The sequence below is a fragment of the Catenulispora pinistramenti genome, from assembly GCF_018274385.1.
GTDB lineage: Bacteria > Actinomycetota > Actinomycetes > Streptomycetales > Catenulisporaceae > Catenulispora > Catenulispora pinistramenti.
Window position 1 is genome coordinate 1 of record NZ_JAAFYZ010000048.1, and the last position, 56,314, is coordinate 56,314.

The following is a 56,314-nucleotide window of genomic DNA, read 5'->3' on the forward strand; positions in this document are numbered from 1 at the left end:
CGCCTGACCTCGGCGCCCCAGCACCCCGACACCGCCCAGCACGCAGCAACCGCGACCAACCTTCCCGCTACGGGAGAGATCTCCACGCGACCGGCCTTGACCCTTCGGTGACGGCAAGGCCGATCGTTGTCTCAGCGGCCGATCCGGCCGCCGGGGACAAGCGATTCGAGGAGACCTCATGCCAAGCATCGTCACGGCCGACGGGACGCAGTTGTTCTACCGCGACTGGGGTACCGGCCGCCCGGTGGTGTTCGTCCACAGCATGCTGATGAGCAGCCAGATGTGGCAGCACCAGATGCACCACGTGGTCGAGCACGGCTTCCGCGCGATCGCCTACGACCGGCGCGGCCACGGCCGATCCGACGACCCCGGCACCGGCTACGACTTCGACACACTCGCCGACGACCTCGCCGCCGTCCTCGACGGACTCGACCTCTCCGACGTCACCCTCGTAGGCCACTCGATGGGAGGCGGCGAGGTCATCCGCTACCTCACACGGCACCAGGCCCGGCGTGTCTCACGACTCGCCCTCGTCGGCTCCACAGCACCGAAGCTGGACGTCGACCCCGCGAGTGGCACGGCACTGCTGCAAACACTGCGGGACGACTACGGCCGATGGGTGATGGACAACGCGGACGCCTCCTTCGGCACCGGACTCCCCGGCCGCGAGATCCCGCAACTGGAGAAGGACCGGACGATCCACGAGTGGATGAGCGTGTCGCTCCAGGCCGCGATCGCCTGCACCGCGGCCAACATCGCCGCCGACTTCAGGCCCGAGGCCAGCCGAATCCGGCTCCCAACCCTGGTGATCCACGGCGACAGCGACGCCTTCGCACCCCTGGAATCCTGCGGCCGCCGCTCAGCCGACCTGATCCCGGACAGCAAACTCGTGGTCTACCGCAACGGATCCCACATGCTCCACCTATCGCATCGCCCACAGCTCAACGCCGACCTGCTCACATTCGTCGGCGACCACACCCGCTGAGCCAACGAGGCCGCGCCGCCAAGCCCGCTCGACAGGAGGTACGACGAGCCGCCCGCCACGGGAAATTCGTCCGGAACCCAAGTGGAGATCCAGATGGTGGCTGACCTGCGGCGCCTCTGAAGATCGTGTGCCGCGTACGTGCCGCGGACAACCGTAAACGATCGAAAAATGGCCCTGACCTGGTCAAACCCTGGTCAGGGCCGCAAATTTTCATCCTGTTATGAGTGAGGCGTGAGGCACCCTGTTTCGCATGCCCCGATAATGGCCCTGACCTGCTGCTAAGCTTGCTGGGGCGGCCCTTTGAGGAAATGTCGTGTGGGGCTGCGCGCAGATCGTGTCAGGGGTCTGCTTGAGATCCTGCGGGATGTCGGAGCCGAGGGAGCGGTGCAAGCGCCGAGCGCATGATCTCCAGGCTCTGAACCCTCCTGAAATGCCGTTCTTGGCTCGCCTTGCCGGCCCGCATACACACCTTTATAGGAAAGGCCGCGTGGCTGTTCGCTGGTCTTGGGCTGGTACTCCAGGAAGCAGGGCGCGCGCCTGGTCACCGACAACGCCGGTCGGGAGCTCACCTCGGCGGCATCGTTTTCTTCGCCCCGGACGTCCCTCCGCTGTCACCGCGCGCTAGTAGGTTCACTCGCGCCGCCGCGGTTTCTGGCGGAACACCCCTGCATGTGAGGAGGTCCGGGCTTTGTCAGAGTGGGAAGAGCTCAGTGGTGTGCGGGTGCTGCCGGCCGCGCGGCCGCGGAAGCTGGCGAAGGTGCCGTTCGTGGAGCTGGCCGATGGTCGTTTGCAGGGCGTGGTTTCCAGTGGTTCGGACATCGAGCGGGTGTACGTTTCGTCGGTCGCGGCGGGTGATTTCGCGTTCGCGTGCAGTACTAACAACAATCGGCCGTGCGGTGGTGTTCGTGGGGCGTTCTGCAAGCACATCGAGGCGATGATCGATGAGGCGGTGGTGCAGTACGGCGGCCAGCGTGTGGCCCGCTACCTGCACGTGGACCTCGGCTCTATGGCGCCGAACGCTACTGACATCAGGTCCCTGATGGATCAGGTGCGGCCTTCGGCGTCGGCTGCGAAGCCGGCGGCTCAGGTGTTCAGCCGGTTCCTGCGCCATCTTGCTTATTTGGAGCTGGAGCCGACTACGGAGCCGCTTCCGGAGCTGCAGTGGTTCGCGCCGTCGAGGGCAGCGGTGTGATGCGCGCCGATCTTCTGGTCGAGCCCGTTGCCGGGTGTGATGAGGCCCTGGCTGTGGTGGACGGTTTCGACCGGGCGCTGGCCGGTGGGCTGTTGCGGCCGCGGGCCGGGGCGGATGTCGCGTTGGCCGCTCTCGCCGACGCGGTCGGGGGAACGCCGCTCGGCCCGCTGGTGACCGAGGCGGCGGAGAAGGCCGGGGCCGGGGTGGCGGGGGAGGAAGACCTGGTCGCCTTGGCGGGTGCGCGGGTCGCGATCCTCGGCTCGGTCCACGATGCGCTGGTGGCGCGGCTTGACGAGGCGACGTGGCGGACGCGGGAGGTGTGGCCGGGCGCTGGGGAGGTGACGCAGCAGTCTGCGAATCTGCTCGCCGCGGCCCGGTCGTGGCTCGCCGATGTGGCGCGGGTCGGATGGCACGGCATGGATCACGAACTGGTCGCCGGCGCGGCGCCGGTGGTGAGCGTGATGCTCCCGGACACCGGCTTGCGCCGGCTGGCGACGCTGCTCGACGGGTTCGCGGCCGAGCTCGCGGCCTCGTGCCCCGGTGCGACGCTGGAGCGGGTTCCGGTTAGGCGCTGGGCCGACCTGTGGTCCCGGGCGATGCTGCTGACGGAGCCCGGCGCGGCCGGATCGCGCACAGTGACCGGTGCGGGGCCGGCCGACGTGGTCGCCGCCGCCGGCTCTAGCAGCACGACCGCCACCGTCACCGGCCGCCTCCTCCCGTTGGGTATTGACCTGCACGAGCACGCGACCGCCGTCCAAGCCCAGATCCACGCCGTCCTCGAACCCGCGGACGGCGGCGCCCCGCGCCTGGTCCGTGCCAGCGTTTCGGTACCGAAACCGGACACCGTCGTCGGCATGGGTGTGTGGCAGTTGCTGCGCCCGCACATGTCGCTCATCGCGGCCTTCAGCGAGGGCCGTGCCATGGACCTTGCCGACATGCCGATCACCGCGGAAGGCGACCTCCGTTGGTCCGACGACAAGGCCCGCCGGAGCGAGCCGGCCGATCCCTTCGCCGCGGCCCGCCTCGTCCTGCCGACCGCCACCGCCGCGTGCACCGCGCCGCTGGCCCGCCACCCGGCGCGTATCGCAGAGCTCGTATTCCTGGAGGGTTATAAGGTCGCCGATGGGGTGCTGGAGCTTTCCGGCGGCCGTCTCGTCCTGGATACCGACCGGATCCCGGAGGCGAGTCCCCTGACGCCGGAGCTCGTCCGGGCGTCGACCTCTTGCATCGGGCTGGTGCGCTGGGACGCCGGGACATTCACCCTCCAGCCCCTGGCTGTGGAAGCCCCGGTCAAGAAGAAGGCCACCGCGGTCCACGCCGGGGCCTGGGCCGGCGGCACCGCGGACAAGGAAGGCGTCCAGGCCGAGAAGGCCGCGGCCGAGGCGGTCACGGTCTTGCGCGAGCGAGCCGGAAAGCTGCTGCGCAAATGACTGAGCCGATGAGTGAGGCCATGAGTGAGCCCGTGACTGAGCCCACGACTGGGCCCACGACTGAGCCCGTGACTGAGCACCTGGCCGAGGTCGACTTCCAGGAGAACCGCCGCCAGGTTCTCTACTGGCGCCTGCTGGCCCGGCTCTTCGACCACGAAGAGCAGGCCGCGCTGGAGTCGTCGAGCGTCGCCGTCGTGACCGACGTCGGTCTGCCGCGTGAGCTGCTGGACCAGCGGACCAGCGTGGACTCCATCGTCCAGCGGCATCCCGAGTTGGCCGCCGAGTTCGACGACTTGATGGTGCCCGCCGCTGATCCCGAGGACGAAGCCGACGACGAGGACGAAGCCGATGACGGGGGCCGTGACCGCGCCGCCGAGGTCCGCCGAGCCGCGCTCGTGTCGAAGATCCTGCTCAACGTGTTCAGCACGGGCAGCGGATCGGTGTCCGCTGAACGGCTTTCGCGCTGGCAGTCCGACGCCGGCTGGCTGGAGCGCGCGCTCGGCTGCCGGCCCGGCGGCCTGACCTCGGGACGCCACGGCGTGGCTGGGATGCCCGGCGGCGGATCCGGCTCGGCCGCCCCGGACCTGTCCAACCTCGCCCCGGCGATCGGCTCCGAGCTCGGCGACCTCGAAGCCGACCTGGTCAGCCGCATGCGTCTGCGCGAGGTCCTGGCCGACCCGCACCTGGCCGCGCGGCTGACGCCGAGCATGTCGCTGGTCGAACAGCTGTTGCGGGACAAGGGCAACCTGTCGGGCCTGGCCCTGGCGAATGCCAAGGCCCTGATCCGCCGGTACATCGACGAGGTCGCCGAGGTACTGCGTACAGAGGTGGAGAAGAGCTCGGCCGGCGCGTTGGACCGGTCGGTGCCGCCCAAGCGCGTGTTCCGGAACCTCGACCTGGACCGCACCGTCTGGAAGAACCTGACCAACTGGAGCCCGGAGGAGGAACGGCTCTACGTCGATCGCCTCTACTATCGGCACACCGCGCGCCGGACCACGCCGCAGCGGCTGATCGTGGTGGTGGACCAGTCCGGGTCGATGACCGACTCCATGGTGAACTGCACCATTCTGGCCTCGATCTTCGCCGGGCTGCCGAAGGTGGACGTGCACCTGATCGCCTACGACACCCGGGCGGTCGACCTCACGCCCTGGGTGAGCGATCCGTTCGAGATGCTGCTGCGCACCAACCTCGGCGGCGGCAACGACGGGCCGGTCGCGATGGCGATGGCCCGGCCGAAGATCGCCGAGCCGCGCGGCACCTGCCTGGTGTGGATCTCCGACTTCTACGAGTTCGACCGCTCCCAGCCGCTGTTCGACGCCATCCGCGAGGTGTACCGCTCCGGCGTGAAGTTCATCCCGGTCGGCTCGGTGACCAGTTCCGGCCGCCAGGAGGTCAACCCCTGGTTCCGCGAACGCTTCAAAGACCTCGGCACGCCGGTGGTCTCCGGCCACATCAGCAAGCTCGTCCGCGAACTCAAGACTTTTCTGGCTTAGGAGAACCCTGATATGTCCGATCTGCTGCGCGCCCCCGCCGAACTGAAGTACGCCGAGGAGCTGGACTGGCTGGAATCCGTCGACGACGGCCCCAAGCCGTTCAACTGGCGGCTGTCCCCGAAGATGATCCGGCTGTTCGTCCTGGGTTCGGAGCGCTCCGACGGCCTGGACCGGGAGATCCCGCAGAAGTGGTTCGGCGAGCGTTCCATCGTCGAGCGCGCCATCGTCACCCTGGCCTCCGACCGCGGCCTGCTGCTGATCGGCGACCCGGGCACCGGCAAGAGCTGGCTGGCCGAGCTGCTGGCCGCGGCGGTCAGCCGCGATTCGACGCTGGTCGTGCAGGGCACCGCCGGCACCACCGAGGACCACATCAAGTACTCGTGGAACGTCTCGATGGTGATCGCCAAGGGCCAGTCCAGGGACTCGATGATCCCCTCGCCGATCATGACCGCGATGGAGGGCGGCGTGATCGGCCGGTTCGAGGAGCTGACCCGGTCCACCTCCGACGTGCAGGACGCGCTGATCTCGATCCTGTCCGAGAAGTACATCTCGGTGCCCGAGCTCGACGACGACGGCATCGTCTTCGCCAAGCCCGGCTTCTCGATCATCGCCACCGCCAACAGCCGCGACCGCGGTGTCAACGACCTTTCCTCCGCGCTGAAGCGCCGCTTCAACTTCGTGCGCATCCCGGTGGTGACCAACAAGAAGAGCGAGGCGGAGATCGTCCGGTTCCGCACCGAGGAGCTGCTGCGCCGGCATCAGATCGAGCTCGACGTCCCGCCGTCGCTGCTGGACGTGCTGTTGCAGAGCTTCGCCGATCTTCGCGCCGCGGCCACGAGCGCCGCCGGCGATGACGAGAAGCTGGAGTCGGCGCTGTCCACGGCCGAGCAGATCGGCGTGCTGGAGGACGCGATCCTGCACAGCAACTTCTTCGGCGCGCAGAATCTCAGTGCCCGCACCCTGGCCTCATCGCTGGTCGGGTCGCTGGCCCGGCGCGATCCGGAGGACCTGGCCATCATGAACAAGTACCTGCACGGCGTCGTGGAGCCGCGCAGCAAGAAAGACGGCGGCGAGTGGCCGGAGTTCCTGGAGGGCGGCCGCGAGGCGATCGCGGTGTTGTCGTGAGCGCCGCGGGCCAGGGCGTGGCGGCGCCCTTCGACGCGCTGAAAAGCCAGTTGCAGGAGGCCGCGACCCGATTCGCCGACGGCCCGGACGCGCTGGAGGGCATCCTGCTCGGCATCGTCGACGACGTCGACCGCGCGGTGGGCGAGCCGCTGGAGATCTTCCCGGTCTGCCACCACTCGCCGGCCTCCGCCATCGCCATGGCGCGGCGCCTCCAGGAGAAGCAGCCGAAGGCGATCTACCTGGAGCTGTGCGAGGACATGGCTCCGCTGCTGCCGGAGCTGCGTAACTGCAAGCTCCCGGTCGCGGCGCAGGCGTTCGCGAGCGAGGTCGAAGGCTTCCCGCTGGACTGGGCGCCGCTGTCGGTGATCGCGCCGATCACCGAGGCTTCGGCGGAGTATCAGGCCATCGCCTACGCCCTCGACACTCCGGGCGTGCAGATCGTGCTGGTGGACTGGTCCTCCGATCACGTCTTCCAGTGGGATCCCCGGAGCTCCGAGCCGGCTCCGGGCTCGGAGAACGGGGACGGGGACGGGCCCGATGATGCCGGCGATCCCGCCGAACCTTCCGAGCAGGCCGGGCTGCACGGCGACGCGGTCGGCGTCGAGATCGGCGACCTCCGGCCGCGCTTCGCCGAGCTGGAGGAGCACCTGCTGCGGCACGGCCGGGTTCGGCACTGGTCGGAGTGGTGGCACCAGTACGTCGAGACGCCGCTCGGCGACGCCGACCACGACACGTACCGGCAGGTCATGCTGTTGATCGGCAGCCTGTTCCGGCGGCTGGCGCCCGGGGACTCGCACCGTGTCCGCGTTGACGAAGACCGCGAACGCTATATGTGGACCCGTATTCGCGAGCACCTGACCGCGACCGGGACCGACCCAGCGGACAGCCTGTACGTCTGTGGGGCCTTCCACGCCGCCAGTCGCGTCGCGGAGTTCGGTGTCGAAGGCGCCGACTCCTTCGGGATCACGCCGCGGTCCGCCACCAAATGGCGCCACGGCTTGATCCCGTCCAGCCACGCGGCGATCGAGGCCCAGTTCGGGCTTGCCCCCGGTTCGGTGTCGATAGCGGCGACGACATGGGGCACGAACCTCAAACGGACCGGCGTCAAGCCGTTCCGTCTTGAGGGACAGGCCGGGGTGAAGAAGACGGCCGCCAAGGCCAAGAAGACGGCCGTCAAGACCAAGAAGGCCGTGGCCTCCGCCGCGGTCCCGGCCCCGGTTCCCGCGACGGCGCCCTCCGACCGGCTGTCGGGCTTCCTGCGGCGGCCGCCGGTGCTGGACCGGCTCGACGAGGCTGAACTGCTCGGCTGGTCGGTCGACATCGTGCGCTCCGCGCGCCGCAACGGCTACCTGGCTTCCACGGCCGACGCGATCGCGGTGTTCGAGACGTCGATTCTGCTCGCCGGCCTGCGCGACCGGGCCAAGCCCACGCCGTACGACTTCCAGGACGCGGCCGTCACGTGCATCGAGAAGGACTCGGTCCCGGGACGCCGGGACGTGCGGCGGCTCGTCGAGACGATGATGGGCGGCGACCGCGTCGGCCAGGTCGGCTACGACGCGCTCCCACCGCTGGCCCGCGACGTCCATGACCGGCTCGCCCCGCTGCGGCTGAGTCTGGACCAGCGTGGCGTGAAGCGCGCGCTGCTCGACATCGCCGGCCGACCGGAACTCGCCCGGTGCTCGGACGTGCTGTGGATGCTGCGCCATTTGCTCCCGGCCGGCGCCGCCCGCCCGATCATGGGCGAGCGCGAGCTGGGCGAGCGGTCCCTCCAGGAGTCGTGGGACCTGGCGATCGGCACCCACCAACGGGCCCTGATCGAGCTCGGCTACGAGGGCGTCAGCATCGAGCAGGTGCTGGAGCAGCGGCTCCGGCGCAAGGCCAACAATGCGCAGGCCACGGCTGCCGTTGTTTTGGAAGCCGTCGAAGACGCGCTGCTCTATCTCGGCAGCCACCGCCTCGCAGACGAACTCGGCACCCGCGCGCTACAGGTCCTGTCGGCCGAGCGCTCGGTCGACGACGCCCCGGAGGTGCTGCGGCGGATACGGCGGCTGCTGGCCTTCTACCGGACCACGGAACCGGTGTTGCCGGGGTGGATCGAGACGTTCGTCAAGACCGGCTACGCGCACTACTGCACGCTGCTGCCCACGGCGTTCGCCTCCGATGACGCCGGCGTGCGGCAGGTGGCAGCCATGCTGGGCTTCCTGTTCAGCATGGAGAGCTTGGCGCTGTCACTGGGCTGCGATCGCTCCCAGCTGGAACTCGCAGTCGCGCAGGCGCATCCGGAGGGGGCGGAGAAGATCGCGCTGTTGTGGGCGGCGCGCGTGCAGCTGGGGACGCTGTCCCGTGCCGATCTGCGGGACAGATGCGAGCAGTTGCTGGACAACCCGCTCGTGGTTCAGGCCTATCCGCGCTACATCAGCGGGCTGGTCCACGCGCTGGAGCCGGTGCCGGGGCTGGTGGACTTCGTCGTCGAGGCCGTGTCCAACGCCTTCGGTCGGCTACCGGACAGCGTCCTGCTGCCGTGGCTGCCGTCCCTGATCATGGCGTTGCGGAAGAGCGGTGCGGACCTGGCGTCCCTGTTGGTGCGGGAGGCCGGGCGGGTGTTCCCGGCACGGCTCGACGTCCTGGACGCTTGGGCGGCGCCGTGGAAGGGCGAGGCTGCCGATCCGGCGGCGCTGTCCCGGCGGCGTGCGGCTGGTCGTGATCCGGGCGGGCCGCTTGCCGCGCTGCTCCAGGCCTACCCGGCGACGTGCGAGGAGGTGGCCGGGTTGCTGGGCTGCGAGGGGGAGTGGAGCGTCGGCGGCGGGGCGGCGCAGGGCGGCCTGGAGATCGTGAAGCGGTATCCGGACGTGGCGATGGCACTGGCTGGGCTTGCCGGGTAGCTCCGAATTCGGCAGCGGCGCGGGCGGGGTGCGAACCCGGCCCGCACCGGTCTGCTTTGTGGACAATCCGTTGCCGGACGGGCTGGGGACGATCACAAAGCCTGGTGTCCAACGCCTTGCCCTTGCCGGTGACTCACTTGTCGGCCACTTGTCGGCCTGGTGCGTGCCGGCGAACCAGGTCGCCCCCTCCGGGCGCGCGACCTGTCCAATCTCGCGCTCCAAGCGCTGGCCGTCTTCGGTCGAACGCACTACTGGCGCACGGCTTTTTCGTCCGCGGCGACGACGGCGGCCCCCCTGCCCGCTGCCTACAGTTCACCCACTCGTAGGCGTGGCGGCAGAAGGAGCAGGGCTGATGAGCAGCACAGCGGACTTCGGGACGAGAAGGGCGGCGCGTATTCGCCGGGTGTTGGGGGTGGCGGCTGCCGCGTCTGTGGGATTGTCGCTGGCGGCGTGCGGCGGGTCGTCCGCCCGGGGCGGTGGCGGCGGCAAGGCCGACGGTAGCGCCACGGTCACCATCGGCATCGCCTCCGACCCCGGGACGCTGAGCCCGACGGCGGCGCTGGCCGGGACCGCGATCTTGATGATCGGGTACGCGTACGACCGGCTGATCCACATCTCAAACGACGGCAAGCTCAGCCCGGGCGTCGCCGAGAAGTGGACCGCGACCACGACCTCCGCGACGTTCACCATCCGGGCCGGCGTCACCTGCCAGGACGGCACGCCGCTGACCGCCGCCGACGTCGCAGCCGAGTACAACTACATCGCCGACCCGAAGAACGCCTCGCCGCTGCTCGGCGTCGTGGTCCCGGCGACCGCGAAGGCCACGGCCGACACCGCCGCGCGCACTGTGTCCGTCACCACGCAGGTTCCCGCGCCGTTCATCGTCGAGATGACCCAGCTGCTGCCGCTGGTGTGCCAGAAGAACCTGGCCGATCCGGCGGCGCTGGCCAAGACCACCAACGCCAGCGGCCCCTACCAGCTGACCCAGGCCGTCCCCGGTGACCACTACACCTACACCAAGCGTGCGGGTTACAGCTGGGGTCCGGGAGGCGCCACCGACGCCGATATGCCGACCACCGTGATCTTCAAGGTGGTGGCGAACCCGTCGACGGCTGCGAATATGCTGCTGTCCGGTCAGCTGAACATCGCCCAGATCAACGGCCCCGACACCCAGCGGCTGGACGGGGCCCGGGTCGGCAAGAAGAGCACGCTGACGCCGTTCGGCTTCATCACGTTCAACGAGGCCGCGGGCCACGACACCGCCGATCCCGCGGTGCGCAAGGCGTTGGTCGAGGCGCTGGATCTGAAGCAGATCGGCTCGGTGGCCACCGGCGGCACCGGGCAGCCGGCCACCACGATCGGCGAAGTGGCCCCGAGCCCGTGCACCGGCGACAGCGTCACCGGAAACCTTCCGGCGCACGACCCGGCCCAGGCCGCCGCCGACCTGACCGCGGCCGGCTGGACGAAGGGCGGCGGGGGCTGGACCAAGGACGGCAAGCAGCTGACCGTCACCCAGCTCCACTCCTCGCAGCTGGGCCCGGACGCGGCCGCCTCCTATGAGCTGGCCGCCAAGCAGTGGACCGACTTCGGCGTGAAGGTCCAGGACAAGGCCGTGGACGCGACCACGACGGTGACCACCCTGGCCTCCGGCGGCTACGACGTGTCCTGGATCCCGGTCAGCGTCCCGTTGCCGGACCAGCTCGCGCGGTTCTACGACGGCCCGACTCCACCGAACGGCACCAACTTCGGCGCGATCGCGAACCCGGACTACACCAGTCTGAGCAAGCAGGCGATGGCGGTGGCGGGCAAGGCCGGCTGCCCGTTGTGGCAGCAGGCTGACACGGCGCTGGTCAAGCGGGTGGACGTGGTGCCGATCGTCGACAGCCTGATCGGCTGGTACGGCAAGGGCGTCAGCTACGACGTCGACGGCTCCGGGCCCATCCCGAGCAGCCTGCGAGCGGGCAGCTGATGGCCCGGGTCGAGATCGCGAACGCCGGGGTGGACCCCGGCGGGCCGGCCGCCCCGGGTGGCGGCGCCGGCCGGACGGCCCCGGTCGGCGCGGTCCCGGTGCTCCGCCGCGCCGCCGCCGCGCTGACCGGCGACACCTGGCCCGGCTTCCTGGTCCGGCGCACCGGCCGGCTGTCGGCCTCGCTGGGCGTGGTGGTGACCGCGTCCTTCGCGATGATCCACCTGATCCCCGGCGACCCGGTCCGCGCCGCCCTCGGGATCGCCGCCGACCCGGCTCAGGTCGCGGCCCGGCGCCACGACCTGGGTCTGGACCGGCCGCTGCCCGCGCAGTACGGCAGCTTCCTGGCGAACCTGTTCCACGGCCGCCTCGGCGACTCGATCGTCTCCCAGATGCCGGTCTCGCAGATCATCTCCGACCGGCTCCCCGCGACGCTCCAGCTGGTGATCCCCGCTGTGCTGCTCATCCTGCTGGCCGGCATCCCGATCGGCATGCTGGCGGCCGTCCTCACCAGGGACGGCCGCCGCCGGCGCGGAGAGCTGGCGTTCGCCGCGACCACCGGGATCCTGGCCGCGCTGCCGGAGTTCCTGCTGGCGGTCGGGCTGGTCGCGGTGTTCGCGGTGTGGTGGCAGCTGTTCCCAGTAGCCGGGCAGTCAGATCTGTCCTCCTACGTGCTGCCGGTCCTGTCCCTGACCGTGGTCCCGGCGGCATCGCTGTCCCGGGTGGTCCGGGTCGAGGCGCTCCGCGTCCTGCGCGAGGACTACATGCGCACGGCGCGCGCCAAGCGTCTCCCGGCTCGCCTCGTCTACCTGCGGCACGCGCTGCCGAACCTGCTGACCTCGTCGCTGACCATCGGCGGCCTGCTGTTCACCTCGCTGCTGGCCGGCACGGTGCTGGTGGAGAACGTGTTCGCCTGGCCGGGTCTGGGCTCGACGATCGTGCAGGCCATCACGACCAAGGACTATCCGCTGGTGCAGGGCGTGGTGTTGGTCTACGGAGCCGCCGCGCTGCTGATCACGTTCGCGGTGGACGTGGCGGTCGCCGCCATCGACCCGCGCTCGACGGTACGGGGGACCTGATGGCCGCGACCACAGTGCGGGGCGTCGTCTCCGCCGAACCGCCGGAGTCGTTCGCCCGCCGGCTGCGCCAGAGCCTGCGCACCCCGATCGGCGCCGCGGCGCTGGCCGCCGCGCTGCTGCTGGCCGCGCTGGCGGTGGCCGGACCGGTGGTGTTCGGCGACCAGGCCTCGAAGATCGACACCTCGGCGATGAACCAGGGCGTCAGCGGGGCGCACCTGCTCGGCACCGACAGCCTGGGCCGGGACATCGCGGCCCGGGTGATCGTCGCTACCCGGCTCACCCTGCGGCTCGGGCTGTCCGCGACGGCGATCGGCCTGGTCGGCGGGCTGCTGCTGGGCCTCGCGCCGAGCGTGCTGGGCCGGCGCGCGGGCCGGGCGGTGACGGGCGTGGTCGGCGTGCTGGTCGCCTTCCCGGGACTGCTGTTCGTGCTCTTCCTCGCCACCATCTTCGGCATCGGGAGCACCGGTGCGGTGCTGGCCATCGGACTGGCGCTGGTGCCGACGCTGGCCCGGTTGATCCAGAACCTGGCGACGTCCGTCGCCGGCTCGGACTACGTGGCGACGGCGCGGATCCTGGGCGTCGGCCGGTTCCGGATCGTCGTCCGGCACGTGCTGCCGAACATCGTGGAGCCGGTCGTGCTGTTCGCGGCGCAGGCCGCCACCGGATCGCTCATCGCCTTCGCCGGACTGTCGTTCCTGGGCCTGGGCGTGCAGAGCCCGGACTACGACTGGGGCCGGCTGCTCAACGAGGGGCTGAGCCGGATCTACGTGAACCCGGCTTCGGCGTTGGCCCCGGGCGTTGCGGTGGTGCTGGCCGGGCTGGTGTTCGCGCTGCTCGGCGAGGCGGTCGCGCAGACCGGCGGGCGGCGCACGGCGGCGCGCGCGGTCCCGGCCGCGCGGACCCCCGTCGCGATGAACGCCGACGGGGGGCTCGCGCAGACTCCGGCGGACGTCGACGGCGACGCCCTGGCCCAGCTCACCCATCTGCGGGTCTCCTTCCCCGGCGGGCGGACCGCTGTCCGCGACGTCTCCCTGTCCGTCGCGGCCGGGGAGGCCGTCGGTCTGGTCGGCGAGTCCGGGTCCGGCAAGAGCCTGACCGCGCTGGCGCTGGCCCACCTGGTGCCGTACCCCGGCCACGTCCAAGGCGTTGTGCGCTTCGACGGGCATGACCTGCTCGCGGACCCGCGCTCCGGCCGGCGGCTCGGGGCCGAGCTGGCCATGGTGTTCCAGGACCCGATGACCTCGCTCAACCCGGCGCTGCGGGTGGGCCGTCAGCTGGCCGAGGTCTCCGAGGTCCACCTCGGCCAGTCCCGGAAGGCCGCGCTGGCCCGGGCCGTGGACCGGCTGGCCGCGGTCGGCATCCCGGACCCGGAGCGCCGCGCCCGGCAACGGCCGCACGAGTACTCCGGCGGCATGCGGCAGCGCGCGTTCATCGGCATGGGGCTGATGGCTGAGCCGAGACTGATCATCGCCGACGAGCCGACCACGGCGCTGGACGTGACCGTGCAGAAGCAGGTGTTGGAGCTGCTCGGCCGGGTCCGGGCCGACTCCGGCGCGGCGCTGCTGCTGATCTCGCACGATCTGGGCGTCGTGGCCGAGGTCTGCGACCGGGTCCTGGTGATGTACGCGGGCCGGGTCGTCGAGGAGCTGCCGGTCAGCCGGTTGTTCCAGGGCGCCGCGCACCCCTACACCCGGGCCCTGATCGGCGCGATCCCGACGATGACCACCGACCTGGACCGCGAGCTGGCCACCATCCCGGGCCGGCCGCCGGAGCCGGGGGAGGAGATCTCGGGCTGCGCGTTCGCGACGCGGTGTGCCTTCGCGCGGGACCGGTGCCGCGGCGAGCTGCCCGTGCTGGCGCCGGCCGCGGGCGGCGCCGGGCACCGGGTGGCGTGCTGGTACCCGCGAGCGGGGGACGGTGGCACCGTCACGGATGACACAGACACAGATGACACAGACACAGGCATCACCCGCGCCGAGTCGGAGGCGGTGGCATGAGCTCCCTGGAACTGCGCGGCGTAGGCGTGCGCTACGGCCGGTTCACCGCCGTCGAGGGCGTGGACCTCGTCGTCCCCGACGGCAGCGTCACCGGCCTGGTCGGCGGCTCCGGGTCGGGCAAGTCCACCGTCGGCAAGGCCGTCGTCGGCCTGGCGCCGCTGACCGCCGGCCGGATCCTGGTCGATGGCGCCGACCAGCCCCGGCGCCCCGGCCGCACCGCCGTGCAGCTCGTCTTCCAGAACCCGTACGCCTCGCTCGACCCCCGGCTGAGCATCGGCGCGGCGGTGGCGGAGGCCCTGCCCAAGGCTCGTCGCGCTGAGCGGGCCGCCGAGGTGGCGCGCCTGCTCGGCCTGGTCGGCATCGACCCGGCGCGCGCCGTCCAGCTCCCCGAAGCCCTGTCCGGCGGACAGCGCCAGCGCGTCGCGCTGGCGCGGGCGCTCGCTGCCCGGCCCGGGGTGCTGATCGCCGATGAGGTCACCTCGGCGCTCGACGTCTCGGTCCAGGGTGCGGTGCTGAACCTGCTGCGCCGGCTCCAGCGGGACCTCGGCTTCGCGCTGCTGTTCATCTCGCACGACCTCGCGGTGGTCCGGTACCTCTGCGACCAGATCGCGGTCCTGGAATCCGGCCGCCTGGTCGAGTGCGGCCCGACCGCCGAGGTGATGGCCCGCCCGGCCCACGAGACCACCAGGACGCTGCTGTCCTGTATCCCTGCCCTGCCCGCGAGAACCGCACCGGAGGCGACATGACCCAGCCCCTGAGGATCGACGACATCTTCCGCTTCGAGATCCCCGGCGACCCCGACCTCTCCCCGGACGGCTCGCGCGTCGCCTATGTGCTGACCGGACAGGACGAAGAACAGGACGCTGCGGCCTCGGCGATCTACCTGGTCGACGCCACGGGCGGCGCGCCGCGCAAACTGACCAACGGCCCGGCCGACGCCGCGCCGCGCTGGTCGCCGGACGGCACCGCGCTGGCGTTTCTGCGGGCCGGCCAGCTGCACCTCATCCGGGTCGACGGCGGCGAGGCCCGGCAGCTGACCACCGAAGAGTCCCGTGCGCCAGGCGCGGGGCCGGCGGCCTGGTCGCCGGACGGCACGCGCATCGCGTTCAGCGCACTCGACGCCCCGCGCTCCCCGGACGCGCCGGTGGTCGTCGAGGAGCTGCACTGGAAGGTGGACGGCGCCGGCGTGGTCGGTACGGCGCGGACCCAGATCTTCGTGGTCGACGTCGCCTCGGGCCTGATCGAGCAGCTGACCGAGGGCACCGACAACTGCGCGGCGCCAGTGTGGTCGCCGGATGGGACCAGGCTGGCCTTCATCGGCGAGAGCGGTCCGGGGCTGGAGCACCTGCGCACGTCGGCGCCGTACGTGATCGACGTCCGCGCGGACGTCGAGCCCGGCCGACCTCCCGCACCGCCGCGGCGCTGCGGAACCGGCATCGCGCTGACCGGCCCGCTGAGCTGGTACCCGGACGGCTCGGCGCTGCTGGTCACCGGCCGCACTACTGTCTCCGTCGGGCACCTCAACCTGCTGCGCCAGCCGCTGGACGGCGGCGCCCCGGCCCTGCTGGCCGCCGACCAGGATCGCAACGTCATGCCGGGCGGGCCCGGCTACCCCGGGGCGCTCGCGCAGTTCCACGGCGAGGACATCCTGTTCGCGGTCCGCGACCGCGGCTCCTCCCGGCTCTGTGTCCTGTCGGCCGATTCCGATCGGGCGCGCTACCTCGACCTGCCACAGCGGCTCAGCGTCAACGGCGCGAAGGTGTCGCAGGCCGCGGGGACCGTCGCGTTCGTGTACTCCGACGAGTCCACGTTCGGCGAGGTCGGCGTGGTCGACCTGGATTCCGGCAAGTTCCGCCGGCTCACCAGGCATATGGAGACGGCGCTGCCCGACGTCCGGCTGCCGATCTGCCAGGACCGCGCGTTCACCGTCTCCGACGGCGCAGTGGTGCCCGGCTGGGTGATCCGCGACCCGGCCGCGCCGGCCGGCGGTCCGTTGCTGGTGGATGTGCACGGCGGCCCGCACAACGCCTGGAGCCCGCAGGCCGACGCCGTCCACCTGTACCACCACGAGCTGGTGTCGCAGGGTTGGACGATCCTGGTGCTCAACATCCGCGGCAGCGACGGCTATGGCGAGGCCCACTACCAGGCGGTGGTCGGCGGCTGGGGCGAGGCTGACGAGCGGGACGTGCTGGAGCCGGTGGCGACGCTGGTCCAGGAGGGGCTGGTGGACCCGGCCCGGATCGCCCTGACCGGCTACAGCTACGGCGGCTTCATGGCCTGCTGGTTGTCGGCGCGCAGCGAGGTCTTCGCGGCCGTGGTGCCCGGAGGCGTGGTCACCGACCTGCGCAGCATGGCGGGCACTTCCGACGAGGGCCAGGTGATCACCGAGCTGGAGATCGGCGGGGCGGAGATGCTGGAACGCCTGTCGCCGCTGACATACGTGGACGCGGTCCGCGCGCCCACGCTCATCCTGCACGGCGCCGCCGACGATCGCTGCCCGCCCGGCCAGGCCGAGGAGTGGTTCCAGGCGTTGAGGATCCGCGGCGTCCAGGCACAGCTGGTCCTGTACCCCGGCGCCTCGCACCTGTTCATCCTCAATGGCCGTCCCTCACACCGCGTCGACTATTGCCGGCGGGTCGCCGACTGGGTCATCACCCGCACCGCGTCCTGATGCGACCTCTGGTATCCCGATACATCCTGATTGGAGTCAACGAATGACCCAGACCACTGAGACACCCGCCGTGCAGAGCACCCTGGACCCCGCGCTGACGGCCCGCTTGCAGGCCCGGCTGGCCGAGCTGGTCGCGGCCCACGGCGTCGGCGCCAGCCTGGCGGTCATGCACCGCGGCGAGGTGCTGGCCGAGGCCGCCGCCGGCTGGGCCCACCAGGGTGCGGGCATCGAGGCCACCACCGACACGGTGTTCCAGATCGGTTCGATCTCCAAGGTGTGGACCGCCACGGTGGCCATGGCCCTGGTGGACGAGGGTCTGCTGGAGCTGGACGCACCCGTGGCGGACGTGCTGCCGGAGCTGCGTCTGCTCGACGGCGCCGTGGCCGCCGAGGTCACGCTGCGGCACCTGCTCACCCACAGCAGCGGCATCGACGGCGACTTCTTCTCCGACACCGGCCGCGGCGAGGACAACCTGGAGAAGTACGTGGCGCAGCTCGCCGAGGTGGCGGTCACCCACCCGCTCGGCGCGACGATGTCCTACTGCAACGCCGGGTTCACTGTGCTGGGGCGGATCCTCGAGCGGGTCACCGGCGTCCAGTGGGACGAGCTGATGCGCCAACGGCTGTTCCAGCCGCTGGGCTTGAAGCAGACCGGCACCCTGCCAGAGGAGGCGCTGCTGCACCGCGCCGCCCTCGGTCACATCGGCACGCCGCCGGCTCCGGCTCCGGTCTGGGGCCTGATGCGCAGCGCGGGACCGGCCGGACTGATCCACTCCACGCCGCGCGAGGTGCTGGCCTTCGCCAAGCTGCACCTGGACGGAGGCCTGGCGGCGGACGGCACACGAGTGCTGTCGCAGAAGTCGGTCGAGGCGATGCAGGAGCCGCAGATCGAGGTGCCGGACAGCTGGTTCCTGGCCACGCACTGGGGCCTGGGCTGGTTCCTGGACCAGTGGGACGGCGCCAAGGTCTACGGCCATGACGGCGGTACCATCGGCCAGTCGGCGTTCCTGCGGGTCCTTCCGGAGCACGATCTCGCGATCTGCCTGCTGACCAACGGCGGCGACACGTTCGCGCTCTACCGCGCGCTGTTCGACGAGATCGCCGCGGAGTTCGCCGGGGTGCGGATGCGGCCGGAGCTGGAGCCCTCCGCCGAGCCGCTGGCGTTCGACCCGGCGGACTACGTGGGCACGTACGAGCGGGCCTCGACGCGGCTGGACATCACCGAGCGCGACGGCGGCCTGGTCATGACCGTCACGCTCAGCGGAATCATCGCCACCGTGGCCGGCGGTGACCCGATCGAGATGCCGCTGCGAACCTTCCAACCCGGCGTGTTCCTCACCAAGCGCCCGGAACTCGACGCCTGGCTCTCCGTGGTCTTCTACGAACTCGCCGACGGCACGAGGTACATCCACCACGGCGCCCGGGCCACCCCGAAGGTGGGGTGAGCGTGTCGCTCCACCGAGACAGGCCGGCGCGTCCGGACGCCGGGCCTGCCGGCCGACAGCTCGCGCTGCTTCGCCATGGCGACCGGACCGGTCGCAGAGCTTGTAGAAGAGGGATGAGTGAGCGGGAGAACTGAGAGTTCCGCGGACGCGGCGACCGGCGGCGCCATCGTCGCCTCGCCCCGGCCCCGGCATGAGTCGGGCCCGGCCGAACCACAGTTGCGGGCGCGGGCCGAGGCCGTCGCCGCGGCGGCGGCCCGCGCGGCCGGTGTCACGTTCGCCGAACTGCACACGATGTCCGAGATGACCCAGGCCGCCTCGCTCATCGATCGCGTGTGGCGTCCGGACAACGGCGCCGCGATGATCCCAGTGGCCTTCCTCAAGGTCCTTTCGGGGTGCGGCGGCTACGTCGTCGGAGGGTTCCACGGCGGCCGGATGGTCGGAGTCTGTGTCGGGCTGCTTTCCGAGCTCGGGCTGCACTCGCACATCGCCGCCGTCGAGGACCCGCTGCGCGGTGCGGGCCTCGGGCGGGCGATCAAGCTGGACCAGCGGGCTTGGGCGCTGCGCCGCGGCATCGGCACCGTCACCTGGACCTATGATCCGCTGATCAGCCGCAATGCCTACTTCAACCTCGCGAAGCTCGGTGCGGTGGCGGCCGAATACCTCACCGACTACTACGGCGCCATGAACGACGGGGTCAACGCCGCAGGCCCGAGCGACCGCATTCTCGTGCGGTGGGACCTGGCCGGCACCCACGTCGGCCGCACCCTGGAAAGCGGCACGGCCGTCCCGGCGCTCGACGGCGCCGTGGTCGCGCTCGGCCCCGGCCCTGACGGCCGCCCGGTCCTCGGCCCCCGTGGCGCGCGGCGGTTGCTGATCGGGATCCCCGCGGACGCCGAGGCGCTGCGCGTCTCCGACCCGGGCCTGGCCGCACAGTGGCGAACAGCGTTGCGCGATGTTCTCAGCAGCCTGATGGCGAACGGCGGCCGCGTCACCGGTTTCACCCGCGACGGTTTCTACCTCGTCGAACACCCCGAACAGAAGGACCACGTATGAAGCTGACCGGAATCGAACTGCGGCGGGTCGCGATCCCGCTGGTCTCACCGTTCCGCACGTCGTTCGGGACCCAGCACACCCGCGAACTCGGCCTGGTCCGCGTCCGCACCGAGCAGACCGACGGCTACGGCGAACTCGTCACCATGACCGCCCCGGTGTACTCGGCCGAGTACACCGACGGCGCCCTCGCGGTCCTGCGCGACCACCTCATTCCCCTGCTCGCGCAGGCCGCCGCGAAGACCGGCCTCGACCCGTGGGCGGTGGCACCGGCGCTCGCGCCGATCAAGGGCCATCGCATGGCCAAGGCCGCACTGGAGACGGCGGTCCTGGACGCCTGGCTCCGCGAGCGCTCCCTGTCCATGGCCGAATGGCTCGGCGCCACCCGGGAAAAGGTCGCCGCCGGCGTCTCGGTCGGCATCATGGACTCGGTCCCGCAGCTCCTCGACGCCGTCGGCGGCTACCTCGATGAGGGCTACCTCCGCATCAAGCTGAAGATCGAGCCCGGCTGGGACGTGGCGCCGGTCCGTGCCGTCCGGGAACGCTTCGGTGACGACGTACTCCTGCAAGTCGATGCCAACACCGCCTACACCCTGGCCGACGCGCCCTTGCTGGCCCGCCTTGATCCCTTCGACCTGCTGCTGATCGAGCAGCCGCTGGACGAGGAGGACATCCGGGGCCACGCCGAGCTGGCCAAGCGTGTCAGGACCCCGATTTGCCTCGACGAGTCGATCGTCTCGGCCCGGTCCGCCGCCGACGCCATCGCTCTGGGCGCGTGCGCGGTGGTGAACATCAAACCCGGCCGGGTCGGCGGCTACCTGGAATCCCGGCGCATCCATGACGTCTGCGTCGCCAACAGTGTGCCGGTCTGGTGCGGCGGAATGCTGGAAACCGGCCTGGGGCGGGCCGCCAACGTGGCACTGGCCGCGCTGCCGGGGTTCACCCTGCCCGGCGACACCTCGGCCTCGGACCGCTACTACCGCACCGACATCACCGAGCCGTTCGTGCTGGAGGACGGGCACCTTCAGGTGCCGCGTGAACCGGGGCTGGGGCGTACGCCCATCCCGGAGCTGTTGGAGGCCGTGACCGAGACGAAGGAATGGATCGCGCTGTGAACGACGTCGAAAGCGAGCTGTCGGCCATGTTCGCCGAGGCCGGCGTCCGCGGATTCCTGTACGCGCGCGATCTCGACGGCCCCGCGGCCGTCGGTGTGTCCCCGGACGACCCGGTCTGCCTGGCCTCGGTCTTCAAGATCGCGGTGTGCCTGGGCTACGCGGTCGAGGCGGAGGCCGGGAGGCTGTCGCGGACCGAGCGCCTCGCGGTGGAGCAACGGTTTCGCGACGGCGGCATCGGGACCTCCGGATTCGCCGATCCGGTGGAGCTGAGCCTGCGCGACCTGGCGCTGATGATGATGTCGATGAGCGATAATGCCGCCACCGATGTGGTGCTGGCGCGGGTCGGGCTGGACCGGGTCAACGGGCTCCTGGCCGCGCTGGGCCGGACCGAGACGCACCTGATCGGCGGCTGCGTCGAGCTACTCGGCTCGCTGCGAGAGCAGCTCGTCGGTGCCGACACTGACACCAGCACCAGCACCGACGAGGACCTGGAGGCGGCGATGGCGGCGCGCGCAGCGGCCGGGACGCTGATGGAGCTGGACGTCTGCACGCCGCTGCGGACCACCCGCAGCACCGCCCGGGACACCGCCGAGCTGCTGGCCCAGATCTGGCGGGATGAGGCCGGCCCGGCCCAGGCCTGCCAGGAGGTCCGCACGATCATGGGCCGGCAGATCTGGCCGCACCGGCTCAGCTCGGGCTTCGACGACAGCTGGCGCGTCGGTGCGAAGACCGGCACGCTGCCGGGCTGGCGGAACGAGGCCGGCGTGGTCGAGCACGCAGGCGGCGGCCGCTACGCGGTGGCGGTGTTCACCCGCTGCGAGCGCCCGGACTTTCGGAACCCTTCGGCGGATCGCGTGATCGGACAGGCCGCGGCCCTTGCGGTGGGGCACCTGCGGTCGCTTAGTGTGTGATCATGACACTGACGGCGGGACGGACGGGCGGCGGGCCTCCTGCCGCCGCCCGGGGTGAGCTCGCCGGATCCCGCGCCGTCGGCGGCTTCCTCGCGGTGCCGGGCCCCGGACCGCGACGCGGCGCGGCGGCCGGTCGTGCCGCGCCGACCCGGGCCCGTTCGAACGCGGCCGGTTCCCGATGAGCCTCCCCGAGCCGCCCTCCGTCGCTCTCGGGCGCATCATCTCCGACCTCGGTTCCACGCTCGTAGAGGTGGTCGCCGGCCGCCCCGACCCCGAGGTCGCGGTGGCGGGCGTCCTCATCCACGACCGCCTCGACGAGCCCTCCCGGCTGCCCGGCGCGATCGTGCTCGGCGTCGGTGTCTACGGCCCCGACCAGGTCGCCGGGCTTGTCGACCACGCCCACGGCCTCGGGGCCGCCGCGGTGATGGTGCGCTCCCCGGCGGTCGCCGACGCCGCGGTGGCCGACGCCGCGGTGGCCGACGCGGCCGCGCGCACCGGTCTGGTCGTACTCGGGCTGACCCCCGGGGCGTCCTGGGCCCAGGTCGCCGCGCTTCTCAGGTCCCTGATCTCGGCCGACGCCGCGACGGCCGGCCCCGTGCCGGGCCCCGACGCCTCGTTCGGCGGCGACCTGTTCGCGTTGGCCAACGCCATCGCCGGGCTCCTGGACGGCCCGGTGACCATCGAGGACCGCGGCGGCGGCGTGCTGGCCTTCTCCGCGCGGCAGGACGAGGCCGACGACTCGCGGATCGCGACGATCCTGGACCGCCAGGTCCCGGCGGACAAGCTGCGTGCACTTGAGCAGCACGGCCTGTTCCGCGCCTTGTACCGCAGCGAGGATCCCGTCTTCATCGCCGGGATCGGCGAGAAGCCGCGGGTGGCGATCGCGATCCGGGCGGGCGGGGAGATCCTCGGCTCGATCTGGGCGGTGGTGCCCGGCCCGTTGAACGACGACCGCACGCAAGCCTTCCGCGAGGCCGCCGGTGTCGCCGCGCTGCACCTGCTGCGGCAGCGCAGCGGGGCAGACGCCGACCGCCGGCTGCGCGCCGACCTGCTGGCCACCGTCCTGGAGGGCGGCCCGGCGGCGCCGCGCGCCGCGGCCCGCCTGGGCCTGGCCGCGCAGTGCGCGTGCGTCCTGGCGGTGGCCGTGGCCGGGGCCGCCGCGGACGATCCCGCCGCCCCCGACCGGGCCGCCGCCGGCGACCGCATCGCCGGCAGCCTGGCGCTGCACCTGTCGGCGATCCATCCGCACACCGCGGTGGCCTCGCTGGGCAGCGTCACCTATGCCGTGCTGCCCTGCGCCACCGACGAGGACGCCCGCCGCGTCGCCGAGACCTTTCTGGCCCGGGTCGGCACCAAGGTCCCCACTGTCGTCGGCATCGGACGTCTCGCCGCCCGGCCCACCGACCTGCGCCGCAGCCGTTCCGACGCCGACCGCGCGCTCCGGGTCCTGCAGTCCCGGGCCGAGGGCGTGCACACGGCACGAAACCCCGAGCACCCACACCGCATCGCGCGCTTCGCCGAGGTCTACGCCGCCAGCCTGCTGGACGAACTCGCCGACCGGATGGCTGTCGACGACGACCTGCCGGCCGGCCCGGTGGTCCGCCTCCGTGAGTATGACCACCTGCACGGGACGCAGTTCACTGAGACCTTGGCCGCCTGGCTGGACACCTTCGGCGACGTGATCGCCGCCTCGGCGAAGGTCCACGTGCACCCGAACACGTTCCGATACCGGTTGCGCCGACTGGCCGACCTGGCCGGCCTGGATCTGGCCGATCCGGACGCGCGGTTCGAGGCGATGGTGCAGCTGCGGTTGGCGCCACCGCGGTGACCGGCGTGGACCCGAAGACATCCACACCGCTCGCGTTCGGGCAACGCGGCCAGGGGCCGAGTTGTCAGCAACTCGACCCCTGCGCGGTTTCGTACGGTGTCTACCGGGCCCTGCTGTGTGGCTGGTCGCGGTAGGCGGGCTGCCACGAGATCTCCGGCTCCGGCTCAGTTGTCTTGGATACCCGGACCGGCGGCTCGGATTCCACCGAACCCTCCACGGACAACCGTGGGAGCAGCCGGTCGAGGATCCGCGGCAGCCACCAGTTCCCCCGGCCGAATCCGTGCATCAGCGCCGGGACCAGAATCATCCGCAGCAACAGGACATCGAGCAGGATCGACACCGCCAGAGCCACGCCGAACTCGGCGATCATCCGCTGCCCGCCGGCGATGAAGGACCCGAACACGCACGCCATGATCACCGCGGCGGCGCAGATCACCTGACCGGTCTCACCGTGGCCGACCCGCACTGAACGGTGGTTGTCGCCGGTCTTCGTCCACTCCTCGTGCATGCGGCTGATCAGGAACACCTGATAGTCCATCGACAGCCCGAACAGGATGCCGATGACCATCACCGGCACGGCGGAGTCCACCGGCCCGGCCCCGCCGGCGCCCAACGCCTCCGAGCCCCAGCCCCACTGGAAGACCGCGACCAGCGAGCCGAACGCCACCCCCATCGTGAGCAGGTTCATCGCCACGCCGATCAACGGCACCAGCAGGCTGCGGAAGGCGAGCATCATCAGCAGGCAGCCCAGTCCGACGATGATCCCGACGAACGCCGGCAGCTTGTGGTTCAGCGCGGAGTCGAAGTCGTCGGACATCGCGGTCTGGCCGCCGACCAGCACGTGCAGCGTCGTACCCCGCTCGGCCGCCGGGACCACATCGGTCCGCAGCCGGTGGATCAGCTCGGACGTGCCCCGGTCCTGGGGCGACGTGGTGGGCACCACCTGAACCACTGCCACCTTCTGCCCCGCCGGCAGCACCGGGGCTTCCACGGCGGCCACGCCCGGGGCGGTGTGCAGCCGCTCCACGAGCCGGTCCAGGGCCGGTCGGTCCGCGGCGGCCGGAACTTCGGCGACGAGCAGCAGCGGCCCGTTGAACCCGGGCCCGAAGCCCTTGGCCAGCAGGTCGTAGGACTGCCGTGTGGTGGACGCCTTCGGGTCGTTCCCGGCGTCTGAGGAACCCATCCGCAGCGACAGGACCGGCAGGGCGACCACCGCCATCACGGCGAGCGCCAGCACCGCCTTGCCGAACGGCCGCAGCTGAACCCGCCTGGCCCACCGGGTGAACGCGTTCCGCGCCTCGGCCGGCGCCGACCGCCGCGGCAGCCGCACCGAGACCCGGTCGGGGCCGGAGGCCCGCCAGGCCTTCAGCTCCTTGCGCTGCCGGCGGCTCAGAACCATGGTCTTCAGCAGGCCGAGCAGTGCGGGCAGCAGAGTGACCGCGGCGAACACGGTCATCGCGACGGTCATCGCGGCACCGAGCGCCATCCCGTTCAGGAAGTCCAAGCCGAGGGCGAACATCCCGAGCAGCGCGATGACGACGGACCCGCCGGCGAACAGCACCGCACGGCCGGATGTGTTCAGCGCCGCGGCCATCGCCTCCTCCACCGAGAGCCCGGCCATCAGCCCCTTGCGATGCCGGTTGACGATGAACAGGGCGTAGTCGATGCCGACGCCCAGGCCGACCAGCGTCGCCAGGATCGGCGTGGAAGACGGCAGCGCCATGCCATGCGACAGCAGTCCCACGACCAGCACCCCGGTGGACACCCCGGCGATGCCGGTGAGGATCGGCAGCACGGCCGCACCGACCGAACGGAACACCAGGCCCAGGACCACCAGCGCGGCGAGCACACCGACCAGTTCCTGCGAACCGCCGCCGCTGTCGGTGGCTATGGAGACCGCGGCACCGCCGAGCTCGACTTGCAGCCCGTCGGTCCGGGCCGCGTCAGCCAGCGCCACGACGGTCTTCGCCTGATCGACGGGAATCTTGCCCGCCTCCTGGGTGAACATCAGCGTCGCGTAGGCGGTCATCCCATCCGGGCTGATCTGCGATTTCCCCTGCGGACTGTAGGGACTGGCGACGGACGCGATCCCCGGCGCCTTGGCGATACGGTCCAGTGCCTGCGTCATCCGCTCCTGAACCGCGCCGTCGGTGACCCGGCCGTGCACCGTGTGCCAGACCACGCTGTCGCTGTCCCCGCCAGCGGCGGGCTGCACCGTCTTCAGCAGGTCCACGGCACGGCTCGACTCCGAGGCCGGAATCGACAGTCTGTTGTCATACTGCGGCTTCGATGCTCCGGACAACACTCCGAGACCCACGATGAGCGCGAGCCAGGCGAACAAGGTCACTAACCGGTGCCGGTGGCACCAGCGGGCGAGGGTGGTCATCAAAACTCTCCGATATCAGTTCACGCACCGGCTCGACGCACGTTCCACGACGCCGGGACGGCGCCGCGGACTGTGTCTGGTGGATGCAGGGTTTTCATAGGCTGTGGAACGCTGTACCGAGCGGCGCCTGAGGGATCCAAGACCCCGGCTGCGCGCCCCCGCCAACGACCGCATATGCGCGTCGGCCATCGGCGGGTCCGCCGATCTGTCCGATCCGCGCCGACGCCCGCCGCGGCATCGCCCGCGCGGAGAGCATGATCGCTGCGGCTCGCGGTATCGCGACGGCTGCCAGGACCGCCGCGCACTTCAGCGGGGAGACACCGGGTAGCGCTGGAATACGAACCCGACCAGGTCGCGCCGCAGCCGGGTCAGCCCGGTCTCGGACCTGCCCTCCGACCCGCTGCCGCCGACCGACCCGCTGCCGCCGGCCCGGGCGCTGCCGCCGACCGGGCGGTCCGGGCCGTAGGCGCAGTGCGGGGTAGTGCTCTTGCCAGAGCCGGAGGCGCCGATGATCAGGGCGAACGCGGCGCGCCGGATGGCGTGTCTGACGTGGCGCGGGGCGGTCGTGCGGCCGTCGGCCTCGATAACACGGTCCAAGGTCACCGCGTTGGTGTCGGTCGCGGTTCGGGTATCGGTGCTCACGTCCTAGACGCTAGTTTTCGATCTCCGCCACGAACACGGGCCGCGGTCCCGTCTTCCAGGTGTAGAGCGCTACACCCCGTAGGTGGGGAAGGCCGGGTGGTCCAGCCGCGTCAGGCGCCCGACGGGTTGGGGCGACCGGACGGGACTCAGGCCGCCAGTAGCCGTCGTAGCGCGGTCCGGCTGTCGCCAAGGTGTCGTCGGGTCGTAGCGGTCGTCGGCCTCGACGGCGGCATGACCAGGCGACCCGGCAGGAACTCGCGAACGCGCCCTTCGAGTACATCGAAGCCTGGTATAACCCGCACCGCCGACTCTCCACGATCGGCATGCTCAGCCCCGTACAGTTCGAACACACACATGCGCTCACCGTCAGGCGAGAGCGCACCGGACCCGTCCGGGAAACCAGGGGCAAGCTCACCTAGCCTCCGTGTTTCGGGCTGGTCAGCAGGCCTGTGGTCGGGGCAAGGCGGCGAGGCGGCGAGGCGGCGAGGCGGCGAGGCGGGCGAAGGCGGCGGCCAGCTGTCGGGCCCAGGGCCGGCGCTCGGCGATGCGCAGGTGACAACGTCGCTGACCTCGGGTGATACGGGCTGCGGTGTGCAACAGCCGGTAGCGCAACTTCTTCGGCTCGGCTTTCGCGAGTTCGCCGTCCAGCAGCAGGGCCTGGGTCCAGGCGAGCAGGTCGATCGCGGCCAGGGCCAGCTCCAGCCAGGCGGCGTTGATGGCGAACTGGCGGGACGGGAAACGGCCGAAGCCGGTGTCCTTGCCGCACCGGATGCGGTCCCCGACGCGGGCGTGGGCCCGGTGCCGGGCGTCCAGCCACGGCAGCGAGCCGGAGCCGGCGGGGCTGTCGGTGGCGATGAGCTGGTGGCGCATGTCTTCGACGGTGTCGAACAGGTCCAGCTGGGCGCCGGGATGCGGACGTTCACGACGCACGATGAACCGCGTGTCCTCGGGGAATCCGCCACTGTCCAGCAGCCCGGTCAGGTCGGCGACCTCGGCGCCGTCGCGCAGCTCATCGTCTGTGTCGATGGCCGGATACCAGGCGGCGGCCGGGAGCTTGACGACCGCTTCGCGGACCTTCTCATCGATGGGTGCCCGACGGAGAACCGCACGTCGCAGCTGGTCTCGCGCAGGGTCCTGAGGTGCGCCAGGAACTCCTTGGTGCAGCCGGCGGTGTTCGAGCCGGCGCGGCCGGGGCGCAGGATCGCGGCCAGGGCCTCGCCGGGGTTGTCCAGGAAGCAGAACATCGGGTGGTAGCCGAACGTCCTGTTCCAGGTCGGGTCGCGTCCTGCTTCTCCGAATGGCAGATCACGATGCTGGCGTCGATGTCCAGCACCAGCCCCGGTATCGCCTTGCCTGCGGCTCTGGCCTGTGGGAAGTCGCCGCGGGTATCAGTATGCTGCGCCCAGGGGACCTCCCGTGCGGCTGCTCGCGCGGATCGCAGCCGGGCCAGTGCCTGGTCGTCGATGGCGTCCAGCACCCGCCAGGCCGTGGCCGGCGACGCGACCGGCCCGAACAGCTCGCCTGATCCCGCAGCACCGCCAGGTCGGATATCGTCTCGCCGCCGTCGGCCGGCATCACCGCCACGTCGACTGCGACCCGGCCCGGATCGTGCCCGCCGGACCGCTGCCGCGACGGGGCCAGCACCGCCGAGAACGCCTGCTCAAGACCGGTGGCCTCGGCCAGATCGGCCAGCAGCCGGGCCCCGGCGTGCCCGACCACGCCCCGCCCGTCGGACGCCACGGACAACCTTGGACGGGATCTTGTAGTGTTCACCTGGAAAGTGCTCCTGCGCTGGGCGTTCTTACCTTAGACAAGCAAGATCATCCCAGCTCCAGGGGCACTTTCGCGTTCCGGTATCAGCCCCCGGACACCTCTACTGAACGCCCGAGGCTAGGGGTCAGTAGCGGTCACCGCTGCGCACGTCGGAAGTCTCCTGGGGCGAGGCCGGCCTGTCGGGCGAAGAACTTGCCGAAATTGGTGGCCTCGGTGAAGCCGAGGGCGTGGGCGATCGCAGATACCGGCTGATCGGTGTGTGCGAGGAGTCGTTGGGCTTCAAGGCTCACGCGTGCGTCGAGGAGTTGTTTGGCGGTGCGGCCGGTGGCGGCCTGGCAGGCGCGTGTCAGGGTTCGTGGTGCGTAACCCAAGCGTGCGGCGTAGGTCTCGACGGATCGCGTGGTGGCGAAGGAGCGTTCGAGTTCGCGGCGGAAGGCTAGATACGCGTCGGCGGTGGTCGCGTGTACGTCGTGGTCCACGTCGGGATCTGACAGGGCCGCGACGCGTAGGAGGAGTGCGCCGAGGAGCTGGCGGAGAAGTGCGCCGGTGAGGTCGAGGCCGGCTGCGTGCGTGGCCGGAGCGCCGTGCCAACTCCGGTACACCGCGGCAAGCTCCTGCACGGCACGATCGAACGTGCCGAAGGTGTCCGGCGGCAGCGGCCATGCGACCGGGCCGAATCCGTCGAGTACCGGGCTTGCCGGTGGAAGCGGTGGCGGGTAGTCGGGGGTGAACAGCAGGAGGACCGCGTCGAGGTCCGCGGGGTGGCCGGCCGCGCCGTAGGGCAGCCTCTGGACCTGGCCGGGCCGCAGATGCAGCAGGGTGCCCCGTACGCACTCGTAGTCGACGAAATCGACCATCGCGGTGCCCTCGCCGTCGCGCACCAGCATGATCTGGTGGAAGTCCAGACGGCTCGGCCGGCGCGCTACTGAGCTCTTTAGCCGGGGCTTCAGCTCGTCGAAGGTCAGAACCTCGATGCCGGCGTGTGGGCTGTCCGGGTTGTCGAAGGCGATGTCGATGATCACGTTGTCCATTTTCGACCATCGCGGGACCGAACTGCACCTCGTCTCCCATGCGGGGTCGAAGGCATCGTGGAGTCAGCACCAGAACCGCTTCGGAAAGTAGGGATTCTTCCATCATGTTCACTTCCGTCACCGACCCCGCCAAGCTCCCGATCCTGTTCCAGGACGCCCTGAACGCCGGCGCCGTCGAGGACGTCCTCGCGCTGTTCGCGCCCGGCGCGGGCATGCGCACCGTGGCCGGCGAGATCATCTCCGGCGACGACGCGTTGCGCGCGGAGATCAGCGGGACCGTCGCCGCCGGCGGCAAGCTGACCAACGTCCAGCGCCACACGCTGCTCGGCGCGGACACCGCCCTCCTGGTCACCGCCTGGACCATGGAGATCGACGGCCCCGAGGGCCAGCGGATCACCGCCACCGGCACCACCGCCAACATCGCCCGGCAGGACGCTGACGGCGATTGGCGGTTCACCATGCTCAACCCGCTCGGCACCGCCTGAGCTTCATCGGTCCTGCGTCCCCAGCCGCGAGCGGGGACGCAGGACCGACTGCGTTATGTCAGCGGCAGACGCGACTGGCGTGCTGCCCTACGACCGGGAAGACAGCCTCCTGAGGTCAGGGGACGATCGCATAGTTGACTTTGGTGGGCAGGTAGGCGTTGTAGTCTTCGCCGTTCTTGTGTTTGCCGGCGACGGTCAGCGCGGTGGATACGTCGCCGGTGCTCGGGGGTTCTTCGCACGCCAAGAGGAAGCCACGGCAATCCAGGTAGTAGCCGTAGGTGACGGTGATGACGGCGGGCTTGTTCAGGCCGATGCGGATTCCGGTACCGAGGCCGCAGTTGTAGTGCTGCCGGCTCCATGGCGCGTGGCTGACAAGGAGATCGGAGTTCCTGCAGGTGCCCTGGTAGGTCGTGCCGGCCTGCCACAACGTGAAGGAATCGGGGTAGCCGCTGTATTCCAGCGTCGGCCTCCACAGCGCGGGCAGGCTCATTCCGCCCTCGGTCCAGTGGAAAGTATTTTCCAGCGGCCTGATGGTGTAGTCCAGAGGCTTGCTGTTCTGATTGTGCTCGGTCCACTTGGAGTCGACCAGCAGAGTCAGGCTCGCTTTGTTGCCGTCTTTGGGAAGGACCAGGGCGACGTCTTTGTCGTCGATGCGCTCGGTCGTCCATTGTAGGCTGGCGCCCTGCTCGATCAGTTCTTCCGGGGTGGGCGGCGGGGTGGGCTGCCAGTCCTGTGAGCCGCCGGCGAACCAGCCCCAGATCATCTTGCCCAGCGACCACAGGGCCAGCCCCACGGCGATGACGGCGCCGGCCGGCGGGCACTTGATGGCCACGGCGGTCGCGATCAGCGACACGGTCGCGACGACGATGCCTTCCGCGTCTCCGTTGATCGCCGAGTCGACCAGCGAGAACACGTCGCCGACGCCGGGAATCAGACTGACGGCCGCCTTGCCGAACTTGACCACGCTGCCCTCGGCCAGGGACTTCGTCCCGTCAAGCGCTACCACCCCCTGGGAGACCTTCCCGGCGATGTCGGCGATCTCGTCCACGGTCTCGGAGCTGGCTCCGACCTTGCGCACGAATACGTTCTTGCTGGCCTTCGCCACGTTCCGCATCACCTTGACCAGGCTGCCGGAGAACGCGCGCGGCTGCGGACCGCCCGGCGCGGAGGCGTCCGGGCCGTTGGCGGCGGTCACCAACTGCGGGTCGTCCTCGACCTCCTGATCAAGTGCCTGGGTCAGGCTCTTGATCTCACCGGGAATATCGTGGACCTGCTGCGCGGACAACGTGCAGACCGCTCCGCCGTCCTTGATGCAGTCCTCTTCCAAGAACTGATCGAACCGGTTCGGGTCGGCCTGGACCTCCTGAAGCCAACCCGTCAGGTTCCGATCGGCAACCGACCCGGGAGCCGGCAGCGCGGCGGCCGCGGCCGGGCCCGCCGTCGTGGTGGCGGCGTGGACGGGCGCGGGCGTGGACTGCGCGAGCAGCGCCAACGCCAGCGCCGAGGCCACGGCGCACAAGGTTCGTCTCATGCCTTGACCATAAAGACACGAATATTCAGTCCGGGCGGCGACACGCCGATCGGCGGTACCGCGTCAGGCTGAAGTTGATCCGGACTACGGACTAGCTCAAATATCGGTCAGGACACTGATGAACAGGCAACTGGCACAGAGCGTTGGCCATCAGGGCTCGCGGAGCGGCCGTCCTGACTATGGGATCAGGGTTCGGTCACGGTAGCAAGGGGTCGGCGATGTTCTCGAAGCCGTCCGGCTGCCGCATCGCTACGGTCGCCACGGTCTTCCTCGTCAGTTTTGCTGGACGTGGCGAAGCTCCCGTATGACGAAGAGTCCTTGCCACGGACTTTCTTCTGGGAGCTTCACTTTCTGGGCCTGCCGGACTCGCCGTCTGGCGGGGCGGTGTGTGTTCTGTGTTCGGAAGGGGGTGTGGCTGTCGGCGGCACTGTGTGGGCGAGGTGTCGTTCCGGCGTTCCGGCGTCCCGGCGTTCCGGCGTTCCGGCGTTCCGGCGTTGCGGTTTACGGGACGGTGAGGAGGACTTTGCCGATGCTGCGGCCGGCATGACGAAGACCAGGACGGTGCGGATCGTGACGGCGTGGCGCATGAGTGGGTAGAAGGGCAGCACCGGTTCGGGGACGGCGTCGCAGGCGTAGCCGGCGATGGTTTCCGCCGGTGGCGATTACCGCTGAGGTGAGAGGGAGATTGGCGCCGAAGGCGCTGGTGTGGTTGGCGGAGTGGATCCAGACGCGCTGGCCGATCCGGGCGGTCGGCACCCGGGGTCCGACCCGGTCGATGACGCCGGCCCCGTCGTCGCCGGGGATCACCCGGTCGTGGGTCATGGCGCGGCCGCCGGCGCCGGAGCGGCGCTTGACGCCGGCGGGGTTGATCCCCGCGGCTTCGATCCCTACCCGGACCTCGCCGACGCGGGGTTCGGGATCGGGCAGTTCGCCGACGGTCAGGACTTCTCCGGCGGCGCCGTTGTGGTCGTACCAGGCGGCCCGCATCAGAGTGCTGTCTTCTTGGACGCGGCGGGCAGGAACTCCTCAAGGGCGTCGGGGGCTGGAAATCGGCGAGTCGGCCCTGGACGTCCAGGTCGATGAAGGACCGCCAGGCGGCCGCCCAGTCGGTGGCGGGTTGAGTGGGGGTGTGGCCGGGACCCGCGTTCGTGTTCGGTGTGGGTGATGGTTCTGGTGCCGACGGTCTCGGCCGATCGCGTACGGAGCTTGTCCTGAAGCCGCGGGCAGTGGAAGGACGTTCGGCCCTACTGCGGCCCGGGCCAGCCCGGCCATGCTTGTCGTGAGACCCGGCCATGCTTGTCGTGAGACAAGGACGGAAGGACAGAGGGGTGTGAAATGAGCGGTGTCGGCACCCGGCTCAGCGCCAGGGCCCTGCGCACGCGCTGGTTCGTGCGTGCGCCGATCGGGCTTTACCGTGCTGGGCTCGGCTTTGTCTTCGGCTCTCGGCTGCTGATGCTCGAACATGCGGGTCGCAGCACCGGTGCACGTCGTTTCGTGGTGCTCGAAGTCGTCGACCATCCTGCCCCGGGACAGTACGTGGTCATCTCCGGGTTCGGCATCGGGGCGCAGTGGTACCAGAACATTCAGGCCGACCCGCGGGTGAAGGTCTCCATCGGGCTGCGGCGCTCGATGCCCGCCACCGCGACGCCGATGACCGATGCCGAGTCGGCCACCGTGCTCGCCCACTACATCGAGCACCATCCGAAGGAGTGGGAGAAGCTACACGCCACCATCGAGTACGCCGTCGGCCGCTCGGTCGACACCTTGCCCATGGTGTCGCTGCGCACCGCCTGACATCGGTGGATGGTCGGAGCGGCTAGGTTGAGGGGCTCTGCGGATTTTGGACAGTCGATCCGGGGGCCGGTGTCTATGCTGCGGTCAGTTGGAGTCGTTCCTTGTGAGGTGCACTGCTCCGTATCTGTACCTTTCGAGGATCGCGTCGAGCTGCCGCGCCCGGTCGGTCGCCGCGGCGGCGAGCGAGGTTGTCGGCCAGGTGGAGCGCGCCGGTCGGGGTGACGTAGTCTGCGTCCGCCCAGACGTGGACCGCGTAGTCGAGCACGGTGCCGGAGGCGTCGCGCACAGCGTCCGGCGATCGACGCGAACCCAGGTCACAGTTGGTCGCGGAAGGACTCCAGTTCCTGGTGGCGTTCGTCTGTCGTCTCGGGGTAGGCCATCTTCAGGTCGGCCGGCGTCTCCAGGATGATCCGGGAGATGATCAGGCGGGCGTTGCGTTTGTCGTCGGCGGGCACGATCCCCAGTGGGACCGCGAGCGAGGTGGCTTCGCGGCGACCGTTGGCGGTGAGGGGCGCGTCGGTGGTGCCGGTGTGGCGACCGGTCAGGGTCCAATCGGTTTCACCGTGGCGGACGATGATCAGCTTCATCGACCAGCTTCATCGATCAGCTCCATCGTCGGCGCGGGCTCCTCTGGTTGTCAGGGGCTCGGTGGCGATCGGTCGCGGTCAGCGTTTGGCTGCCACCGGCTGCTGGTGTTGCGCGCACCAGTCGCACTTGCGGCGGTGGCCGGTGCCGGGATGGTCGGTGTGATGGGTCTTGATCTCCGCGGCGTAGGGGCAGTCGTCGTTGTCGTGGTAAACGGGATCGCCGGAATCGGTATCAGTGTGGAACGCGGCGGGGTCCACCGTGGCGGTGGCCTTCGCCGAGAGGGTGGTGCCGTGAGCGGAGTCCTGCGCGGTGGGCGGCTCGGCCGCATCCGGAGTGCCGGACTTCGGGGCGGGGTCGAGGATGCGGTAGGCGAGGAGTTTAACGCGGTCGCCGGCCAGGGCCCAGATGATGGCGTAGCCCCAGACGAACGCGACCCAGCCCCAGCCCAGTGGGTGCATGAACAGCCCGAGGCCGGCGATGAGGGTGGCGATGGCCTGGGTGCCCAGGACGGCGATGATCACGATGCGGGCCGGGCGGATGGACCAGAACGGGCCGCGGGTGCGGGTCAGGAATATGGTGAGGTGCCCGGCGACGGACAGCAGCAGGTACATCATGGTCTGGAGCTCGGGGCGGCCCAGGTGGAAGACGCGGTCGCCGAGGTAGAGCAGCCCGAACGCGGCGATGGGGCCCACGACGCCCAGAACCGTGGCGATGCCGAGAACCAGGCGCATGTTCCAGGCTTCGGGTTTCATCTTGTAGCGGACGTTGTCGTAGGCGATGGACAGGATCGCGCCGTCGTTGAGCAGGGCCAGCATCACGATCATGATCGCGGTGACGGGGAAGAAGTTGAAGACGAGGATCGCCCCGGTCACGAACAGCAGCACGCGCAGTGTCTCGGCGATGCGGTACATGGCGTAGGAGTTCATGCGCTGGAAGATCTTGCGGCTTTCCTTGACCGCGTCGATGATCACTGACAGGCCGGGGGTGAGCAGGACGATCGCGGCGGCGGCGCGGGCGGCGTCGGTGGCGCCGGAGACGGCTATGCCGCAGTCGGCCTTCTTCAGGGCGGGGGCGTCGTTGACGCCGTCGCCGGTCATGCCGACGATGTGGCCGCGCTGCTGCAGGACGTCGATGATGTGGTACTTGTGCTCGGGGAACACTTGGGCGAATCCGTCGGCGGTTTCGATGGACTGGGCGACGGCGGCGGTCTCTTTCTTCTTCACGTCGCCCAGGCCGGCCGCGTCGAGGATGTCGGTGCCGAGGCCGACTTTGGCGGCGGTTTCCTTGGCGATGGCGATCGCGTCGCCGGTGACTATCTTCACGCTCACGCCCATGGCCTTCGCGGTGGCGATGGTGGAGCGGGCGTCTTCGCGGGGCGGGTCGAACAGCGGGAGCACGCCCAGGAATCGCCATGGGCCGTCGCCGTCGGTGCGGGCCACGCCCTTGCTGACCTTGAACGTCGTGCCGTGGGCGTCGGTGACGGTGGCTTCGGTGCGCTTGTCGACCGGGTTGAACGGTTCGAAGTGGGTGATCGTGTAGGGCTGCAACGCGTTCTTGTCGGGGAGAGCGCCCAGGACGGCGAGGTCGATGGGGTCGTCGTTGTCGTCGCGGGAGGCCAGGGCGCCGGCGAGGATCACGTCGGCGGGGGTGTCGCCGATGCTGAACGGGTCGCCCAGGGTGAGGGAGTTCTGGGTCAGCGTGCCGGTCTTGTCCGCGCAGAGCACGTCGACTCCGGCGAGTTCCTCGATGGCCACCAGTTTGCTGACGACGGCTTTGCGTTTGGCCAGAAGCCGGGCTCCGACCGCCATCGTCACCGACAGCACGGTGGGCATCGCGACCGGGATCGCCGCGACGGTCAGCACGAGGGCGAACTGCAGGGTGGTCAGGACCGCGTCGCCGCGCAGCAGTGAGACGGCCACGATCACCGTGACGAACACCGCCGCGAGGACGATGAGGTAGTTGCCGATCTTCAGGACGGCCTTTTGGAAATGGCTGACGGTGTGGGCGTCCTGGACCAGTTCGGCGGTCTTGCCGAAGTAGGTGCCGGTGCCGGTGGCGTAGACCAGGGCGCCGATCTCGCCGCGGCGGATGATCGACCCGGAGAACACCGCGGCGCCGGGCCGACAGGTGGCCGACAGCGACTCCCCGGTGAGGGCGGACTGGTCGACCTCGATCTCGTCGCCGTCCAGGAGTCGGGCGTCGGCCGGGACGATGTCGCCCAGCCGCAGCCGGATCACGTCGCCGGGGACCAGTTCCCGCGCGGCCGGCGTGCTCCATTCGCCGTCGCGTTTGACGCGGGCGTTGACGGCGAGCTTGTCTTTCAGGGCGTCGATGGCATGGCCGGCTTGGCGCTCCTCGGTGTAGCCGACCACGGCGTTGGCCAGCAGCAGCAACAGAATGATGAAGAAGTCGGGCCAGTGTCCGACCGCGCCGGACAGGATGACCGCGACCTCGATCATCCATGGGATCGGTCCCCAGAAGTAGGACAGGAACTTCAGCAGCGCGTTGGTCTTGTGCTCGACGATCTCGTTCGGGCCGTACTTTCTCAGGCGGGTGGCGGCCTCGGCTCGGCTCAGCCCGTCCGGTGAGGTGTCGAGTTGTTTCTCGACCTCGGCCATCGGCAGCGACTTCAGATCGTGTTCCGGGTCCGGCTTCGCCGTCGGGGAGCTCGTCGGAGTGGACGACGTGGATTTGGAGGTGTCGGCGCTCATGATGTGCCAACCGGCTCCATGCCCTTCGAGAGCAGGGGGCGAATCGGCGCAAACGGGTTGCAGGTTGTCGTCGGCATCCGCGCTCACCGCTATGACGACGGGCCCGGGTGGCAGAGCGGACATGGCAACCGGGGTCTGTGGCGGTCGAACCTGACGCTGGCTTGCTGGGACGGAGCATCGACGGATGCCATCGCGATGCGACCCGCGCAATGGGATGAATTCGCCCGATCGAAAGGCCTTGATACTGGGCTTGTCGGTGGCGAACTGGACAGCCACCGGGGACCCGGGCGACATACCAACCCTACGCCCTGCAGCGACGAGACGTTAGTGGCAGCCATGCGGGGGGACTACGGTTTCCGGTTCCCGTACAAACCCCTCCGGCTCGGGCGGATCCAGACCTCTCAGTGGAGAGTCGTCACGGGCGGTCCGCACGGCGGTCATGCTGCTGGTCGTCGTGGAGTCGGTCATCGGTCGGCGCCGGTCGAGTCGGCGCCGCGGTGTGCGGCATCGACCGATCTGCCGCGCGTCCGGTAGGCAGGGGCCGAAGCCCAACAACGAGCAGGATCGCGTGGCGGCCTGTTGCCGTGTCCAATGCGGCGACTCCCATGGGCTAGATGATTCGGAAAGTGCACAGGGCGCGGCGATCCGTGCCTCGCGTGTCTGGGGGACGGTGTCTGGGGGCGCCGTGTGCGGATGGAGGCAGGCGGCCTGCATGATTCCGGGCGCGTGTACCGGGAGGAGTTTGATGACGACGAGCCGATCGCTCCGTAATCGGCACTGGTTGAGATGCGCAGTGCCGTCGAACGGTTGCGGCGGCACTGCAAGCCGGCATGTGCCCCGACCAGGCTGCGCCACCTGACGGTGAAGGGGAGGACCGCCGGGAGCGGTGACCGACGGGGGCCGGCCGCCGCTTGATGACGCTTCCCCGGGCGGCTGGCCCCCTGCCAGCCGCCTCGTCGGGGCCGGCGAGGCGGGTCAGACGGTTTGGACAGGGCGGCTGTGCGCCGCGGCCAGCACCGCCTGGTGGGTGATCCATCCGGACAGGCCGGTGCCTGCCTCATCCACCACCGGCAGCCCTGACGGATCTGCCGTCACCAGGGCTTCCAGCGCTGTGGCCAGTTCGCTGTCGGCGTGCACCGGTTTCGGGACGGTGAGGACTTCGCGGACCGGTTCGCCCTCGCGTCCTCCTTCGGCCAGAACCTCGGCGACCGCCCGGGCGGAGGCCACCCCCAGGAACGACCCGTCGGTGTCGGTGACCGGCAGGGCGCCGTGCCGGGACACGGCGAGGGAGTCAGCAGCCTGTGACAGTGAGATGTTCGCCGGCAGCGGTGCGGGGACCGGTTCCATGACGGCGCCGACGGTGATCCCGGTGAACGGTGAGGCCGGTGCCGGGGCGGACAGGTCGATGCCGCGGCGGCGCAGTTTGAGGGTGTAGATGGTGTCGCCGGTCAGCAGTCTGCTGGTGAGTGTGGCCAGGACGATCGCCGCCATCAGGGAGACGATGATGGAGTATTCGCCGGTGAGCTCGAACATGATCACCACGGCGGTGATGGGGGCGCGCGCGGCCCCGGCGAACACGGCGCCCATGCCGATCAGGGCGTAGGAGCCGATCCCGCCGGCCGAGGCGCCGAACACGTGGTGTGCGATCTGGCCGAAGGCCGACCCGAGCATCGCGCCCATGAACAGACTCGGAGCGAACACCCCGCCGGAGCCGCCGATCCCGATGGTCAAACTGGTGGCTGCGATCTTCCCGACCAGCAGCACCAAAAGGAACCCGATCGCGTATTTGCCGGCCACCGCGTCGCCCAGGACCGGGTATCCGACCCCGTACATCTCCGGCAGCAACAGCAACAGGCCGCCCAGCAGCAGCCCGCCCACGGCCGGGCGGGCCCACTCCGGCCAGCGCCAGGCCCAGTCGCAGGCGTCTTCAATCAGATAGAGGATCTTGGAGAAGGCGACGCCGGCCGCACCGGCCACCACGCCCAGCACGGCGAACAGCGGCAGTTGTCCTGGGCTGGAGGTGTGGAAGGCGGGGAGCACCAGGAACGGCTCGTTGCCGAACGCCGCCCGGCCGATCACGGACGCCACCACCGAGGACAGCACGATCATGCCGAAGCCTTCGGCGGCGAAGGAGGTGAGGATCAGCTCCATCGCGAAGAACACCCCGGCCAAAGGCGCGTTGAACGTCGCGGCGATCCCGCCGGCCGCACCGCACGCGACCAGCAGCCGCATCCGGTCCTCCCCGGCGCCCACGACACGGCCGAAGGTGGAACCCAGCGCGGAGCCGATCTGCACGATCGGACCCTCGCGGCCCACCGAACCGCCCGAGCCGATACACAACGCCGAGGCCAGTGACTTGACCACTGCCACCTGCGGGGCGATCCGGCCGCCCTTGCGGGCCACGGCGTACATCACCTCCGGCACGCCGTGTCCGCGCGCCTCGGGGGCGAACTTGTAGACCAGGGGCCCGTATATCAGTCCGGCGAGAACCGGGGTGAACAGCACGAACCACATGCCCAGCCCCGGCACGTGCGGGTTGGCGGTGTGGCCTGCGGCCGAGTAGTCGGCGTGCCCGGAGAACAGCTGTGTGAACGTCTTGATCAGCCAGCGGAACACGACCGCCCCGGGTCCGGCCCCTGCACCCACGAGCAGCGCCAGCACCACCAGAGCGCTCCGGCCGACAGCCAGAGCGTTCATCGCGCGGTTCAGCCCACGCCGGGAAGGCAACGGCAGGTTGCGGGAGGGTACTCGGGGCGACGTATCACTCGCGGTGGTCATAATTTGCATTATGCAAACAAGGTGGCCGTCGGCGTCAAGCCGGTCTCATGCCCGCTGGATCGCGCGGCGGGGCCAAGCCGGCTGTCTTGCCCGGCAACACGTGCGCTGAAGTCGAGTGGCGCAGGCGGTGCTTGGGGCGATACGTGAGCGGAGTCACGTGTCACTCGCCTACGCCGATCTTGCGTGGGCGGCGGTTCGCACGAAGTCGCCGTCGAACATGACTTGGGCCGGGTAGCGCACCTCGGCGGATATGGAAGTCTCCAGCGCGGCGGCGGTACGGCGAGCCGTGTGCTCCTCCAAGACCGCCGCGATACTCGTGGCCGCCTCGATGGCCGAGAGTGCTTGCAACTCGCGGCACAGCAGGGCCGCCGGGTACAGCAGGAGCTGCCCATGGCCGGCGGGAGTCGCGGGATGGCGTAGTTGGCGGGCCGCTACCTCGGCGATCGCACCAAGTCGTTCACCCGGGAAACGCGCCGCGAGGTGGGAACAGAGCTTTGCTGCCGTTGCGAGGTCATCTGACGGGACGACGATGACGGGCCTGAAGCGATTCGCGCCTTCCGGGGGGAGGAAACGGGCCAGAACCTGCGCGAAATCGTCGCGGTGGATTCCGCGTCGGGTGTAGCCGTAGCGCCCTGCGGTCAGTAGGTCCGAATCGGTCATGTGACCACCTCTGGTAGCTGCGATCGGAGGCGGCTGCGCGGACGTTGCCGGTCTGACCGGCGGTGTCCATGGCTGCCCAGCCGGCCCGGGCCAGTTGGCGCCTGCCAGTCCACCTCTTCGTTTGCATTATGCAAAGGTAGTGTGGGCGCGTCAAGCCGATCGGATGTCCGACGCGCTGGGGGCGGGCGCGGTAGAACAGTGGACATGAGTCCGCGAGTTACAGGCGCAAGGAACAGCGCAACGCCTTCGGCGCAGGCGACCCGAACCGGCACCGAGGCTGTCGGCGATGTCGACCGGGTCACCGAGGCGGTGCTGACCGCCTCCCGTCTGCTGGTCGCGGTCTCGGCGCGCTCGCTGAACGAGGTCGAGGAAAGCCTCACGCTGCCGCAGTTCCGCGCTCTGGTCGTTCTGGCCTCCCGTGGCCCGCTGCGCCTGACCCACCTGGCCGAGCACCTGGCGGTCAACCCCTCTACCGCGATGCGCATGGCCGAGCGCCTGGTCGCGGCCGGGATGATCGACCGCGCCCCCAATCCGGAGAACCGGCGGGAGTCCATCCTGGCCCTCACCGACACCGGGCGCCGGGTCGTCGAACAGGTGACTGGAAGGCGGCGTACAGAGATCGCCGCCATCGTCGAGCGTATGCCGACGGCCCATCGAGACCGCCTGGTAGAGGCACTGGAAGCGTTCAGTGCCGCCGGTGGCGAACCAGGGGCCGGGCATGACCCGATCCCGTTGGGCTGGGAGTAGCCGACCCGCGGTTGCGGGGCCACCGCTCTCAGATCGGCCGGCGCACCGTGATGATCCTCGCGGCGACAACGGCGACCGCGGTGACCGCGACGACAGACGCGACGAATGCCAGATGCTCTGGGGAGCCGAAGATCCCGTCAGGCCAGCCGCAGACCACAGCCGGCGCTATGGCGACGGCCCCGGCCACCGCGGTACGCCACGCCCGGCCGGTCAGCAGCACACAGCACGGCCTGACGATCAGCAGCCCGATCAAGACCAGGTGACGACCCGACAGCACATCGAGCCCCGCCACCGCCGCACTCCAGGCCAGCCCCGAGCGGAACATCCACCCCACGGTCCGATCCGACAACGAGGCGGTACTGCGAGGGCTGGACGAAAGTCGACCTGCTTCGTTGGCTTGATTGACGACCTCCTGACAAGTGCTGAACACAGATGGGTGAACGCGCTGTGCATGATCATCCCGCCATCATCGTCGATGACCTCCCGGCTCCGGCCGGAGTCCTGGCTGCCGGGCTTGAGGATGCTTTGGTCGGCGAAGGCTGGGGGCAGCCGGTCCACGACTTCCTCATGGGCTCGCACGGGGTTACCTTCAAGTACCCCGAACGGCGCTTGCGTCTGTATATCGTCGACGGACCCGGGCGGCCGACCCGTTGCGATCTTGAATGTGACGACGTGGATGGCCCGTGGTCGGTGATGATCATCGGCCCGACAGTCGGCGGACTTCAGGCCGCTTCCCGTGTCGCCTGCGCTGAGACGCGCGACACCGAGGCCGATCTGGTCGTTTCGCTGCGCGTCGCCGGCTGGGCGGTGGATTTGCGGCCGAACAGGCCCGATGAGCGCCCGTGGGCCACTCGTCCGGATCGGAGACGCTACGTGGCCAGGGTGCCGGGAAGGACAGGCGGTCGTGCCAGCGAATGGTATGTCCAGGGCGCCGGCCTCGATGTGAACGCCAGCGGGTCCACTCCGTACGCCGTCGTGGCTGCGCTGGCCCTGTCTTGACCTCGCGGTACATCCCGCGCCGTCCGGCACGCGTGGCGTGGGAGTCCCGAGTGGAGATCCAGAATGCGGCTGACCTGCGGTGTCCTTCAAGATCGAGATCGTGTGCGCGTATGTGCCGCGGACAGCCGTAAACGATCGTGGACAGTCGGGCAGAGCCGGGTGGCTCGTGATGGCGGGGTCTCGTTCGGAATCAACAGATTGAGGTAAGAAAAAAGGGCCTTGACCTGGTAATCTCCTGGTCAAGGCCGCAAATTTTCATTCTGTTATGAGTGGGGCGTGAGGGACTCGAACCCACGACCAAGGGATTATGAGTCCCTATACCTTTCCACCTGTACAGGCACCCTGACCTGCGGCGAGCGGACCATTGAAGTCGGCTCGTGGGCAAGTTTTGCCGCGTATGTGCCGCGTTCTGTAGACGACATGAGTGCTGCGAAGAGCGGAGCTTCAGAAGTCGGCAACGGCGCGGAGAGGGACGACCATCCCTGCGTGGGCAGCGAGGCTGTAACCCCCCAGTTGAGCCGGTCGGACCGTGTGATCTCCAGCTGTTGGCAACCGGGGTCCGAGGCCCTGGGATTCTCATCGCTCCGCAAGTCGTCCAGCAGATTGCTAGACCGCGTTCTCCTACCGGAGTACGGGTGGCTTGACCTGCTTGGACACGTCACGACGGAGCAGAACCGCTACGGAACTCAGAACGCGTCGCGTCAGGCGGTAGGCCATCGACAGGAACATCCCGTCAGGATCTCGACCCGACGACCACGGGTTGCAACTGACCAGGTCGCAGGCACAATCGTGTTTCCGAGCCCCACACGGTGGCCGAGTTTCGGTTCAGGGTCCTTGTAACGATTGGTCCACGGGAGAAGTCAGACTCTACCCACGGGGCTCGATCATGTGGTTGAGATACCTTGTCTCAACCACATGATCCGGACTGCAAGGTCAAGGAAGTCGGAACGGTGCTGGGCCTGCCGGTCGAGGAGCGCGGCAAGCTGGAGCCGCTGCGCGGGAAGATGAACAAGCTCGCCGACCGCGGCTGGCTGCGCAAACTCGGCGACGGCCGGTTCGCGATCGCGTTCTGAGGTGCTCTGGCAGCACTCCTTACCGGCGCGGGATCACATGCGGGTCGTTAAATAGCCGTTGACCTGCACGTGAACACGGGGGTGCGTCACGTGGTCGGCGGCTGTGGGGACGCGGGACCGTGCCTCGGGCCGCTCGGTGTCGTCCCGCACACGGACGATTATGCGGACGCTTATACGACTACAAACCGGGCGGCCTCGAACGGCGTTCGGTAAGGGATGCCATCCCAACTACGAACCGGCCTCGATTCGATCTCCCTGAGCATCATCTGCACCCCTACAGCATCAACGCATCACCGCGCCAGCCCCCGACCCTACTGGGCTTTGGGCGGCCGGCATCGGCCCGGCTGGCTCCGGCATGACCACCGAATGCTGCCGTTGCCAACATCAGCACCTTGCCACTGCTCACAACGAACGCCGGTCGCCGGGAATAGCTCACTGCGCGCTTGTCAAAGGCGTGCTATTCGATTGATTGTGACGAGCGGCCGGGGAATTAGTTGACGAGCTTCCTAATTGCTGCACTGACATTAAGGCTGGACAACTCCGATTGGTTGGTCAGCACAGCGGTGTTTGCCCTGCGCTGAGCAGACCCGATGACGACGAAACGGGTCTCTGGATGGTAGGCGGCTGCATCGTCCGCTGCCTGCGCAGGTCCATTTCCGACTGCGACGATTACAAGACAATTTTGCTGAAGGATGCCGCTCAGGTAGGAGTCGGCATCCGGCGCCTTCGGCGGTATCGTCGTTCGTTGGATGTTGATGCCACCACCTTTGGCGAAATCCTGCATTCCCGCCCACGCGGTCTGTGCGGCGGGGGATCCGTCGGTGAGCAGGCAGACTCGTTTGTTCGCCGCGACTGTGCTCACCGGTTTGGGCGGCACCGGGGCGTGGCGCGATCCCGAACGTGCGGCCATCACGGCGACAGCGCCGCCGACGACAGCGATGGCCAAAAGTCCCCCCAAGGCGCCTCGGCGGCTCAGGCGTGGCACGGTTCACCGATGCTTCGATCGATTGTCACGGGTTCCATGCCTACCGCAACGGCATGGCCTTCGCAACTGATCTACCAGGCGCTCTAGGTGTTAGAACGCGGCGAGCGTCTTCGAACATAGTAACGATATCGTAACGATGTTCGATCTCTGACATTCTGCGGCGTGACTGACTCTGAAGCGCTCAATTACGATCAGCCCGCGAACGGGGCGCTCGACAAGTTGCACGTGTTGTTTGGCACATGGAAAACGAGGGCTCCGATGCGTGTACTTGGCGTGCGTTCGATCGTCCGGCGTTCAGTGGCTCGCTTCGGCGTCGTTGGGCTGACGGTGACTGTGGGCTTGTCCCCGACGTTGACGCAGGCGGCGCAGGTGCCGGGCTACGTGTGGGGCTTCTCGCAGAGTGATCATGGCGGCTCGCCGGCCACACCAAAACAGCCGTCTGGGACGGCCGTCGGCAAGGCGCACTACGTGCCGGCTAGCGCTACTCGGGCTACCAGCGGGGCGAAGGGCCATCCGGCTGGTAAATCGCCATATGAGCTGCCGGCCGACAAGCCGCATGCGAAGACCTCGAAGCCCCGCACCTCAGACGCCCCGAAGGCTGCAACGCCGGTAGCGACGCGGGCAGTGACATCGGCCGCGGCGGGGAAGAGCAGCTTTGACGCGACGGCGAGTGTGCGGCAGGACCGCATGGGTAATGCTCAGACGGCCGTCTTCAAGAACCCCGACGGTACGTACACCGCTCGCCTTTACCCCGTACGCACCCAATATCAGCTGCCTGATGCATCGTGGGCGCCGATCGACCTGACGCTCGTCGTCGGGGCGGACGGGCGTCTGCACCGGCGTGCTGACTCCATGGATACAAGCTTCGCGGCTACTGCCGACGGGCCCGAACTGATGGCCCTCAACACCGATGCAAAACATGGCGTGTCGTTCTCACTTGCGAGCGCGCAGTCTGTCGCCGGTCAAACGACTGGTGACGCAGAGACCTACCACGGTGTCGCGGCCGGGGCAGACCTGACGTTGAAGACTGACGTATCCGGAGTGAAGGAGAGCCTGGTCCTCCAGAACTCGTCAGCTCCGACGACGTGGATCTTTCCCTTCCAGGCCAAGGGGCTGTCCGCGAAGCTGGATACAGGTACTGGTGATGTGGACTTCGTGGACGCGAACGGCGCGACAGCCATACGAGTACCACATGGATCGATGACGGACTCGAAAATCGATCCGGTCTCGAACGATCCGGCGTGGTCGGGCGGCGTCACCTACAGCCTCGTTACCTATCAGGGGTCGCCAGCCCTGCAGGTCAGCCTGGACAAGGCTTGGCTCACTGACCCGCGGCGGGTCTTTCCGGTCACCGTGGATCCAACCTCGATGAACGACACCGCGGACACCTTCGTCGAGACTGTCGATAACACAGGCAACAACGAGGCTTCGCCTATCTTGAAGGTCGGCTCCTACGATGGCGGGTCCCACAAGGCAGCCTCCTTCCTCTCGTTCGCCTACTTCCAGTCGATGTTCAGCAATGATTGGATCAGGGGAACGTGGCTGAACCTCTACGATGCGTTTGACACGACTTGTCGAGCCGAGAATGTCTACGTTTCGCCGGTCACTGGGCCGTGGTCGGCGGGAGCGATTTCCGAGGCAGCCAATGGCTATCCCGGTGCGCCGATCGGGAACGCCTTCGGTGTTGCGGCCTTTGATAAGAGCCCGAAATGCCTAGGAACCAGCGGGACCGCAAACTGGGAGCAGATTGGACTGGACTCGTCCACCTTCGACCATTACGCGCACGGGTCCAGCTTCTATGGCCTGGCGGTCTGGGCGGACACTACAGGTAGTACCACGTCGTGGAAGGAGTTTGCGTCCAACCACAGTGCCAACGTCCCGTACTTGAGCGTTGACTACAGTCCTTACGCAGTGCTCTGGGGGGCGCTGCCAGCTTGGACTACGACGCCGACCGCCTTGCAAGGCGGGGCTATCCAGGTGCCCGTGGAGAACTGGGGCTACGACACCTGGACTCCGTCCAACGGTTACGTCTTGCACTGGACGCAGACGAACAACGCGAACGGCGATGTCCTGGCATCCGGCAATGCGGCCATGTCATCCAACATCGGACCGCAACAGTCGGGGAGCGTCACACTGACGCTCCCGCCACAACCAGCCGGCATCACCGTGGGTGTTTCCCTCGACATGTGGGCGCCGGGAAGCGTCGCCTTTTCGAGCTACCTCGTTCCCACAGAGGCTTTCACGTATACCGGGGCGGATATCGCTCCACAGATCGACGGGGAAGCGCCGGCGTCGAACGTCACCTTGACCTCGACGCCGACCCTCATCGCGTACGGCCATGATCCGGACAACTACCCATCTGCGCTTCAGTTCGGGTTCTGGGTATGCCCATCTACGGCGACTTGGCCGACGGGCTGTATCTCGTCGGGTTGGCTGCCAGACGGGCAGAATGGTTGGAAGCTTCCGGCCGGAAGCTTGGCCTATGGCAAGCCGTATTATTGGATCACTCAAGACTACGACGGCGCGGCAACCAGCTGGCCGAGCCAGCCCGCATGGTTTACGACGGCCGTGGACCAGCCGGTGGTGACGTCACATCTGGCCCAGAACACCGACAATCACGGTTACGACCCCGAGTCCGGGAACTACACGACCGCCGCTACGGACCTGACTGTGCCCGGTTCGGGGATGCCGTTGCAGGTCGAGCGCACCTATAACAGCCTGGATCCACGGACTTCTGGCGCGTTCGGCGCATCCTGGTCCTCAGTCTTTGACATGCAGGCGGCCGTCGACAGCGACGGTACCGGCAACGTCGTCGTCACCTATCCCACTGGGCAGGCGGTCCGCTTCGGGTACAACCCGGATGGTAGCTTCACCGCGCCGTCGGGCCGGTTCGCGACGCTCACCGCCAACGGTTCGACCGGTTACACCCTGGTCGACAAAGACGGCACCACCTACGTGTTCAGCGGAGCCTCGGGCGCATCGGTCTTCCCAGTCTCGTCGATCACGGACCATTCCGGCCACGGTGAGTCGTTCACCTACACAGGCGGTCAGGTGTCTACGGTGACGAACCTGGTGTCGGGTCGTGCGCTGCACTTCACCTGGGGCACGCCCGCCGGTGCCAGTTCGCCGCATGTAGCTTCTGTGGCGACGGACCCGTTGAGCGGTACGGACCAGACCACCGCCATTACCGCCACCTACGGCTACACCGGCGACGATTTGACCTCGTTCTGTTTGCCGAAGCTCCAGACAGGGTGTACTGGCTACACCTATGAGAGCGGGTCCCACGACCGTTCGGTAACGCTAGACGCTGACCCGGACTCTTACTGGAGGCTCGACGATCCAGTGGGGTCCTCGCTGGCCTCCAGTCAGGTCATAGCCAACGAAGGATCCGACAACGCGACCTCGGTGAGCGCGACGTTCGGGGCCGCCGGCCCCACTGGGACTGCTACTGCGGCGGGGTTCGACGGCTCGACATCCTTCGTGCAGCTGCCCAACGGCCAGGTGGAGGGGACGACATATCTGACATTGCAGCTGTGGTTCAAGACCTCTACGACTGGCGTGGCGCAAATGCTCTACGCAACCGGCCACGACCCAGCAAACACTCCCAATCCCGGCGGCGGCGCGATGCCAGTGCTGTACGTCGGGACCAACGGTAAGTTGTACGGACACTTCTGGAACAACACGGTTGTCAGCATGACCTCGTACGGGACCGTCACGGACGGGGCCTGGCACCAGGTGGTGCTCACCGCGTCCGGTACTAGCCAGGCCCTATATGTCGATGGTGACCTGGCCGGAACTGAGAGCGGCCAGTTGGCCAACATCGATCCCTATGACATAGTCGGCGCAGGTGTGTTCAACAACAATGGCTGGCCCGCGGCGCCCGGGGGCAACGTGTGGTCCCACTTCAACGGGCAGATCAGTGATGTCGCGTTCTACCAACGTGCGCTGTCGGGGACGCAGGTCGCGCAGCTGTATTCTGCGGTGAAGGTGCCGTCCTCGTTGCTGACCCAGGTCAAGCTCCCGTCCGGAAACATCGAGGCGGCTCCCGCGTACGACACCGAGATTGACCGGCTGACTCAGGTTACCGACGCCAACGGCTCGGTGTGGGGCGTCGGCCGGGCGACGGTGAGTGGGACGTCCAGCGTGTACCGATCAGCAGTCATGGGTTCGAGCCCTTATGGCTACTGGCGGCTGGGCGACGCTGGCGGTACGACCGCGGCCGACCAGACCTCCGGCAGTGTTGGCCAGCCTTCTGCCTACAGCAACGTGACTTTGGGTGTGCAGGGACCGTTTGGGCCAAACGACAACACTGCGGCACAGTTCAACGGTACGAACTCGAACCTGCTGCTGCAAACGCCCGTCGCCGCCCCGAGGACGCCCGCCGCCGTCGAGATGTGGTTCTCGACGACCAAACCCGGCGTACTGCTGTCAGCGTCTGCTGACGCGATCACCGCCACCACCACGACTAACTCATACACCCCGACTCTGTACGTGGGCACCGACGGGAAGCTGTACGGCCAGTTCCACGAGTCCGATAACTCCAGCGCGCCCATAGTTACTTCGTCCCCGGTCACCGACGGCAAGTGGCACCACGTCGTGATTTCCACAGATGGGCTCATGCAGGAGCTCTACCTGGACGGTGCGCAGGTCGGGACGATGACTGGCTCGGGCTGGATCGGTGATGCCGGCACCAGGTACATGTATGTCGGTGCGGGTTTCATTGGCGGGAAGTGGCCTGCCCAGGCACACCAGAGCACGACCGACGCCACTGGCTACCCGAGTTTCTTCAGCGGCTCGGTCGCAGAGGTCGCCTACTATGAGCACCAGCTCACGCCCGCCGACGTCACAGCGCATTTCAAAGCGTTTGGTAGCTCCGTGTCGCACACAGCGCCGACTATGCGCGTGGAGATCACAGACCCGACGGGCAAGCCACTCACATACACATACGATCCATTCAGCGGGGGTCGTTTGCTGACTGCGTCTGATGCACTCGGCGCGACTACTACTTACGGGTATGACGCAGCTGGTTTTCTGAACACCGTGACCGACCCTAACGGCGATATCGTCACTACCGGTCACGATATCCGTGGCAACACTGTGTCGAAGACTACCTGCCAAAGCCTGGCACATGGAAATTGTGGCACGGCCTACTACACGTACTACCCGGACGACACGTCTACCTCGCTGACGCCCGATCCGCGTAACGACCAGATGACAACATTCCGGGACGCCAACTCTAGCGACCCATCGGATCCCACGTACCTGACCCGTTACACCTACGACGCCGCTGGGGACCTGACCTCTACGACCACACCGGCGGTCTCTGGGTTCCCACTAGGCAAGACTCAGACCACCGTTTTTACCGACGGTTCGGCGGCTTTCCCGGCAGCGGACTCGGGTAATGAGCCGGCTGGGCTGATTGATCATACAGCTACCCCGAACGGGGCTGTGACCAAATACCGGTACTTCCATAACGGTGACGTGGCCTCCGTGACTGATGCGGCGGGTTTGGTTACCAAGTATGCGTATGATGCTATTGGAAGGGTCCTCGCTAAGACGCAGATCAGTGACACCTACCCGGCAGGTTTGGTCACCAGTTACACCTACGACGCTGCCAGTCGCGTCCTGACCGAGACCGATCCCGCTACGGGCGACAGGGTCAGCGGGGTGACCCATACCGCGCTTACCACAACCGTCTATGGGCCGGACGGCCAGGCGACATCGGTGACTGTCAGCGACGCTACCGGTGGGGACAAATCCCGGCAGACGATTAACGTCTACGACAGCTCAGATCGGCTCCACACAACAACGGACCCCACCGGTGCAGTCAGCACCTATGGATACGATGCTTATGGCAACCGGAGCCAGGTTATCGACGCCGCCGGCAACGAGACTGATCAGTTATTCGACCCGGATGACCGCCTGCTTGCCACCACGTTGCACAACTACACGGGCGATCCAGTCCACCCCAGCGCGGCAACGAATCTCGTACGTGAGTCGCGGGCGTACGACCCTGCTGGGCGGTTGGCGTCCGTCACCGACGCCATGGGCCGGACTACCCAGTACACGTATTTCGACAACGGTCTGTTGCAGAAGACATTTCACCCGGACCCGGCTTCGACCACCGGGGGCGGGACGGTTGCCGAAGAGCGAATCTACGACAACGTAGGAAACACAACTGCGGACTGCAACTTCGACTGTCAGACTCCGGCCTCTGGGAATTTTTATTCCGGCAACAGCTACACCCAGAACGTCTACGACGCATCCAACCTGCTCACTAGTTCGGCAACTAAGTCCGGAATAGACAGTGACGGCTACGACATCCTGCGCGATGCCTCCTACTCCTACGACCCGGACGACCACCAGACCGCAGTGACCACCTCCAGCACCGACAACGCGACGGTCGACACCACCGACTACACCTATGACCCGCTTGGACGTGTCACGAGTAAGACTGTCCAGGACTCCAACAACGCCCAGTCATGGAGCGCATCGCTGGGCGGCAAGTGGAACCTCGACGACAATTCCACCGCGACTGTTCCGGACGGGTCTGTCGAGAATCACCCGGGCACGCTTACCGGCAACGTGGTGTGGTCGTCCGGCATGACCGGCAACAGCACTAGCTCCGCGCAATTTGACGGCACGCCCGGCGAGTCCATCACCACCAACGGACCGGCGGTCGACACCAGCAAACCGTTCACCGTTTCCGCCTGGGTCTATCTGAATGACACTGCCAGCGACCACCCTGCCCTGACCCAGGACGGTACGAACGGCGGAGTTGGCTTCTGGCTTGGCTATGACCACGTCTTGAATGCTTGGTGCTTCACCACGGACAATGGCGACACCGCTATCCCGTTAAGTTCGTCCTCCGCATCCTCGCCAGCCGGCTCGGTCCAGACAGGCGTGTGGACGCACCTTGTGGCAGCGTACGACGGTACCCGCGTGAATCTCTACGTCGACGGCAATTGGCAGTCCCGCGCGGATAATTGGCCTACCGGCTTCGACACCACCGGTCCTGTCCAGATCGGCGGAGCCCCGAATGGTCAGTCCTTCAGCGGCAACATTGAGAAGGTCAGTATTTACAACCGCTCGCTGTCCTGGAATGAGATTGTCGCGCTCTATGACGGCGCTGTCTCGGCTGGTCCGGGGCTCAACGGACTGGCTGGCAGTTGGCCGCTGACTTCCGAGTACACCTATACGGCTAAGGACACCTCAGCATCCGGCGACCAGCACGGCTACGACGCGAGCCCCGGGTATTTCGAAGACATCCTCTGGTCGCCCGAGCACGGGGGTTCCGCAGTGTTCGATGGCGCCAACATGGCGCTCGAGGCTAACAACACCCTGAATACCGGATCCGGACAGAGCTTCACCGTCACCGCCTGGGCCAAACTCACATCCACCGCAGGCACTGCGGACATTGTTTCCCAGAGCGGCACGCAGACCTCGGGATTTGACCTCCAGTACGACAGCACTGACAAGGCCTGGTCCTTCTCCCGCGCCACTCAAGACGTCGCGAATCCTACGGTCGTCCGTGCTCATGCGAGCTCGCCTCCTGCGCTGGGCGTATGGACACACTTGGCCGGTGTCTATGACGCGACGACAAACACACTGACCCTCTATGTGAACGGCAGTCTCGCCGGGACGGCGACCGACACCACGCCGATTGCGTCCACCGGAAGCCTCGTGATCGGACGTGGACAGAACAACGCAGCACCGGCCTATTGGTTCGCCGGAAAGATATCCGGCGTCCAGGCGTACTACCGCGCACTTTCGGCCACCGAGATCGGGACCATCTACTCGGGTGGTTCTCTCCTGAAGCCGACGAACGTACTGACCACCACCTGGACGTTGGATCAGCGTGGCCTCGTGGTCGCCACTACCGACCCCCGCGGTAACGCGCCGGAGGCCACGAAGGCCGGCTACACCACCACCTACACCAACGACGAGGCCGGGCGCCGGGTCACCACCACGCTTCCGACGGTGAACGTCGAGACCGCTGGCGGCGCACCGGTAGCCACTCACCCCATGTCCCAAACCGGCTATGACAGCTTTGGCGACGCCGTGGAGGCCCAGGACCCGAACGGCAACATCACCGCCACCGCCTTCGACGGCGACGGCAGGACCACTGGAACAACCTCACCGCCCTACACCGCACCCGGGACCACCACTGCGGTAACGAGCACAACCACGACCGATTACACCAGCATCGGTCAGGTCAAGGACGTGAAGGACCCTCTGGGCAACATCACCAGCTTCACGTACGACCAGCTCGGCGACGCCGCAACCCGGACCGACCCGCCGATCGATGGGAACACCACCGGCGGCGTCTCGCACAACGTGTACTACCCCGACGGCCAGGTGCAAAGCAGTACCGATCCGACCGAGGCCCAGAGCCAGGCCACGTACGACTACATGGGCCGAGTGGCGACCAGTACCCAGATCGTGCGCCAGCCGACCGCACAGGCCGACACCACGACCTACGGCTACGACAGTCTGGGCGACGTCACCAGCGTCAAATCACCGTCAGGGGTCACCACCGGTGCCACGTACGACGCCATTGGAGAGCGGCTGACATCGGTAGACGGTGCGGGCAACACCACCTACTACAACTACAACGAGACGGGTCTCCTGAACCAGATGGAGTTCCCCGACGGTACCTGGCAGGAAGTCGACTATGACCTCGCCAGCCGTCCCGTGACCGAGACCGACTATGACGCCAACAACGCAAAGATCCGATCCACCAGTATCGGCTATGACTTGGCAGGCAACAAGATCTGGACGAAGGACGCGCTGAACAACCAGACGACCTTCGCCTACGACGCCGCCGACAGACTCATCTCTCAGACCGAGCCGGTCACCGCGAATCACTCCATTACCACTACCTACGGCTATGACGCGGCCGGGAACAGCACACGCTACACCGACGGCAACGGCCAACCATGGACCACGACATACAACACTTGGAATACACCGGAGTCCACGATCGAGCCGTCCACACCGGCTTTCCCGAACCTCGTCGACCGGACCACCACCCGGACATACGACAAGTCTGGCCGTCCGGCGACCATCACCGAACCCGGTGGAGTGGTCATCGGCCGATCCTTCGATGCCCTAGGTGACGTCACAAAGGAGACCGGGACGGGGGCTCAGGCGGCCACCGCCGATCACACCTACGGCTACGACACGGCAGGTCGAATGACCTCCGTGGCAGCGCCCGGCGGCACTGATGCCTTTACATTCGACGACCGCGGCAATCTGATGAGCGCTTCCGGGCCATCCGGATCATCGAGCTTTGCCTACAACGCAGACGGCGCCATGACCAGCCGCACGGACGCCGCTGGTGCAGCGACCTACGGCTACGACACCGCAGGACGCCTGGCCTCCGTCGTCGACCCGTTGACCGGCAGTACCCTGACATACGGCTACAACGCCATGAGCCAGGTTTCGTCGATCGGCTATGGAACCGGTGGCGACGTCCGCACCTTCGGCTATGACAGCCTGCAAGAGCTGACCAGTGACACGCTCAAGACCTCGGCAGGCGCCACTGTTGCTTCGATCGGCTACGGCTACAACCTCGACGGCGACCTCACGACCAAAAACTCCACCGGCTTCGCCGGCGCCGCGACGAACACCTACACCTACGACTACGCCCAGCGGCTGACCTCGTGGAACAATGGCGCCGCCACTGTCGCCTACGGTTACGACGACAACTCCAACCGTACTGCCGTGGGCGCCACGACCCTGACATATGACGCCCGTAACCAACTCACATCGGACGGCACCAACACCTACAGCTACACGGCCCGGGGAACGCTGGCAGCCAAGACCCCGACAACCGGCACAGCAGAGGCCTACACTTTTGACGCCTTCGACCGGATGGCCACCGACGGCGGCCAGACGTACACGTACGATGGCTTGGACCGCCTGATGAGTGCGGGGACCGCAACCGGCTTCGCCTACAGTGGGACGTCCAACGATCTCGCCGCGGACTCTGCGGCTACCTACAGCCGTGATCCGTCCGGAAATCTGATCGGAGTCAGCCAGTCCGGTGTTAAGACCCTGGCCTATAACGACCGCCACGGCGATCTGGTGGGTTTGTTCCAGGGCTCCGGCACCGCCCTGACGGCTTCCACTGCCTACGACCCGCTGGGCGCAGTCACCGCCAGCAATAGCCAGCCAAGCCTGGGATTCCAGAGCGGATGGACTGACAAAACGACCGGCAAGGTCAACATGGCCTCGCGATGGTACGACCCTGCCACCGGCCAATTCGCAAGCCAGGACACCATCACGACCAGCCCGAACCCCATGTCGGCGAACGCCAACACCTACGGCTACGGGAATGGCGACCCACTCGACCACTTCGACCCCAGCGGCCACACCGCGAGCTTGACCGGCGGAGACGCAGGCGGTGATGAAACTGTTGGAGGGGGCGGAGCAGGCGTAGGCGGCGGAGCAGGCGGAGGCGGTGGAGGCGTCGCAACGATCGACACTTCGACATCGGACATGCCTGCGGACCAGGCCGGTGCCGAACCTCTCTCGCAAGAGGAATGGGCACAACTCGACGCCATCGAGAAGGGCATCGTCGAAGACGGTAAGGCCCTTAACCAAAATGAAGAGCAAGTCTACTCCGAAGGCAAGGCGGAATTTCAAGGGGTAGCGCGGGGTGAATTCGAACAGGACTTCTACTCTCTCGTTGAGAGCGGAGAGGCTATAGACAACGACCCAGTACAGCTGCTTGCCCAAATCAGGGTGGCTATGGGCTTGCCGGCGTTCCCTGATGGCGGTGCCGAGTACTCCGACGTTCCTGCATGCCATGGCACCGCATGCGGCAAGCCAGCGTCCGATTCGACCAGAAATACGTCGTGCAACACGAGTTGTGGCGGCGGCGGTGCGTTCGGCGCAGTCTTTACCTTTACCCCAGCGCAACCCCCACCCCCGCCCACGCCCACGCAGTATGCCGACAAGCCTGCGGCGCACCCGAAGGCGCCCAAGCTAGGTCAAGGCTCCGGCATCGACTACTCACCAACAATCATTGCGCAGGTCCTCACGGCGCTGGTGGTCCAGGTGACCCCGGAGGCCGACGCCTATAGTCCCCAAGACGCCGCCGCCACCTCGAACCCGGCCAGCGATTTGGCCACCGGCGGCACGGGTGATGAAGAAAGCGACGACCAATGCGGTAACGCTGCCGGAGGGTGGGTTACTTATGCCCCAACAGGGTTCGGTGGACGAGCTCAGGGTGGTGTTGCGTGCCTCACTAGCCGGTATATTGCTGCTGCCCCTGGAAGCCCTACGACGGAAGCGTCCGCGTACGGCACTCCTGGATATGGGGCGGCGAGAGCCTTTTCGCTGGCAATAGGTGCGTCAAACAATCCAGGGCAGGCAATTAATGCTTGCCATCTAATCGGAGCCCAGCTCGGAGGAAGTGGTACTGACGCGCGGAACCTGGCGACATGTTCACGGGCCGCGAATGCCTGGCCTATTGGTGTTCAGGGCTTCAGTAATCGCATGGACACATTCGAAGGTAAGGCTCGGTCCGCCATCAATGCAGGGCAAACGGTTATCTATTCAGACGTGCCAAGGTATTGGACTGATCGGTCGACCATTCCATATGCATTTGATCTTTCGGCGACATGCGCGGCGAACTGTGGCGCCGGAGCGGCCGATTTCTCTGTTAGTGTTCCAAATATCATCGCCGGTGGTAACGGGCAGTGGTACAACTTGGGGATGAATTGATGGAGGTTGTAGATGCCCGGTGATTGGCTGGAGAGATTGACTAGTCAGATGCCGCCGCGGCGTGCGGATGGAGGCTCCCCTGAAAGGCGACTCGGCGAGCTAGCTTCTGCGGATGAACTCCATATGCCATCCGATTATGTGCGCTTCGTGGAAGCGTATGGGTTTGGTGCGGTGGGCGATTATCTAATTGTGGATCGCCCAGCCCTGCCCCCTGCGGAGTACCTCGAAGAGTACGAATCTCCCTATCGGGCCTACTCGGGGAATTGTGGAGGTGTCATCTACTTCGCGACAACTGCTGACGCCGACGATGTTTTTTATCTTCTGAATCTTCATGATGGGGAGGGGTGTGTTGTTGTCAAGAGGCGTCATTTTTATGGCGCCGAGGAGATGTGGAAGAAGTTCGATTGCGGATTACTCGAATTCCTCGTCCTCACGCTCGATGCTCAACTTCCGGGAGGTAATCCTTTTAGCGGAACTCACCTTTGGGGTAGAGATAAGCCCGTAAAGTTTGTGCCGTCAGCTTACTAATGGAACTCGAAGTAGGTTTCGTCAGTTGAGGTAGGCGAGGTCGGGGTCGCGGAAGAAGCCGCGGACGATTTCGGGGGTGGCGGCGAGGCGTTGGAGGGCCTCGACCGCGATGGCGTAAAGCTGGCCGGGGGCTTGGACCGCGCGTCGGCCGGCGCGGGCGGCTTTGACGCTGTTCCACACCCACTCGTCAGGGTTGAGCGTCGGGGAATAGCCGGGCAGGAAGAACAGCCGCAGACGCCCGTGGGCGTTTTCCACGAAGGTCTTGACGTCTTTCGCCCGGTGAGATGGGGCGCCGTCCACGATCAGGAACACGGTGCCGCCGTCATCGGCCAGCAGTTGCTCGCAGAATTCGATGAACGTCGTCTTGTCGAAGGTGCCGGTGAAGCAGTTGAAATGGATGCGTCCGCGCTGTTCAATCGCCGAGATCATCGTCACCGGATCCCGTCTGCCCATGGCGGCTCATCTAAGTTGGCCGTGATGTTCGACCGTCCCGCTGGATCAGGGTCTTGATGGCAGCGAAGCGCCCGTGACGTTCTGTGATCATTCGAGTTGCTGAGACTTGAAGGATCAACGGGAGGCCACGGGCTTGGTCAACGATACGACGCGGCTATTCGGGTTGGACGGGGTGGCTGTCACCTCCGTGCGGCTCGGCAACGACGCGAGTCCGATGCTCGCACTGGTCACCGCCGATGAGCAGGCCCG

General features: G+C 68.0%; 36 protein-coding genes and 1 pseudogene. 24 read left to right on the top strand and 13 right to left on the bottom strand.

All coding sequences use genetic code 11. The annotated features are described in order from the left end of the window. The first annotated feature begins 178 nt into the window (after positions 1 to 178). From KGQ19_RS16165 to KGQ19_RS16240, 16 genes are all read left to right on the top strand, one after another. Positions 179 to 985 carry an alpha/beta fold hydrolase gene (locus tag KGQ19_RS16165; protein ID WP_212009988.1) on the top strand — a complete coding sequence of 269 codons (807 nt, stop codon included), beginning with the start codon at positions 179 to 181 and terminating at the stop codon, positions 983 to 985. A gap of 688 nt (positions 986 to 1,673) precedes the next feature. Next, positions 1,674 to 2,177 carry a hypothetical protein gene (locus KGQ19_RS16170; protein WP_413563050.1) on the top strand — a complete coding sequence of 168 codons (504 nt, stop codon included), beginning with the start codon at positions 1,674 to 1,676 and terminating at the stop codon, positions 2,175 to 2,177. Further along, complete coding sequence (locus tag KGQ19_RS16175; RefSeq protein ID WP_212009990.1) at positions 2,177 to 3,607, top strand: hypothetical protein; 1,431 nt, start codon at positions 2,177 to 2,179, stop codon at positions 3,605 to 3,607. Before KGQ19_RS16170 ends, KGQ19_RS16175 begins: the two co-directional genes overlap by 1 nt. 32 nt (positions 3,608 to 3,639) lie before the next feature. Next, on the top strand, positions 3,640 to 5,100 hold the full coding sequence (locus KGQ19_RS51905; protein ID WP_438801867.1) for a VWA domain-containing protein: 1,461 nt from the start codon (positions 3,640 to 3,642) through the stop codon (positions 5,098 to 5,100). Positions 5,101 to 5,112: 12 nt separating this feature from the next. Further along, complete coding sequence (locus tag KGQ19_RS16185; protein ID WP_212009992.1) at positions 5,113 to 6,225, top strand: ATP-binding protein; 1,113 nt, start codon at positions 5,113 to 5,115, stop codon at positions 6,223 to 6,225. Then, positions 6,222 to 9,107 (top strand): DUF5682 family protein, encoded by a 2,886-nt coding sequence (locus KGQ19_RS16190; protein ID WP_212009993.1) that lies wholly within the window; start codon positions 6,222 to 6,224, stop codon positions 9,105 to 9,107. The genes KGQ19_RS16185 and KGQ19_RS16190 overlap by 4 nt, the downstream gene beginning before the upstream one ends. Positions 9,108 to 9,459: 352 nt before the next feature. Next, positions 9,460 to 11,076, top strand: coding sequence for an ABC transporter substrate-binding protein (locus tag KGQ19_RS16195; protein ID WP_212009994.1), 1,617 nt, complete (start codon positions 9,460 to 9,462; stop codon positions 11,074 to 11,076). Then, the gene (locus tag KGQ19_RS16200; protein ID WP_212009995.1) at positions 11,076 to 12,152 is read left to right on the top strand and encodes an ABC transporter permease; all 1,077 of its coding nucleotides are present in this window, start codon (positions 11,076 to 11,078) and stop codon (positions 12,150 to 12,152) included. The genes KGQ19_RS16195 and KGQ19_RS16200 overlap by 1 nt, the downstream gene beginning before the upstream one ends. Then, positions 12,152 to 14,149, top strand: a complete 1,998-nt coding sequence (locus KGQ19_RS16205) for a dipeptide/oligopeptide/nickel ABC transporter permease/ATP-binding protein (RefSeq protein ID WP_212009996.1) — start codon at positions 12,152 to 12,154, stop codon at positions 14,147 to 14,149. Before KGQ19_RS16200 ends, KGQ19_RS16205 begins: the two co-directional genes overlap by 1 nt. Beyond that, positions 14,146 to 14,895 carry an ABC transporter ATP-binding protein gene (locus KGQ19_RS16210; RefSeq protein ID WP_212009997.1) on the top strand — a complete coding sequence of 250 codons (750 nt, stop codon included), beginning with the start codon at positions 14,146 to 14,148 and terminating at the stop codon, positions 14,893 to 14,895. The genes KGQ19_RS16205 and KGQ19_RS16210 overlap by 4 nt, the downstream gene beginning before the upstream one ends. Next, entirely contained in the window at positions 14,892 to 16,820 is a 1,929-nt protein-coding gene (locus tag KGQ19_RS16215) for an alpha/beta hydrolase family protein (RefSeq protein ID WP_212009998.1), read from the top strand. The genes KGQ19_RS16210 and KGQ19_RS16215 overlap by 4 nt, the downstream gene beginning before the upstream one ends. A 43-nt stretch (positions 16,821 to 16,863) precedes the next feature. Further along, positions 16,864 to 18,264, top strand: coding sequence for a serine hydrolase domain-containing protein (locus tag KGQ19_RS16220; RefSeq protein WP_212009999.1), 1,401 nt, complete (start codon positions 16,864 to 16,866; stop codon positions 18,262 to 18,264). Between the two features lie 117 nt (positions 18,265 to 18,381). Then, complete coding sequence (locus KGQ19_RS16225; protein ID WP_212010000.1) at positions 18,382 to 19,317, top strand: hypothetical protein; 936 nt, start codon at positions 18,382 to 18,384, stop codon at positions 19,315 to 19,317. Beyond that, positions 19,314 to 20,429, top strand: a complete 1,116-nt coding sequence (gene menC / locus KGQ19_RS16230; protein WP_212010001.1) for an o-succinylbenzoate synthase — start codon at positions 19,314 to 19,316, stop codon at positions 20,427 to 20,429. The genes KGQ19_RS16225 and menC overlap by 4 nt, the downstream gene beginning before the upstream one ends. Further along, complete coding sequence (locus KGQ19_RS16235; RefSeq protein ID WP_212010002.1) at positions 20,426 to 21,340, top strand: serine hydrolase; 915 nt, start codon at positions 20,426 to 20,428, stop codon at positions 21,338 to 21,340. Before menC ends, KGQ19_RS16235 begins: the two co-directional genes overlap by 4 nt. A 178-nt stretch (positions 21,341 to 21,518) precedes the next feature. Then, complete coding sequence (locus tag KGQ19_RS16240) at positions 21,519 to 23,168, top strand: PucR family transcriptional regulator (RefSeq protein ID WP_212010003.1); 1,650 nt, start codon at positions 21,519 to 21,521, stop codon at positions 23,166 to 23,168. 100 nt (positions 23,169 to 23,268) lie between these two features. Here the strand turns inward: KGQ19_RS16240 and KGQ19_RS16245 are convergent, their stop codons facing one another. Together KGQ19_RS16245 and KGQ19_RS16250 are read right to left on the bottom strand one after the other, a co-directional pair. Continuing rightward, positions 23,269 to 25,554, bottom strand: coding sequence for an MMPL family transporter (locus tag KGQ19_RS16245; RefSeq protein WP_212010004.1), 2,286 nt, complete (start codon positions 25,552 to 25,554; stop codon positions 23,269 to 23,271). Between the two features lie 306 nt (positions 25,555 to 25,860). After that, entirely contained in the window at positions 25,861 to 26,196 is a 336-nt protein-coding gene (locus tag KGQ19_RS16250; RefSeq protein WP_212010005.1) for a hypothetical protein, read from the bottom strand. Between the two features lie 191 nt (positions 26,197 to 26,387). On the opposite strand from KGQ19_RS16250, the gene KGQ19_RS16255 reads away from it, so the two are divergent. After that, positions 26,388 to 26,615 carry an IS3 family transposase gene (locus KGQ19_RS16255; RefSeq protein ID WP_212010006.1) on the top strand — a complete coding sequence of 76 codons (228 nt, stop codon included), beginning with the start codon at positions 26,388 to 26,390 and terminating at the stop codon, positions 26,613 to 26,615. A 19-nt stretch (positions 26,616 to 26,634) separates the two neighbouring features. Here the strand turns inward: KGQ19_RS16255 and KGQ19_RS16260 are convergent. Beyond that, positions 26,635 to 27,969 (bottom strand): annotated as a pseudogene (locus tag KGQ19_RS16260) (transposase). A gap of 134 nt (positions 27,970 to 28,103) precedes the next feature. Further along, on the bottom strand, positions 28,104 to 28,991 hold the full coding sequence (locus KGQ19_RS16270; protein WP_212010008.1) for a helix-turn-helix domain-containing protein: 888 nt from the start codon (positions 28,989 to 28,991) through the stop codon (positions 28,104 to 28,106). Positions 28,992 to 29,104: 113 nt separating this feature from the next. Between KGQ19_RS16270 and KGQ19_RS16275 the strand changes: the two genes are divergently transcribed. Next, positions 29,105 to 29,485, top strand: a complete 381-nt coding sequence (locus KGQ19_RS16275) for a YybH family protein (RefSeq protein WP_212010009.1) — start codon at positions 29,105 to 29,107, stop codon at positions 29,483 to 29,485. Between the two features lie 115 nt (positions 29,486 to 29,600). Here KGQ19_RS16275 and KGQ19_RS16280 read toward each other — a convergent pair whose 3' ends face one another. Together KGQ19_RS16280 and KGQ19_RS16285 are read right to left on the bottom strand one after the other, a co-directional pair. Beyond that, positions 29,601 to 30,995 carry a hypothetical protein gene (locus tag KGQ19_RS16280; RefSeq protein WP_212010010.1) on the bottom strand — a complete coding sequence of 465 codons (1,395 nt, stop codon included), beginning with the start codon at positions 30,993 to 30,995 and terminating at the stop codon, positions 29,601 to 29,603. A gap of 522 nt (positions 30,996 to 31,517) precedes the next feature. Next, the gene (locus KGQ19_RS16285; protein WP_212010011.1) at positions 31,518 to 32,003 is read right to left on the bottom strand and encodes an alcohol dehydrogenase catalytic domain-containing protein; all 486 of its coding nucleotides are present in this window, start codon (positions 32,001 to 32,003) and stop codon (positions 31,518 to 31,520) included. A 348-nt stretch (positions 32,004 to 32,351) separates the two neighbouring features. Between KGQ19_RS16285 and KGQ19_RS16290 the strand changes: the two genes are divergently transcribed. Then, entirely contained in the window at positions 32,352 to 32,810 is a 459-nt protein-coding gene (locus KGQ19_RS16290; RefSeq protein ID WP_212010012.1) for a nitroreductase family deazaflavin-dependent oxidoreductase, read from the top strand. Between the two features lie 314 nt (positions 32,811 to 33,124). Here the strand turns inward: KGQ19_RS16290 and KGQ19_RS53425 are convergent, their stop codons facing one another. The 4 genes from KGQ19_RS53425 to KGQ19_RS16310 form a co-directional block, all read right to left on the bottom strand. After that, complete coding sequence (locus KGQ19_RS53425) at positions 33,125 to 33,397, bottom strand: phosphoglycerate mutase family protein (RefSeq protein ID WP_212010013.1); 273 nt, start codon at positions 33,395 to 33,397, stop codon at positions 33,125 to 33,127. A gap of 78 nt (positions 33,398 to 33,475) precedes the next feature. Beyond that, the gene (locus tag KGQ19_RS16300) at positions 33,476 to 36,109 is read right to left on the bottom strand and encodes a plasma-membrane proton-efflux P-type ATPase (protein ID WP_212010014.1); all 2,634 of its coding nucleotides are present in this window, start codon (positions 36,107 to 36,109) and stop codon (positions 33,476 to 33,478) included. A gap of 975 nt (positions 36,110 to 37,084) precedes the next feature. Then, positions 37,085 to 38,806 carry a chloride channel protein gene (locus tag KGQ19_RS16305; protein ID WP_368862107.1) on the bottom strand — a complete coding sequence of 574 codons (1,722 nt, stop codon included), beginning with the start codon at positions 38,804 to 38,806 and terminating at the stop codon, positions 37,085 to 37,087. Positions 38,807 to 39,055: 249 nt separating this feature from the next. Continuing rightward, positions 39,056 to 39,547 carry a hypothetical protein gene (locus KGQ19_RS16310; RefSeq protein ID WP_212010016.1) on the bottom strand — a complete coding sequence of 164 codons (492 nt, stop codon included), beginning with the start codon at positions 39,545 to 39,547 and terminating at the stop codon, positions 39,056 to 39,058. A 204-nt stretch (positions 39,548 to 39,751) separates the two neighbouring features. Between KGQ19_RS16310 and KGQ19_RS16315 the strand changes: the two genes are divergently transcribed. Then, positions 39,752 to 40,294: a MarR family winged helix-turn-helix transcriptional regulator gene (locus tag KGQ19_RS16315; protein WP_212010017.1), complete on the top strand. Its 543-nt coding sequence runs from the start codon at positions 39,752 to 39,754 to the stop codon at positions 40,292 to 40,294. 28 nt (positions 40,295 to 40,322) lie between these two features. Here KGQ19_RS16315 and KGQ19_RS16320 read toward each other — a convergent pair whose 3' ends face one another. Continuing rightward, entirely contained in the window at positions 40,323 to 40,619 is a 297-nt protein-coding gene (locus KGQ19_RS16320; protein ID WP_212010018.1) for a hypothetical protein, read from the bottom strand. 122 nt (positions 40,620 to 40,741) lie between these two features. Here KGQ19_RS16320 and KGQ19_RS16325 point away from each other — a divergent pair, with 122 nt between their 5' ends. Together KGQ19_RS16325 and KGQ19_RS16330 are read left to right on the top strand one after the other, a co-directional pair. Then, positions 40,742 to 41,293: a hypothetical protein gene (locus KGQ19_RS16325; RefSeq protein WP_212010019.1), complete on the top strand. Its 552-nt coding sequence runs from the start codon at positions 40,742 to 40,744 to the stop codon at positions 41,291 to 41,293. Between the two features lie 902 nt (positions 41,294 to 42,195). Then, entirely contained in the window at positions 42,196 to 42,366 is a 171-nt protein-coding gene (locus tag KGQ19_RS16330) for a hypothetical protein (protein WP_212010020.1), read from the top strand. Between the two features lie 490 nt (positions 42,367 to 42,856). Here KGQ19_RS16330 and KGQ19_RS16335 read toward each other — a convergent pair whose 3' ends face one another. Then, a complete protein-coding gene (locus KGQ19_RS16335) occupies positions 42,857 to 43,312 on the bottom strand; it encodes a type 1 periplasmic-binding domain-containing protein (protein WP_212010021.1) in 456 nt (151 codons plus the stop codon). Between the two features lie 201 nt (positions 43,313 to 43,513). Between KGQ19_RS16335 and KGQ19_RS16340 the strand changes: the two genes are divergently transcribed. Both KGQ19_RS16340 and KGQ19_RS16345 read left to right on the top strand, forming a co-directional pair. Next, positions 43,514 to 55,084, top strand: coding sequence for a LamG-like jellyroll fold domain-containing protein (locus KGQ19_RS16340; RefSeq protein WP_212010022.1), 11,571 nt, complete (start codon positions 43,514 to 43,516; stop codon positions 55,082 to 55,084). Positions 55,085 to 55,096: 12 nt separating this feature from the next. Next, a complete protein-coding gene (locus tag KGQ19_RS16345; RefSeq protein WP_194894491.1) occupies positions 55,097 to 55,612 on the top strand; it encodes a hypothetical protein in 516 nt (171 codons plus the stop codon). A 21-nt stretch (positions 55,613 to 55,633) separates the two neighbouring features. Here the strand turns inward: KGQ19_RS16345 and KGQ19_RS16350 are convergent, their stop codons facing one another. Further along, positions 55,634 to 56,065 carry a transposase gene (locus tag KGQ19_RS16350; protein WP_228554626.1) on the bottom strand — a complete coding sequence of 144 codons (432 nt, stop codon included), beginning with the start codon at positions 56,063 to 56,065 and terminating at the stop codon, positions 55,634 to 55,636. Positions 56,066 to 56,314: the final 249 nt, after the last annotated feature.

What these genes read in the sequence shown, in the direction of transcription:
- KGQ19_RS16215 (WP_212009998.1), top strand. Translation starts at nt 14,892, where the DNA reads ATGACCCAGCCCCTGAGGATCGACGACATCTTCCGCTTCGAGATCCCC.
- KGQ19_RS16345 (WP_194894491.1), top strand. Translation starts at nt 55,097, where the DNA reads ATGCCCGGTGATTGGCTGGAGAGATTGACTAGTCAGATGCCGCCGCGG.
- KGQ19_RS16245 (WP_212010004.1), bottom strand. Translation starts at nt 25,554, where the DNA reads ATGACCACCCTCGCCCGCTGGTGCCACCGGCACCGGTTAGTGACCTTG.
- KGQ19_RS16290 (WP_212010012.1), top strand. Translation starts at nt 32,352, where the DNA reads ATGAGCGGTGTCGGCACCCGGCTCAGCGCCAGGGCCCTGCGCACGCGC.
- KGQ19_RS16320 (WP_212010018.1), bottom strand. Translation starts at nt 40,619, where the DNA reads ATGTTCCGCTCGGGGCTGGCCTGGAGTGCGGCGGTGGCGGGGCTCGAT.
- KGQ19_RS16350 (WP_228554626.1), bottom strand. Translation starts at nt 56,065, where the DNA reads ATGGGCAGACGGGATCCGGTGACGATGATCTCGGCGATTGAACAGCGC.
- menC (WP_212010001.1), top strand. Translation starts at nt 19,314, where the DNA reads ATGAAGCTGACCGGAATCGAACTGCGGCGGGTCGCGATCCCGCTGGTC.
- KGQ19_RS16275 (WP_212010009.1), top strand. Translation starts at nt 29,105, where the DNA reads ATGTTCACTTCCGTCACCGACCCCGCCAAGCTCCCGATCCTGTTCCAG.
- KGQ19_RS16285 (WP_212010011.1), bottom strand. Translation starts at nt 32,003, where the DNA reads ATGCGGGCCGCCTGGTACGACCACAACGGCGCCGCCGGAGAAGTCCTG.
- KGQ19_RS16305 (WP_368862107.1), bottom strand. Translation starts at nt 38,806, where the DNA reads ATGAACGCTCTGGCTGTCGGCCGGAGCGCTCTGGTGGTGCTGGCGCTG.
- KGQ19_RS16195 (WP_212009994.1), top strand. Translation starts at nt 9,460, where the DNA reads ATGAGCAGCACAGCGGACTTCGGGACGAGAAGGGCGGCGCGTATTCGC.
- KGQ19_RS16175 (WP_212009990.1), top strand. Translation starts at nt 2,177, where the DNA reads ATGCGCGCCGATCTTCTGGTCGAGCCCGTTGCCGGGTGTGATGAGGCC.
- KGQ19_RS16220 (WP_212009999.1), top strand. Translation starts at nt 16,864, where the DNA reads ATGACCCAGACCACTGAGACACCCGCCGTGCAGAGCACCCTGGACCCC.
- KGQ19_RS16185 (WP_212009992.1), top strand. Translation starts at nt 5,113, where the DNA reads ATGTCCGATCTGCTGCGCGCCCCCGCCGAACTGAAGTACGCCGAGGAG.
- KGQ19_RS16315 (WP_212010017.1), top strand. Translation starts at nt 39,752, where the DNA reads ATGAGTCCGCGAGTTACAGGCGCAAGGAACAGCGCAACGCCTTCGGCG.
- KGQ19_RS16240 (WP_212010003.1), top strand. Translation starts at nt 21,519, where the DNA reads ATGAGCCTCCCCGAGCCGCCCTCCGTCGCTCTCGGGCGCATCATCTCC.
- KGQ19_RS16200 (WP_212009995.1), top strand. Translation starts at nt 11,076, where the DNA reads ATGGCCCGGGTCGAGATCGCGAACGCCGGGGTGGACCCCGGCGGGCCG.
- KGQ19_RS16165 (WP_212009988.1), top strand. Translation starts at nt 179, where the DNA reads ATGCCAAGCATCGTCACGGCCGACGGGACGCAGTTGTTCTACCGCGAC.
- KGQ19_RS53425 (WP_212010013.1), bottom strand. Translation starts at nt 33,397, where the DNA reads ATGAAGCTGATCATCGTCCGCCACGGTGAAACCGATTGGACCCTGACC.
- KGQ19_RS16205 (WP_212009996.1), top strand. Translation starts at nt 12,152, where the DNA reads ATGGCCGCGACCACAGTGCGGGGCGTCGTCTCCGCCGAACCGCCGGAG.
- KGQ19_RS16210 (WP_212009997.1), top strand. Translation starts at nt 14,146, where the DNA reads ATGAGCTCCCTGGAACTGCGCGGCGTAGGCGTGCGCTACGGCCGGTTC.
- KGQ19_RS16310 (WP_212010016.1), bottom strand. Translation starts at nt 39,547, where the DNA reads ATGACCGATTCGGACCTACTGACCGCAGGGCGCTACGGCTACACCCGA.
- KGQ19_RS16300 (WP_212010014.1), bottom strand. Translation starts at nt 36,109, where the DNA reads ATGAGCGCCGACACCTCCAAATCCACGTCGTCCACTCCGACGAGCTCC.